Origin of the sequence: Amycolatopsis sp. NPDC098790 (genome assembly GCF_044759945.1) — a bacterium.
Classification (GTDB): Bacteria; Actinomycetota; Actinomycetes; order Mycobacteriales; family Pseudonocardiaceae; genus Amycolatopsis.
The window spans coordinates 2093494-2151164 of record NZ_JBIWAI010000002.1 but is presented as its reverse complement, the minus strand read 5'-3'; the positions used below and the strand labels follow the sequence as shown (position 1 = coordinate 2151164).

Here is a 57671-nt window from a genome sequence, read left to right as displayed (position 1 = left end):
CGTCATCGCGGCGGACCCGAAGTACAAGATCGTCGCGTCGCAGACCGGTGAGTTCACCCGCGCCAAGGGCAAGGAGGTCATGGAGGCCTTCCTGAAGTCCCAGCCCAAGATCGACGTCCTCTACGCCCACAACGACGACATGGCCCTCGGCGCCATCGAGGCGATCGAGGCCGCGGGCAAGGTCCCGGGCAAGGACATCAAGATCGTCTCGGTCGACGGCGTCAAGGACGCGCTGCAGGCTCTGGCCGACGGCAAAATCAACCACGTCGTCGAGTGCAACCCGCTGCTCGGCCCGCAGCTGATGGACCTGGTCAAGAAGGTCGCCGCCGGCGAGCAGGTGCCCGCCCGCATCGAGACCCAGGAAACCGAGTTCGACCAGGCGTCGGCGAAGGCCGCCCTGCCGCAGCGGCAGTACTGAGAGGTCCCCGTGTCCACCGAACTGCTCACCATGACGGGCATCCGCAAGGAGTTCCCCGGCGTCCTCGCCCTCGACGGCGTCGACTTCCGCCTGTTCCCGGGCGAGGTCCACGCGCTGATGGGGGAGAACGGCGCCGGCAAGTCCACCCTGATCAAGGTGCTGACCGGGGTGTACGGGGTGGACGCGGGCACGATCACCCTCGCCGGGACCGCCGTCGCCTTCGGCGGCCCCGGCGAGGCGCAACGGGCCGGCGTCAGCACGGTCTACCAGGAGGTCAACCTCTGCCCGAACCTGTCCGTGGCGGAGAACGTCTGCCTCGGCCGGGAACCCCGCCGCTTCGGCCGCATCCAGTGGGGCCCGATGCGGCGGCGGGCCGAGGAGCTCCTCGCCCGCCTCGACGTCCACGTGGACGTCTCGGCCGAGCTGAGCACCTGCTCGATCGCCGTCCAGCAGCTGGTCGCGATCGCCCGCGCGCTGGACGTCGACGCGCGGGTCCTCGTCCTCGACGAGCCGACGTCCAGTTTGGACACCGGCGAGGTCGAGCAGCTGCTGAAGGTCGTGCGCTCGCTGCGCGACGAAGGCATGGCGATCCTGTTCGTCTCCCACTTCATCGACCAGGTCTTCGCCGTCGCCGACCGGATGACCGTGCTGCGCAACGGGAAGCTGATCGGCGAGTACCGCACGGCGGACATCACGCCGGTCGAGCTGGTCACCCGGATGATCGGCAAGGAGCTGCAGGTCCTCGAGGACCTGGAGGACTCCGGGCCGACCCGGGCCGAGGTCGCCGACGCGCCGGTGCTGCTGGCCGCCGAAGACCTCGGCCGCAAGGGCGGCGTCGAGCCGTTCAGCCTCGCCATCCACGCCGGCGAGGTCGTCGGGCTGGCCGGGCTCCTGGGGTCGGGCCGCACCGAGCTGGCCCGGCTGCTCTTCGGCGCCGACCACGCCGACACCGGGTCGGTCCGCGTCGACGGGGAAACCACGAACCTGCGGACCCCGCGTGCCGGCCTCGACCACCGCATCGCGTTCCTCTCGGAGAACCGCAAGTCCGAAGGGCTGGTCGAGGAACTGACCGTCCGGGAGAACATCGTCCTCGCGCTGCAGGCCTCCCGCGGCTGGGCGCGGCCGCTGTCCCGCCGCCGTCAGGACGAAATCGCCGAGAAGTACGTCAAGGCGCTCGACATCCGGCCCGCCGACCCGGAAGCGCTGGTGGGCAACCTGTCCGGCGGCAACCAGCAGAAGGTGCTGCTGGCCCGCTGGCTCATCACCGAGCCCCGGCTGCTCATCCTCGACGAGCCCACCCGCGGCATCGACATCGGCGCCAAGACCGAGATCCAGCGGCTCGTCACCCAGCTCTCGGCCGACGGCATGGCCGTCGTGTTCATCTCCGCCGAGCTGGAGGAAGTCCTGCGGCTGAGCCACCGCGTAGTCGTGCTGCGTGACCGGAAGGTCGTGGCGCAGCGGGACAACCAGGGACTCACCGCGGACGACATCATGGCCACGATGGCCGAAGGGGTGCAGGCGTGAAAGGGATGACCAAACACCGGCTCTTCTGGCCCGTGGTGGCGTTGCTGGTGCTGCTGCTGGGCGACCTCGTCGCGAGCCCGTCGTTCTTCAAGATCGAGCTGCGCGACGGGCACCTCTACGGGAACCTCGTCGACATCCTGAAGAACGGCGCCCCGCTGATCCTCATCGCGATCGGCATGACGCTCGTCATCGCCACCCGCGGCATCGACCTGTCGGTGGGCGCGGTCGTCGCGATCAGCGGGTCGCTCGCGTGCCTGTGGATCGCCGACCACCCGGACGGCGTGGGCGCCACGCTCGTCGCGGTCGGGCTCGCACTCGGGTTGTCCCTGGTGCTCGGGGTGTGGAACGGCTGGCTCGTCGCCGCACTCGGCATCCAGCCGATCATCGCGACGCTCATCCTCATGGTCGCCGGCCGCGGGATCGCGCAGCTGATCAGCGGCGGGCAGATCATCACCATCAACTCGGCCCCGTACGAATGGATCGGCAGCGGCTTCGTGCTCACCCTGCCGAGCGCGATCCTCATCGCCCTGGCGGTGTTCGTGCTCGCTTCGCTGCTGGTACGCCGCTCCGCGCTCGGCATGCTCGTCGAAGCCGTCGGCGGCAACCCCGAAGCCAGCCGGCTGGCCGGGCTCCGCTCGGCGCGGCTGACCTGGCTCGTGTACGTCTTCTGCGGCCTCTGCGCGGGCATCGCCGGGCTGATGATCAGCGCGAACGTGCACAGCGCCGACGCCAACCACGCCGGGTTGTTCATCGAGCTCGACGCCATCCTCGCCGTCGTGGTCGGCGGCACCCAGCTGACCGGCGGCCGGTTCTCCCTCGGCGGCGCGGTGATCGGCGCCCTGCTCATCCAGACGCTCACCACCACCGTCTACGCCCTCGGCATCCCGCCCGAGGCGATCATGCTGTTCAAGGCCCTGGTCGTGCTCGCGGTGTGCCTGCTGCAGTCGCCCGCGTTCCGCCGGAAGCTGCACCGCGGCAAGGCTCGCCCCGCCGCGTCGGCCCCCGCGTCCACTCCCGAAAAGGTGGAGGTCACGGCATGACCACGCTCGTCCGCGTAAAGGGTTACCGGCCGCAGCAGCGGCACGTCCCCATCCTGGCGACGATGGCGCTGCTGATCGCCGCCTACATCTTCGGCGCGGCCCAGTACGAAGCCTTCGGGTCCGGGCAGGTCGTGCTCGACCTGTTCATCAACAACGCGTTCCTGCTGGTGGTCGCGATCGGGATGACGTTCGTGATCCTCACCGGCGGGATCGACCTGTCGGTCGGCTCAGTCGTCGCACTGTCCACAGTGGTCTCCGGCGACCTGATGCAGAAGCACGGCTGGCCCGCGTACGCGGCGATCGCGGTGGTCCTGGTGATCGGCGCCCTGCTCGGCGCCGGGATGGGCGCGCTCATCCACTTCTTCGAGATCCAGCCGTTCATCGCGACGCTGATCGGGATGTTCTTCGCCCGCGGGCTCTGCTACACGATCAGCACCGAGGCGTACTCGATCGACAACCCGACGATCGCCACCCTCGCCCAGACGCAGATCCCGTTGGGCGGGGAGCTGCACATCTCGATCAGCGTGGTCGTCGCGCTGGTCGTCGTCGCCGTGGCGGTGTACGTCCTGGCCTTCACGCGGTTCGGGCGCACGGTCTACTCGATCGGCGGCAACGCGCAGTCCGCGATGCTGATGGGCCTCAAGACCGGCCGCACCAAGATCGCCGTCTACACGATCAGCGGGTTCTGCTCGGCCCTCGGCGGGCTGCTCCTCGTGCTGTACAAGTCTTCCGGCGACCCGCTCAACGGCGTCGGCCTGGAGCTGACCGCGATCGCCGCGGTGGTCATCGGCGGCACCATCCTCACCGGCGGCTCCGGCTACGTGCTGGGCACCGTGCTCGGGATCATGGTGCTGGGCATCATCCAGACGCTGATCACCTTCGACGGCACGCTCAACTCCTGGTGGACCTCCATCATCACCGGCGCACTCCTGTTCGTCTTCATCGTCCTGCAACGCCTCGTCACCCGAGGGAGCCATCGATGAACGCACGCACTTTCCGCCGTCCCCTGGCCGTGCTCGCGGCCCTGACGCTGTTCTCCGCCCTGCCCGTCACGACCGCCGCGGCCGAGCCCGCTTCACCACTGGCCGGGCACTGGACGTTCGACGACGGCAGCGGGACCACCGCCGCCGACACCGCCGGCGACCACCCCGCGACGCTGAACGCCGGTGCGGGCTGGGGCCCCGGAATCCGCGCCGGCGCCTTGACCACCGACGGTTCCTCCGGGTTCGCCGACGCCGGCGCGCCCGTGCTGGACACCACCAAGAGCTTCTCCGTGAGCAGCTGGGTCAAGCTCGACAAGACGTCCGGCTACCAGACGTTCGTGAGCGTCGACGGCACCCAGGTCAGCAACTTCTTCCTGCAGTTCCGCGACGACTCGCGCCGGTTCGCGTTCACCCGCCTCGCCGGGGACGCCCCGACCGACGGTGTCGTCGCGGGCGCGAACTTCGACCCGGTCGTGGGTCAGTGGTACCAGCTCACCGGCGTGTTCGACGCGGCGGCGTCAACGCTGTCGCTGTACGTCGACGGCACCCGCCAGGCCACCGTCGCCGCGCCCGCCGGCTGGGCCGGCACCGGCCACCTGGTGATCGGCCGCGGCAAGTACGGCGGCAACCCGGTGGACTACGTCGACGGCACGATCGACGACATCCGCGCGTACAGCGGCGCACTGACCGCGGCCGACGCCGCCCGCCTGGCCATCGCCGGGCACTGGACGCTCGACGAGGGCACCGGCACCACGGCGGCCGACGACTCCCTCGACGCGCGCACCGCCACCCTCACCGGCGGAACGACCTGGGGAGACGGTGTCGTCGGCTCGCACGGTGCCGCGTTCAACGGCACCGACGCCGCCATCGACGCCCCCGCGCCCGTGATCGACACCGCGCAGAGCTTCTCGGTGTCCGCGTGGGTCAAGCCGACCGCGGCCGCCGGTTTCCGGACCGCCGTGAGTGTCGACGGCTCGACGATCAGCGGCTTCTACCTGCAGCGCACGGCCGACGGCCGGTTCGCCTTCACCCGGCGCGCGGGCGACGGTGACACGGCGTCGTCCGTGGCGGTGTCCACGCTGCCCGCGCATGCCGACCAGTGGCAGCACCTCGTCGGCGTCTACAACCGCGCGGCCGGCACGCTTTCCCTGTACGTCAACGGAACGCTGCAGCAGAGCGTCCCGTTCACCGCGCCGTGGACCGCCTCCGGGCACCTGGAGATCGGCCGCGGCAAGTGGGCGGGCAGCCCGGCCGACTGGTTCGCCGGCGGCATCGACGACGTCCGCGCCTACCCGACGCCGCTGACCGCGTCCGCCGTCGCCGCACTGGCCGCGAGCGGCTCATGGCACTTCGACGAGGGCGCCGGCACAGTCGCCCGCGACTCGAGCGCGAACGCCGCCGACGGCACGCTGAAGGGCGCCACCTGGACCGCCGGTGCGGCGGGCAAGGCCGTCCAGTTCGACGGGCAGTCCACTGTGGACATGGGCATCTCGCCCGCGTTCGACACCGGTACCGGTTCGCTCTCCCTGGCCGCGTGGTTCCGCACCACCGTGGACGGCACGATCGTCGACCACGGCGACGGGTACGCGCTCGGCGTGACCGGCGGCAAGCTCACCGCCCGCGTCGGCACGATCCAGGTGACCACCACCGGCGGTGGGCTCGCCGACGGCGCCTGGCACCACGCCGCCGTAGTCCTCGACCGCGCGTCCCAGCGGCTGACCGTCTACGCCGACGGTGACGCGGCCGCGGTCACCAGCACCTGCGGCACCCCGGCCGGAACCACCTTGGATGTGTCCGCCTGCCCGGCTTCGGGCACGGCGGCCGCGCCACTGACGGTCGGTGAAGGGTTCACGGGCGCGGTCGACGAACTCGAACTGCGCCGCTTCCCGCTCACCGCCGCCCAGATCGGCACCCTCGCGGGCGCGAACCAGCTGGCCGTGGACGCCAACGTCGTCCGCGCCAACACCCGCCCGACAACCTACGGCTCGATCCTCGAGGACATCAGCCACTCCGTCGAAGGCGGGCTGTACGCCGAACTCGTCCGCAACCGCACCTTCAAGGAGACCTACCAGCGCGGCAGCGGCGCCGGCGACACCCCGGTCCCGTACTGGTCGCTGGTCACCTCGGCCGGCGCCACCGGCACGTACGCCATCGACACCGCGACCCCGCTCAACACCGCACTCGACCGCTCGCTGAAGCTGCACGCCGACACCGTCCCCGCCGCGGGCCGGGTGGCCGCCGCCAACGTCGGCTACTACGGCATTGCCGCCAAACCGTCCACAAAGTACACCGGCAGCTTCTTCGCGAAAGGCACGTGGACCGGCGCAGTGCGCGTGAGCTTGGAGAAGCCGGACGGCACGGTCCTGGCGAGCAAGGACCTCCAGCTCGGCGCGGCTTGGGGACAGCAGACGTTCAGCTTCACCACGCCGTCGACGATCACGACGTCCACCGACAACCGGATCGTCGTCTCCCTGGTGAACAAGACCAAGAAGGCGCTGTCCGGGGACGCCTGGTTCCAGCAGGTCTCGCTGTTCCCGCCCACGTTCAAGAACCACGGCGTCCGCCTCGACCTCGGGCAGAAGCTCGCCGCGATGAAGCTCGGCCTCTTCCGCGTCCCGGGCGGCAACTACCTCGAAGGCAACACCCTCGACACGCGGTTCGCGTGGAAGAACACCATCGGCAAGCCCGAGGAGCGGCCCGGCCACCAGAACTCCGCGTGGGGCTACTGGTCCACCGACGGCTTCGGCATCCTCGACTACCTCAAGCTCTCCGAGGACATCGGCGCCCAGCCGCTCCTGGCCCTGTTCGCCGGCTACACGCTCAACGGCCAGCACGTCAGCCAGGCCGACTACCCGCAGTACGTCCAGGAAGCCCTCGACGAGATCGAGTACGCCATCGGCGACGCCTCCACGACGTGGGGCGCGAAGCGGGTCGCCGACGGGCACCCGGCCCCGTTCGACCTGCACTACGTCGAGGTCGGCAACGAGGACTGGTTCGACGGCTCCGGCAGCTACGCCTGGCGCTTCACCGACATGTACAACGCCATCAAGGCGAAGTACCCGCAGCTGACCGTCATCGCCACGACCGGCGGCCTGCAGGGCGGGGCCGCGTCGAGCACGCCGACCGGGGTGCGCCCGGACGCCGCGGACGACCACTACTACCAGTCGCCGCAGTGGTTCACCGACAACTCCACCCGCTACGACACCGCGGACCGCTCCGGCCCGGAAATCCTCGTCGGCGAGTACGGCGCCCAGGACGGCCGGCCCACCGGCACCCTGGCCGCCGCCATCGGCGAAGCCGCGTTCCTCACCGGGCTGGAACGCAACAGCGACATCGTCATCGGCTCGATGTACGCCCCGGTGCTGGTGCACGAGAACCAGTCCAACTGGCCGGTCAACCTGATCGGCCTCGACGCCGGGAGCAGCTACGGCTCGCCGTCGTACTGGGTGCAGCAGATGTTCTCCAGCACGCTCGGCAAGCAGATCGTGACCAGCCGCCTCAACCAGGGCAGCCCGCTGCGCCAGGTGGTCAACGTGACCACCAAGAGCGGCCGGAAGACGTTCACGGTCAAGCTCGTCAACCCGACCGGCCAGGTCCAGACCGCGCGGCTGGCGCTCACCGGCGTCACCGCGGTCGACGGCACCGGGACGCTCACCACGCTCACCGGCGACCCGGCGGGCCGCAACAGCCTCGCCGCGCCCACCGCGATCGTGCCGCAGACCAGGGAGATCACCGGGCTGGCCGCCACGTCGAAGCTGACCCTGCCCGCCAACTCCGTGACCACCCTGGTCATGACCGGCCGCTGAACAACACCAGGAGAGAGGACACCGTGGGAGAACCACTTACCGTCGGCGTCGACTTCGGCACGCTGTCGGGTCGCGCGGTGGTCGTGCGCGTGGCGGACGGAGCCGAACTGGGCAGCGCGGTCTTCGAGTACCCGCACGGGGTGCTCGACGAGACGCTGCCCGCGACCGGCCGCGCGCTGCCGCCGGACTGGGCGCTGCAGGTGCCCGCGGACTACGTCGGGGTCCTCCGCACCGCCGTACCGGCGGCACTGCGGGACGCGGGCGCCGACGCGGGCGACGTCATCGGCGTCGCCACCGACTTCACCGCCTGCACCATGGTGCCGACGACGGCGGACGGCACGCCGCTGTGCGAGTTGCCCGAGTTCGAAGGCGACCCGCATGCGTACGTGAAGCTGTGGAAGCACCACTCGGCCCAGCCGCAGGCGGACCGGATCAACGACCTGGCCCGCACCCGCGGCGAGAAGTGGCTCCCCCGCTACGGCGGGCTGATCTCCTCGGAGTGGGAGTTCGCCAAGGCGCTTCAGCTGTTCGAAGAGGCGCCCGGGGTCTACGGCGCCATGCGGCACTGGGTCGAGGCGGCCGACTGGATCGTCTGGCAGCTGACCGGCACCTACGTCCGCAACGCCTGCACCGCCGGGTACAAGGGCATCCTGCAGGACGGCCAGTACCCGAGCCGCGACTTCCTCCGCGAACTGGCGCCCGGCTTCGAGTCCTTCGTGGCCGAAAAGCTCGAACACCCGCTGGGCGAGCTGGGCTCCCGCGCCGGATCGCTGTCCGCCGAGGCAGCGGCGTGGACGGGGCTGCCCGAGGGCATCGCCGTGGCCGTTGGCAACGTTGACGCCCACGTCACCGCGCCCGCCGCGAACGCCGTCGAACCCGGCCAGATGGTCGCGATCATGGGCACCTCGACGTGCCACGTGATGAACGGCGCCGAACTGCGCGAAGTCCCCGGCATGTGCGGGGTCGTCGACGGCGGGATCGTCCCCGGCTTCTGGGGCTACGAAGCCGGGCAGAGCGGCGTCGGCGACATCTTCGGCTGGTTCACCGAGCACTTCGCCCCGGTCGGGCACGACCAGCTCACCCGGCTGGCCGCGCGGCAGGAGATCGGCGAACACGGGCTCGTGGCGCTGGACTGGCAGTCGGGCAACCGGTCCGTGCTCGTCGACCACGAACTGTCCGGCGTCGTCGTCGGCCAGACCCTCGCCACCCGCGCCGAGGACGTCTACCGCGCACTGCTCGAAGCCACCGCGTTCGGCACCCGCAAGATCATCGAGACGTTCACCGCCGCCGGCGTCCCGGTCACCGAGCTGATCATCGCCGGCGGGCTGGTGAAGAACGCGCTGCTCATGCAGATCTACGCCGACGTCACCAACCTCCCGCTGTCGGTCATCGGCTCCGAGCAGGGCCCCGCGCTCGGCTCGGCCATCCACGCGGCCGTCGCCGCCGGCGCCTACCCGGACATCCGTGCGGCCGCCGCGGCGATGGGTTCGGTCCAGCGCGCGGTCTACCAGCCGGTGCCCGCGCACGTCGTCGCCTACGACGAGCTGTACGCGGAGTACACGACGTTGCACGACTACTTCGGCCGCGGCGGCAACGATGTCATGCACCGCCTGGCCGCCCGCCGCCGCGCTGTCTCGAAAGGACGGTCCTGATGTCCCTGACCGACGAGGTCCTCGACACCGTCGCCGAACTGCGCGAGACCGTGGCGAACCTGCACGGCGAACTGACCCGCAACGCGCTGGTCATCTGGACCGCGGGCAACGTCTCCGCGCGGGTGCCCGGCCGCGACCTGATGGTCATCAAGCCGTCGGGCGTGTCCTACGACGACCTGTCCGCCGAGACGATGGTCGTCACCGACCTGCACGGCGAACTCGTGCACGGTGAGCTGGCGCCGTCTTCGGACACCGCCGCGCACGCGTACGTCTACCGGCACATGCCCGAGATCGGCGGCGTCGTCCACACGCACTCGACCTACGCCACGGCGTGGGCCGCGCGCGGCGAGCCGATCCCGTGCGTCCTCACGATGATCGCCGACGAGTTCGGCGGTCCCGTGCCGGTCGGGCCGTTCGCCCTGATCGGCGACGACTCCATCGGCCGGGGGATCGTCGAGACGCTGCGCGCCAGCCGGTCGCCGGCCGTGCTGATGCGCAACCACGGCCCGTTCACCGTCGGCCGCACGGCGCGTGCCGCGGTCAAGGCCGCGGTGATGGTCGAGGACGTGGCCCGCACCGTCCACAAGGCCTTCGAGCTGGGCACGCCCGAACCCCTGCCGCCCGAGGACGTCGACCGGCTCTACGCCCGGTACCAGAACGTCTACGGCCAGCACTGATTTCAAGGAGAACGATGACCCGCGCGTCGAAACCCCAGCTCTGGTTCCTCACCGGGAGCCAGGCCCTCTACGGCGAGGAGACCCTCGAACAGGTCGCCGGCCAGTCCCTGCGCATCCAGCAGCTGCTGGCCGCCTCCGGCGGTCTCCCGGCCGAGATCGTCGGCAAGCCGGTGCTGACCGAGGCCTCGTCGATCCGCCGCGTGCTGCAGGAGGCCAACTCCGACGCCGCGTGCGTCGGCGTGATCGCGTGGATGCACACCTTCTCGCCCGCGAAGATGTGGATCACCGGGCTGGACGCGCTGCGCAAGCCGCTGCTGCACCTGCACACCCAGCTCAACGAAGCCCTGCCGTGGTCGACCATCGACATGGACTTCATGAACCTCAACCAGGCGGCGCACGGCGACCGAGAGTTCGGGTTCATCCAGACGCGCCTCGGTGTCCCGCGCAAGACCGTCGCCGGCCACGTGTCGGACCCCGCCGTCGTCGCGCGGATCGACGCCTGGGCGCGCGCGGCGATCGGCGCCGACCACCTGCGGAACCTGCGGCTGGCCCGGTTCGGCGACAACATGCGCGACGTCGCCGTCACCGAAGGGGACAAGGTCGAGGCCGAGCTGCGGTTCGGCGTCTCGGTCAACACCTACGGCGTCAACGACCTGGTGGAGCAGGTCGACGCAGTGTCCGATGTAGACGCTCTGGTGGCGCAGTACGCCGAGGACTACGACGTTGTCCCGGAGCTGGCGGCCGGGGGAGCGCGGCACGAGTCCCTGCGGTACGCCGCGAAGATCGAGGCGGGCTTGCGGAAGTTCCTCACCGACGGCGGGTTCGGCGCGTTCACCACGAACTTCGAGGACCTCGGCGGCCTGCGCCAGCTGCCCGGCCTGGCCGTGCAGCGGCTGATGGCCGACGGCTACGGCTTCGGCGGCGAAGGCGACTGGAAGACCTCGGCGCTGCTCGCCGCGGTCAAGGCGATGGGCGTCGGCACCGAGCGGGGCACGTCCTTCATGGAGGACTACACCTACCACTTCGGGCCGGGCACGCCGAAGATCCTCGGTGCGCACATGCTCGAGGTCTGCCCGAGCATCGCCTCGGCCAAGCCCTCCTGCGAGATCCACGCGCTGGGCATCGGCGGCCGCGAGGACCCGGTCCGGCTGGTGTTCGACGCGGCCCCCGGCCCCGGCGTCACCCTCGGCCTGGTCGACCTCGGCGACCGGTTCCGCCTGGTGGCCAACGAGATCGAGGTCGTCGAGCCGGACGAGCCGCTGCCGAACCTGCCGGTCGCGCGGGCGGTGTGGGAGCCGGCGCCGTCGCTGTCGACGTCGGCCGAGTCGTGGATCACCGCGGGCGGCCCGCACCACACCGTGCTCACCCAGGCCGTGAGCACCGAATCCCTTCGCGACTTCGCGAACCTGCTCGGCGTCGAACTGCTGGTGATCGACCGCGACACCACGCCGTACGACTTCGCCGACCGCATCCGCTGGAACCAGGCGTACCACCGCCTCGCCCAGGGTTTCTGAGAAAGGAAAACGGAACAATGAAGTTCACCAGAGGAATCGCGGCGCTCGCGGCCGCGGGACTCGCGTTGACGCTGTCGGCGTGCGGCTCGAGCCAGAAGACGGCCGACCAGACGGCGGCGCCCGGTGCCGACAGCGCGGCGGGCGCGCTGGTCGGCGTCACCATGCCGACGAAGTCGTCGGAGCGCTGGATCCACGACGGCGACAACATCAAGTCGGCGCTGGAGAAGCTCGGGTACAAGGTCGACCTGCAGTACGCCGAGAACGACATCCCGACCCAGGTGAACCAGATCGAGAACCAGATCACCAAGGGCGCCAAGCTCCTGGTCATCGCCTCGATCGACGGCACCGCGATCACCACCCAGCTGCAGGAGGCCGCGGACAAGAAGATCCCGGTCATCGCCTACGACCGGCTGATCCGCAACTCGCCCAACGTCGACTACTACGCCACCTTCGACAACTTCAAGGTCGGCGTCGAGCAGGCGAACTCGCTGGTCAAGGGCCTGGGCACCGGTCCGGGACCGTTCAACATCGAGCTGTTCGCCGGCTCCCCCGACGACAACAACGCCACGTTCTTCTTCAACGGCGCGATGTCCGTCCTCAAGCCCCTGATGGACAGCGGCAAGCTGGTCGTCAAGAGCGGGCAGACCGACTTCGCCCGCGCGGCCATCCTGCGCTGGGACCCGGCCACCGCGCAGCGGCGCATGGAGGACCTGCTCACCAAGACCTACACCGGTGGCGCGAAGGTCGCGGGCGTGCTTTCGCCGTACGACGGCCTGTCGATCGGCATCCTGTCGGCGCTGAAGAGCAACGGCTACGGCACCGCCGGCCAGCCGTACGCGATCGTCACCGGGCAGGACGCCGAGGTCGCCTCGGTCAAGTCCATCATCGCCGGTGAGCAGTACTCGACGGTCTTCAAGGACACCCGCATCCTCGCCGACACGACGGTGAAGATGGCCGACGCGGTGCTCAAGGGCGGCAAGCCCGAGGTCAACAACACCACCGACTACGACAACGGCAAGAAGGTCGTCCCGTCCTTCCTGCTGCAGCCGGTCACCGTGGACAAGGCCAACTACCAGAAGGAACTGGTCGACTCCGGCTACTACACGGCAGGTCAGCTGAAATGACCGAACTACTCGGCATGCGCGGGATCACCAAGACCTTCCCCGGGGTCAAGGCGCTGTCCGACGTCACGCTTTCCGTGCGCCAAGGGGAGATCCACGCGATCTGCGGGGAGAACGGCGCCGGGAAGTCCACCCTGATGAAGGTGCTCTCGGGCGTCTACCCCCACGGGACGTACGACGGCGAGATCACCTTCGACGGGCAGCGGTGCGAGTTCGGGTCGGTGCGCGACAGCGAACGGCGCGGGATCGTGATCATCCACCAGGAACTCGCGCTGTGCGGCCAGTTGTCGATCGCGGAGAACATCTTCCTCGGCAACGAACAGCAGAAGCGGGGCTGGGTCGACTGGAACCGCACCAACCACGAGGCCGGCGCGCTGCTCAAGCGCGTCGGCCTCGCCGAAAACGCGACCCGCGCGGTGCAGGAACTCGGCGTCGGCAAGCAGCAGCTCGTCGAAATCGCCAAGGCCCTGTCCAAGGAGGTGAAGCTGCTCATCCTCGACGAGCCCACCGCGGCCCTCAACGACGACGACTCGGCCCACCTGCTCGACCTGCTGCGCGGGCTGCGCGACGAGGGCGTCACCTGCGTGATCATCTCGCACAAGCTGGGCGAGGTGACCGCGATCGCCGACACCGTCACGATCCTGCGGGACGGCAAGACGATCGAGACCCTCGAAGCGGCCGGGCTGACCGAGGAACGCATCATCACCGGCATGGTCGGGCGCGACCTCGAGCACCGGTTCCCGCCCCGGGAACCGGACATCGGCGAAGAGGTGCTGCGGATCGAGGACTGGACGGTGCACAGCCCGACCCAGGCCGGCCGGGTCGTCGTCGACCGCGCGTCGCTTTCGTTGCGGCGCGGGGAGATCGTCGGCCTGGCCGGGCTGATGGGCGCGGGCCGCACCGAGCTTGCGATGAGCGTGTTCGGCCGCTCCTACGGCAAGGACATCTCCGGGCGGATCGTCAAGGACGGGAAGGAGATCGACGTCCGGACCGTCGGTGACGCCGTCCGCCACGGCATCGCCTACGCCACCGAGGACCGGAAGCGCTACGGGCTCAACCTGATCGAGGACATCCAGCGCAACGTGTCCGCGGCCGGGCTGGGCAAGCTGGCCAAGCGGGGGTGGGTGAACGAGCACGCCGAGCACGACACGGCCGCCCGCTACCGCCGCGACCTGCGGATCAAGGCGCCGTCCGTGCGCAGCGTCACCGGGAAGCTCTCCGGCGGCAACCAGCAGAAGGTCGTGCTGGCCAAGTGGATCTTCACCGACCCGGACGTGCTGATCCTCGACGAACCGACCCGCGGCATCGACGTCGGCGCGAAGTTCGAGATCTACACGATCATCAACGAGCTGGCCGCGCAGGGGAAGGCCGTGCTGGTCATCTCCTCCGAGCTGCCGGAGCTGCTCGGGCTCTGCGACCGGATCTACGCGCTGTCGGCGGGGCGGATCACCGGCGAGGCGACCCGTGAAGAAGCAAACCAGGAACTGCTGATGCAGTACATGACCAAGGAACGGCCATGACCACGACCGAAGCGCGGCCCGCCGCGCCCCCGGCCGAGCGCTCCGCCCGGCGGATCTCGATCAACCCGCGCCAGAGCGGCATCTACGTCGCGTTCGCGCTGATCGTGGTGCTGTTCGAGGTGCTCACCGGCGGCGCGCTGCTGGAACCGCAGAACATCTCCAACATCATCGTGCAGAACAGCTACGTGCTGATCCTCGCGATCGGGATGATCCTGGTGATCATCTCCGGGCACATCGACCTCTCGGCCGGGTCGGTCGTCGCGATGACCGGCGCGGTGTCGGCGGTGCTGATGGTGAACTGGCACCTGCCGTGGTTCTGGGCGGTGCTGGTCACCCTCGTCGTCGGCGCGGTGATCGGCGCCTGGCAGGGCTATTGGGTGGCGTACTTCGGGATCCCGGCGTTCATCGTGACGCTGGCCGGGATGCTGGCGTTCCGGGCGCTGACCCTGACGGTGCTGGGCAACCAGGGCATCGGCCCGTTCCCGGACGCCATCCGCACGCTGTCCAACGGTTTCACCGACGGCTACCTCGGCAACATCGGCCTCGGCCCGCTGGGCGGCGCCGACCTGGTGTCGCTGCTGGCCGGCGTGGCCGCGGTGGCCGGGATCGTGTTCACCCAGTGGCGCAAGCGGATGGGCAGGCTGGGCTACGGCCAGGACGTCGACCCGTTCCCGATCTTCGTGCTGAAGATCGTCGGGATCGCCGTGCTGGTGCTCGCGCTGGTGGTGCAGCTCGCGCGGTTCAAGAACCTGCCGTGGGTGCTGATCCTGCTGGCGGCGCTGGTGCTCGGCTACTCGCTGGTGGCCGGGAAGTCGGTGTTCGGCAGGCACATCTACGCCGTCGGCGGCAACCTGCAGGCCGCGACGCTCTCGGGCGTCAAGGTCAAGTCGGTGACGTTCTGGATCTTCGTCAACATGGGCGTGCTGGCGGCGCTGGCCGGGATCATCTTCGCGGGCCGGCTCAACCAGGCGGGCCCGACGGCGGGCGTCAACTTCGAGCTGGACGCGATCGCGGCGGCGTTCATCGGCGGCGCGGCCGTCCAGGGCGGCGTCGGCAAGGTGGTCGGCGCGATCACCGGCGGCCTGATCATGGCGGTGATCAACAACGGCATGTCGTTGATCGGCGCGCCGAGCGAGCGGGTGATGCTGGTGAAGGGCGTCGTGCTGCTGGCGGCCGTGGCGTACGACATCTGGACGAAACGCCGCGCGGCTTCCTGAGTGCGTGCGTCGAAAGGGGCTTTCCCGTTCGACGGGAAAGCCCCTTTCTTTTTCGAAGTTCTCGAAGTGCTTGACCCGGCGGTAACGGGACGTTCATAGTGCTGGTGAATCCCTCACCAGTGGAGGCCCTCCCTCATGCGCAATGGCGTGCGTTCCCTCGTGGTTTCCTTGACCGTGGCCGCTTCCGTGGCCGCCTCGGCCGGTGTCGCTTCGGCGGCGACGTGGTCGTCGACGGACAAGTGGGCGACCTGGTCCAACGGCGGTTACACCGTCCGCAACGACGTCTGGGGCAGTGGTGCCGGCCCGCAGACCATCTGGGCGAATTCGTATTCGAACTGGGGTGTCTGGTCGAATCAGCCGAACACCGGCGGCGTGAAGTCGTACCCGCATTCGGCGAAGAACGTCGGCAAGAAGCTGAGCGCGCTCGGGAAGGTGTCGAGCAGTTTCAACGTCAGCCGTCCCGGCAGCGGCGCTTACGAAACCGCGTACGACATCTGGGCGGACAACAACGCCTACGAGACCATGCTGTGGATGAACAAGCAGGGCGCGGTCGGCCCGCTCGGCACCAAGCAGACCACGGCGACGGTCGGCGGTCACACCTGGGACGTCTACAAAGGATCGAACGGCGCGAACGCAGTGTTCTCTTTCGTGCGCACGTCAAACACCAACTCGGGCACGGTCGACGTCCTCGCGGTGCTGAACTGGATCCGCGCCCGCGGCTGGTTCGGCGACGTGACGCTCGGCGAAGTCCAGTTCGGCTTCGAGATCACCTCGTCCGCCGGTGGCCTGGACTTCGCCGCGAACAGCTACTCCGTCACCACGTCCTGAGCTACTGCCGGCAGGTGCGGCCGGTGTTGATGCAGTTGACCACCTGGTTCATCAGGCGCTGGCCCATGATGTTGGCGAAGTCGTCGTGGTCCGACCGCGGGTTGTGGCTTTCCTGCGGGAACGCGTCCACTTTGTACTGGCCCTTGACCTGGACGTCGTGCGGGATGTCGTAGACCAGCTTGATGACCAGCTGCGGCACGTTCTTGAACCCCTGCGGGCACTTGCCCCGCTGGTCGGCGAACACGATGTGCGTGCGGTGGTTGGCGCTGTCGATGTTCTTGCCGTCCCAGCAGTTCGGGAAACTGTGGATCCGCTCGACCCGGCTGCCCTGCGGGCAGATCGGGTAGTGGTCGGTGAGCCGGTCTTCGAATCCCGTGCACGTCCAGCTGGGCCGGGCGTTGGCCGGGCCGTTGGTGCTCTGCTTGGCGTCGCCGTAGAGGATGCGGAGGAACTGCGGCATCGCGACGACCTTGTTCGCGCCGCCGCTGGTGAACGTGATCGTCGCCGAGCGGACGCGCTGGATCTCGCCGTCGTTGCCGGCCACTTCGTTCTGGTCGTTGACGCCCGGCAGTTCGGCAGGCTGGCCGGTGCTGTTCTGGCCGCCGTTGTCGAGGCCGCCCTGGCCGTTCTGCTTGAGCACGCACGCCGCGAGCCCGCCGAGGTTCGTCGGCTTCGCGGCACGGCGGCCGATCGCGATGGCGATCCGGTCGATCGTCGCCGCCCGCTTGTCCTTCAGTGGGCCGACGACGGCGTTCTGGACGTCCTGCGGTGTCTTCAGGTCGCCCTTCGCGATCCGCGCGTTCGCCTCGTCGATCTGCTTGTCGAGCAGGTCGAGGTTGCGGTTCACCTCGTCCATGGCCTGGTCCGGGACGTCGGGGAGCTTGCTCGCGACGTCGGGGCAGTCGACCTGGGTGCTCGCCTTGTCGTTCGCGCTGCCGGCGCGGTCGGGCTGGGTGGCGGGCGGGTTCTCGTCCTCTTCGCCGGTGTCGATGCGCACGACCGGCCAGAAGTAGGCGGACTTGTCGCCGTTCCTGCACGTCGTCCCGGCCTTGGCCAGGCTCTTGTTGTTCGAGTCGGCGTTCGTCGACAGGTTGCCGACGTAGTCGTGCAGGTGCTGCGCGCCGTTCTTGACGCCCGGCTGGGCGATGAAGTTGTCGGGGTTGAAGTGCTGGTTCTCGTTGCGGCCGCAGTCCACGGTGAACGTTCCGCGGGCACCCTTCTGCTGCAACGCCTTGTTCACGTTAACACCAGAGGGAACTTTGGCGATGTCGAGGAAGAACGACGGGTCGGCCTCGTCGGCGCTGGCCTCGCCGGTGCGCCCGGCCGTGGTCGCGACGACGATGCCGCCGACCGCGAGCGCGAGGGCGAGCCCGCCGGTCGCGATCTTGGTGCGGCGGGAGATGCGATGTCTGCCCGTGGCGGGGGATGTTTTCCGGGGCATGGTCACCTTCTTCGGTTTTTTCCGGGCACGACGGGGAAAGCTGCGTGCCCGGGGGGAGACGCGCGGAACCCGGGGGAGTGCCACTCGCGGGCGCGGGAATCGGGGAATCGCGCTCGGTGTCACTGGTTCCGGCATTGGCTGAAACGGTCGCGGCGAAGAGCCGGTTCAGCGCGTTATCGTTTCGTTATTTATGGAAAGTGAAGGAAGTTCACGTCCGGTGCTGTGATCGTTAACATCGGTGCCATGACCGAGGACGACGCGGGTCCCAGAGTTTCCTTCCACTCGCGGCGCCGGGGCACCCTCGGCGTGATCGCCACCGGCACCGCCGCGTCCGGGCCGGTCCTGAACGGTCTGCGCGCCGCCGCGCGCGAGCACGGGTACGTCCTCGTCGTCTTCGGGGTGCCCGGCCGGGGCCGGGCCGCGGTGCCCGCCGCCGTGGCCGGCCTGCTGCTGCAAGGGGTGTCGGGCATCGTGGTCCTCGACCAGCGCCTGGTCGCCGAGCTGCCCGCGGTCGACGGCGTCCCGCTGGTCCCGGCCGCGTCGGCCGACCAGTACGAGGGCGCGCGACGGGCCACCGAACACCTGCTGGACCTCGGCCACCCGACGGTCTGGCACCTCGGCGGCCCCGAAGACGGCCTGATCGCCCGCGCCCGCGAGCGCGGCTGGCGCGAAACCCTCGAGCACCACGGTGCCGAGGTCCCCCCGGTGGTCCGCGGCGACTGGTCGGCCCGTTCCGGCTACCGCGCCGGCCAGTTCCTGGCGGCCGAACCGGGCGTGGGCGCGGTGTTCTCGGCCAACGACCACATGGCGCTGGGCCTGCTGTCGGCGTTCACGGAAGCGGGGATGCGAGTCCCGCGCGACGCCCACGTGGTCGGTTTCGACGACGTCCCGGAGGCGGCCTACTTCGCACCACCGCTGACGACGGTCCGCCAGGACTTCGTGGCGGCGGGCCGCCAGACGGTGGCGGAGCTGGTGGCCCGGATCGACGGTGTGCCGGCTCCCCGGCGGCCGGTGGAGGTCGAGCTGGTGGTGCGGGAGAGCAGCCGCTGCCTGCGTGCCGGCTAGAGCGTGAGGCGGTTGCCGAGTTCGCGGATGTGGGCGACGCTTCTGCCGTTGACGACGGTCCGCCGGGACGTCGTGGTGGCGGGCCGCCAGACGGTGGCGGAGCTGGTGGCCCGGATCGACGGTGTCCCGGCCCCGCGCCGGCCGGTGGAGGTCGAGCTGGTGGTGCGGGAGAGCAGCCGCTGCCTCAAGGGCACCCAGCGCCGGCGCGCGGCTCACCGGGTCAGCGGCAGCGCCGCCATCCCGCGCAGCGCCGGGTTGGGGCGGCGCACTGCTTCGCCGCCGATCCGGAGCGCCGGGAACCGCTTTCCCAGCTGTTCGAGCAGCACCGTCATCTCGAGCCGCGCCAAGGCCGCGCCGAGGCACAGGTGCAGGCCGTGCCCGAAGAACAGCCCTCGGCCGCCGTCGCGGGTGATGTCGAAGCGGTCCGGGTCCGCGAAGCGCGCGGGGTCCCGGTTCGCCGCCCCGGCGAGGATTACCACGACATCGTCCGCCGGGATTTCCCGGCCGTCGAGCACCGCCGGCCGGGCCGCCGCGCGCTGGCTCACCTGGGCGGCCCCGTCCCACCGCAGGATCTCCTCGGCCGCGGCCGCCGCCAGCGCCGGATCACCGGCGAGCAGGGCGAACTGGTTCGGGTGGGTCAGCAGCGCGTGGACACCGTTGCCCAGCGCGCCCGCGGTGGTCTCGTAGCCACCGCCGAACAACACGAGCAGCGCGTTGAGCACCTCGTCCTCGGACATCGGCTCCGTGCCGCCGGCGGGCCGGGCCAGGAGCGCGGAGGTCAGGTCCGCACCGGGTTTCGCGCGCCGCAGCGCGATCAGCTCCGTGAAGTAGGCCCGGTATTCGACGGCGGCCGCGTCGACCTCGGCGCGCAGGCCGGACGACATCGCGGGGTCGACCTGTTTGCCGATCAGGTCGGTGACGCGGCGAAGCCGGTCGTGGTCGGTTTCGGGCACACCGACCAGGTCGCCGATCACGGCCATGCCGAGCGGGTAGAGGACCGTGCCGACGAACTCCACCACGGACCCGTTCACCGTGGCGTCGGCGAAGCGGTCCAGCACCCGGTCGGTGGCCCGGCGGACCGCGGGCTCCAGCTCCTGGACGCGCCGGACGGTGAAGTCGCGCACGAGCAGGCGGCGTTCACGCGTGTGTTCCGGCGGGTTCTTCCACGGCAGCAGATCGGCGAACAACGCCATCGCGGCGTTGTCGCGCCAGCCCGGCGTGTGCCGGTCGCGCCACTGCGCGTCCAGCACCGGGAAGGTCTCGCCGTCGGCGAGCACCGCCTGGCAGTCGGCGAACCGGCTGAGCACCCAGCCGCCGAAGACTTCGCTGCGGAAGATCGGCGCCTCCTCGCGAAGCTTCGCGTAGACCGGGTACGGATCGGCGAGCCCGGTCGGGGTGGACAGGGACAGCAGAGCTTTGTCGGCGGCTGCGGACATGGTGCTCCCTCCAGCGGTGAACCGGTTCCCGCAGTCTTCTCCCGGCTTCCGCGCGGGGGCGGAATCCGGGACCCGCTTCACCCGGATGGCAGGCCTGGCTCCGCCTCAGAGCGTGAGGCGGTCGCCGAGTTCGCGGATGTGAGCGACGCTCCCGCAGTCGAGGTCGAGCTGGCGGCGGCGTTCCGCGACGAACGCCCGGCCGAGCCCGGTTCGGTCCGAAGTGGACATCGTGCGGCGCAAGTCGTTCAGCAGCCCGCGTTCCTCGCCCCGCACGTGCCCGTCGACGACGTTCTCCAAGCGCAGCAATGCCTTTTCGAAATCGTCGGCCTCGAGAACGGCGAGGAGCTCGTCGGCGAAGGCGGTGCCCGACGCGGAAGGCCGGACGATCCGCTCGGTCGCCGTCGCGTGCGCCACCAGCAGGGCGGCCAGCTCCGCGACCAGTGCCGGGCGGTCGGCTTCGGCGTTGCGCAGGTCGCGCAGCAGCTGCTCGAACCGGCGGTGGTCGGCCAGCAGCACCTCGACCAGGTCGGACCCGGGCGCGGCCGCCGCCGGGCCGGGGCGCATCCAGCCGAACGTCAGCTCCACCGCCTGGCGCCAGTGGCCGTACTCGGTGTCGCGGCGGGCGGGGTCCATCGCCGGCAGCCACTGCCCGGCCCGGTGCCAGTTGCGCCGCAAGCCTTCGAGGTCCGGCCAGTACCCGACGGACAGCCCCGCCGCGTACGCCGCGCCGAGCGACACCGTCTCCGCCACCATCGGGCGGACCACCGGCACGTCGAGGACGTCGGCGATGAACTGCATCAGCAGGTTGTCGGCCGTCATCCCGCCGTCGACCTTCAACGTCGAAAGCGCGAGCCCGGAGTCGGCGTTCATCGCGTCGACGACCTCGCGCGTCTGCCAGCCGGTCGCCTCCAGCACCGCTCGCGCGAGGTGGCCCTTCGTGATGTACGACGTCAGCCCGGCGATCACGCCGCGCGCCTCGCTGTGCCAGTGCGGCGCGAACAACCCGGAGAACGCGGGCACGATGTAGCAGCCGCCGTTGTCGTCGACCGTCCGCGCGAGCGTCTCGATCTCGGGCGCGCTGCCGATCAGCTCGAGACCGTCGCGGAACCACTGCACCAGCGACCCGGTGACGGCGATCGACCCTTCGAGCGCGTACACGGCAGGCTCGTCGCCGATCTTGAAGCCGACCGTGGTGAGCATGCCGTGGGTGGAGAGCACCGGCGTCGGGCCGGTGTTGAGCAGCAGGAAGCTGCCGGTGCCGTACGTGCACTTCGCCTCGCCGGGTGCGAAGCACGTCTGGCCGAACAGCGCCGCCTGCTGGTCGCCGAGCGCCGCCGCGATCCGGATCCCGGGCACCACGCGTGACGTGGTGCCGTAGACCTCGGTCGACGACCGGATCTCCGGCAGCATCGCGCGGGGGACGTCGAAGAAGTCGAGCAGCTCGTCGTCCCAGTTCAGCGTGCGCAGGTTCATCAGCATGGTGCGCGAGGCGTTGGTGACGTCGGTGACGTGCACGCCGCCCTCGGCGCCGCCGGTGAGGTTCCAGATCAGCCAGGACTCGATGGTGCCGAAGAGGACGTCACCGCGCTCGGCACGTTCGCGCAGGCCGGGGGTGCGTTCGAGCAGCCAGCGGACCCGCGGCGCGGAGAAGTAGGTGGCCAGCGGCAGGCCGCACAGCTGCCGGACGCGGTCGGCGCCCGGTTCGCGGGCGAGCTGTTCGAGCATGGCGTCGGTGCGGGTGTCCTGCCAGACGATCGCCCGCCCGACGGGGTTACCGGTGTGCCGGTCCCACAGGACGGTGGTCTCGCGCTGGTTGGCGATCCCGAGCCCGACGACCTGCTCGGCGGTCGCGCCGGCGTCGGCCAGCGCCTGGGGCACGATCCGGGCGAGGTTCCGCCAGATCTCGACGGCGTCGTGCTCGACCCAGCCGGGCCGCGGGAAGTGCTGCTGGTGTTCCCGCTGCACGACGGAGACGAGCCGGCCGCGCGCGTCGAACAGGATGCACCGGGTGGAGGTGGTGCCCTGGTCGATGGACATCACGTACCGCTGGACCACGTGCTCACCTCCTTCACCATCGGGACGCGCCCAGATCCCGCGACACCGCGCGCGCCGCGTCGCGGACGTGGGTCAGGAGCCGCGGGATCGGGGTGCCGTCCGGTTCGCACACCCGGTCCGCCGGTCCCGACACGCCGATCGCGCCGACCACGATGCCGCCGTGACCGCGGATCGGCGCCGCGATCCCGGCCTCGCCGGAGATCATTTCGCCGTTCTCCGACGCCCAGCCGGCCTCGCGTACCTTCGCACACGCCCGTTTGATCGCCGTCTGGGTGACCAGGGTGCGGCGAGTGTACGGCTCGAGGTCGGCTTTCAACGTCGTGTCGTAGGCCAGCAGCACTTTGCCCAGCGCTGTCGCGTGCAGCGGCAGCAGCGTGCCGACGTCGAGGCTCTGCAGGCTGTCGTCGGGCCGGAACACGTGGTGCACCACCAGCACCCGGCCTTCCAGGGGCGCGCCGATCCGGACCGCCTCGCCGCTGCGGGCGGCCAGCGCGTCCGCCCAGTTGATCGCCCGGGACCGCAGCTCGTTGACGTCCAGGTAGCTCGTGCCCAGGTGCAGCAATGCCGCGCCGAGCTGGTACTTGCCTGTGTCGCGGTCCTGTTCGACGAACCCGACGCCCTGCAGCGTGCGCAGGATCCCGTGCGCGGTGCCCTTCGCCAGCTCCAGCGACTCGGCGATCTCGCCGACCCCGAGACGGCCCGAGCCGCGCGCCAGCAAGCGCAGGATCGCGGCGGCGCGCTCGATGGACTGGATCGGACCGGGCACGCCGTCAACGTAACCCGACCGGCCCTGATTCGACAATGTCGAACATCCACTTCGGCCGTTCGACAATGCCGACCGGCGTCCGTTGCGCGTCCCGATCAGGCGAGCTTGGCTGAACCCACCAGGGGGAAGAACGGTCCTTTGTGGAGGAAGCAATGGTGCGAAACCTCAAGGCCCACGGGCTCGCCGGCGAGATGGCCGCCGAGTTCGTGGGGACGATGATCCTCATCCTGTTCGGGTGCGGAGTGGTGGCGCAGGTCGCTGCCGCGGGCATCGGGGACCACGACAGCATCGCCTGGGCCTGGGGACTCGGCGTCACGCTCGGTGTCTACGTCGCTTCGCGGATCAGCGGCGCGCACCTGAACCCGGCCGTGACCATCGCGCTCGCGGTCTTCAAGGGCTTCGAGTGGCGCAAGGTCGCCCCCTACGCCCTGGCCCAGACGGCCGGCGCGTTCATCGCCGCGCTGCTCGTGCGCTGGAACTACACCGAGGTGCTCAACGCCAAGGACCCCGGCCTGACGATCAAGACCCAGGGTGTCTTTTCCACCCTTCCGGGTAACGGCACGCTCCCGGTGGGTGACTGGGGCGCCTTCCGCGACCAGATCATCGGCACCGCGATCCTGCTCATCGTCCTGTTCGCCATCACCGACCTCCGCAACACCTCGCCCGGCGCGAACTTGGCCCCGGTCGTCGTCGGCTTCCTCGTCGTCGCCATCGGCATGGCCTGGGGCACGAACGCCGGCTACGCGATCAACCCCGCCCGCGACTTCGGCCCGCGCCTGGCTTCCTGGCTGACCGGCTACGACACGGCGTGGTCCGACCAGTACGGCTTCCCCTACTGGTGGATCCCGATCGCGGGCCCGATCATCGGCGCGCTCGTCGGCGGCGCGATCTACAAGTACCTGATCGAGCGGTTCCTGCCCGCCGGGGACCCCCTCGACGCCATGCCCGCCAAGGACCTCGAGCCCGCCAACTGAGTAGGAGCACGACCATGCCGGACTACGTCGGCGCCGTTGACCAGGGCACCACGAGCACCCGCTTCATGATCTTCGACCACGGCGGCAACGAGATCGCCCGCCACCAGCTCGAGCACGAGCAGATCCTGCCCAAGCCGGGCTGGGTCGAGCACGACGCCACCGAGATCTGGGAACGCACCCGCTCGGTCATCGCGACCGCGCTCAACAAGGCCAACCTGACGCACCGCGACCTGGCCGCGCTCGGCATCACCAACCAGCGCGAGACCACCGTCGTGTGGAACCGCCGCACCGGCCGCCCCTACTACAACGCGATCGTCTGGCAGGACACCCGCACCGACCGGATCGCCTCCGCGCTGGAGCGCGAGGGCAAGGGCGACGTCATCCGCCGCAAGGCCGGCCTCCCGCCCGCGACGTACTTCTCCGGCGGCAAGCTGCAGTGGATCCTCGAGAACGTCGACGGCGTGCGGGAGGACGCCGAGAAGGGCGACGCGCTCTTCGGCACCACGGACTCGTGGCTCATCTGGAACCTCACCGGCGGCCCGGACGGCGGCGTGCACGTCACCGACCCGACCAACGCGTCGCGCACGATGCTGATGGACCTCGAAACCCTCGACTGGGACGACGAGCTGCTGTCGTTCTTCAACGTCCCGAAGCAGATGCTGCCGGCGATCCGGCCGTCGTCGAACCCCGGCCGCTTCGGCACCACCCGCGCGGACGGCCCGCTCGGCGGCGAGGTCGCGCTCACCGGCGTCCTCGGCGACCAGCAGGCGGCCACCGTCGGCCAGGTCTGCTTCCGGCCCGGCGAGGCCAAGAACACCTACGGCACCGGCAACTTCCTGCTGCTCAACACCGGCCACGAGCTGGTCCGCTCGAAGCACGGCCTGCTCACGACGCTGTGCTACCAGTTCGGCGACGACAAGCCGGTCTACGCGCTGGAAGGCTCGATCGCCGTCACCGGTTCGGCCGTGCAATGGCTGCGCGACCAACTCGGCATCATCAGCGGCGCGGCCCAGAGCGAGAGCCTGGCTCGCCAGGTCGAGGACAACGGCGGCGTCTACTTCGTCCCGGCGTTCTCCGGCCTGTTCGCGCCGTACTGGCGCTCGGACGCCCGCGGCGCGATCGTCGGGCTCACCCGCGCCACGACCAACGCTCATCTCGCGCGGGCCACCCTCGAGGCGATCTGCTACCAGACCCGCGACGTCGTGGAGGCGATGCAGAACGACTCCGGCGTCACGCTGGACGTGCTGCGCGTGGACGGCGGCGTCACCGCCAACGAGCTGTGCATGCAGCTGCAGGCGGACATCCTCGGCGTGCCGGTGTCGAAGCCGGTCGTCGCGGAGACCACCGCGCTCGGGGCCGCCTACGCGGCCGGGCTCGCCGTCGGGTTCTGGAAGTCGACCGACGAGCTGGAGCAGAACTGGAACGAGGACAAGCGCTGGGCGCCGTCGTGGAGCGACGAGCAGCGCGCCGAGGGCTACGCGGGCTGGCAGAAGGCCGTCGGCCGCACGCTCGACTGGGTCGACGTGGAGTGATGATGAGGAGGAACACCGTGACCGCACTATCGCCGTCCTACCGCGCGGAAACCCTGGGGAAGCTGGCGCGCGAGGAGGTCGACGTCCTGGTCGTCGGCGGGGGAGTGACCGGGGCGGGCGTGGCGCTCGACGCCGCGTCGCGCGGGCTCTCGACCGCGCTGGTCGAGGCCCGCGACTTCGCCGCCGGCACGTCCAGCCGGTCGTCCAAGCTGATCCACGGCGGCCTGCGCTACCTGGAGCAGCTGGACTTCAAGCTGGTGCGCGAGGCGCTCAAGGAACGCGGGCTGCTGCTGCAGAAGCTCGCGCCGCACCTGGTGCGGCCGGTGAAGTTCCTGGTGCCGCTGAAGCACCGGGTGTGGGAGCGCGGGTACATCGGCGCCGGCGTCACGCTGTACGACACGCTCGGCGGCGCCCGCGCGCTGCCGCGGCACCGGCACCTGTCCAAGCGCGGCGCGTTCCACGTGGCGCCGGCGCTCGCGGACGACGCGCTGGTCGGGGCGATCCAGTACTACGACGCCCAGGTCGACGACGCCCGCCACACGATGACCATCGCGCGGACCGCGGCCGAGCAAGGCGCTTCGGTGCTGACGCGGGCCCGCGTGACGTCGCTGCTGCGCGACGGCGAGCGGGTCGTCGGCGCGAAGGTCGTCGACCGCGAGAGCGGCATCGAGTTCGAGATCCGCGCTCGCACCGTGGTGGCGGCGACGGGCGTGTGGAGCGACGACATGGCGGAGGCGGCCGGCATTCCCGCGCCGTTCACCGTCCGCGCGTCGAAGGGCATCCACCTGGTGGTGCCGCGGGAGAAGATCGACCTCGACACCGGGCTGATCCTGCGCACCGAGAAGAGCGTGCTGTTCGTGATCCCGTGGGGCCGGCACTGGATCGTCGGCACGACGGACACCGAGTGGGACCTCGACCGCGAGCACCCGGCGGCGAGCCGCGCGGACGTCGACTACGTGCTGGAGCACCTCAACGCCGTGCTGCGGACGCCGGTGACGCACGACGACATCGAGGGCGTCTACGCGGGCCTGCGGCCGTTGCTCGCGGCGAAGGCGGCCGCGACGACGAAGCTGTCGCGGGAGCACGCGGTGGCGCACCCGGTGCCGGGCCTGGTGATCGTGGCCGGCGGCAAGTACACGACGTACCGGGTGATGGCCGCGGACGCGGTCGACGTCGTGGTCGAGGAGCTGGGCCGCCCGGCCCCGCCGTCGTGGACCGACCGGTTGCCGATCGCCGGTGCCGAGGGCTACCACGAGCTGTGGGCGGACCGGTACTCCGTGGCGTCCAAGACGGGCCTGCCGGTGAAGACGGTCGAGCACCTGCTGGGCCGGTACGGCACGCGGATCTGGAACCTCGTCTCGCTGATCGAGGAACGGCCTTCCCTGGCGTCGCCGATCACGGAGACGTCGGAGTACCTGCGCGTGGAGGCGGTGTACGCGGTCACGCACGAAGGCGCGCTGCACCTGGAGGACGTGCTGACCCGGCGCACGCGCATCTCGATCGAGGAACGCGACCGCGGCGTGGCGGCGGCCCCGGTCGTCGCCGGACTGATCGGCCCGGAGCTGGGCTGGGACGCGCACCGCACCGAGCGGGAAGTGGCGAACTACCTGGCCCGGGTCGAGGCGGAGCGGTCGGCCCAGGAGGCCCCGGACGACGCGGCGGCGAACGCCACCCGCCTCGCGGCCCCGGCGCTGCTGCCGGGCTGACTCAACCGAAGTCATGAGGGGCACCTCATGGTCGCAACGGCCATGGGGTGCCCCTCATGACCGTTCCGCGAGAGGGTGCTCAGCCGCTATCGGCGGGCCGACGACGGAAGCGAAGGTCGAGAAGTTCCGGCAGCCGGCTCAACCGATCGCCGCCGTCGTGCGTGGACCTGCCGGAACCCACCTGACAGGGGAGGAGCAGGGGATGTTCAGAGGTGTTCTCGCGACGGCGGCGGCGGTCACCGTGCTCACCGCGGTGCCGGCGAGCGCGGACGAGGTGACCGGCCCGATCGACCTGGGCACGCTGCCCGGCGGGCTGACCAGCTCGGGACTGCTGGTGACCAACCACGGGACGGTGTTCGGCGAGGCGTACGACAAGGCGTTCGACGTGCACGGGGCCCGGTGGGACCCGGCCGGCCGGATCGGCGAACTGCGGCCGCTCGACGGCTACAGCGCGGTGAAAGCCACCGCGCTCAACGAGGCCGGGGTGGCGGTCGGGGACTCGACCAACCACGTCACCACCGGGCGGGCGACCCGCTGGGACGCTTCCGGCGTGCCGGTGGAGCTGGAGCAGCCGACCGGTTTCCCGGGCTACGCGTGGTCCACGCCGGTCGCGATCAACGACCACGGCGTCGTCGCGGGGAACGCGTACGGCGCGCCCGGGCCGGACTCCGCCGTGCGGTGGGATGCCCAGGGCAAGGTCACCGAACTCGGCCTCGGCCGGGTGTCGGCGATGAACGAGGCGGGCGCGGTGGTCGGTTCGTCGGACTACGGCCCCCGGTACTGGGACCCGGCGGGCAACCTCGTCGAACTGACCGGTGCCGGCTCGCTGAACGACCTCGACGACGCCGGCACCGTGGTCGGCGGCAGCGGTGCCCACGCGGCGAAGTGGGACCCGTCCGGCCGGCTCACCCTGCTCGACACCACCTGGGAAAACAGCACGGCGCTGACCATCACCGCCGACGGGACGATCGTCGGCGAGGTGCGCGACAAGGACTTCACCACCCGGATCGCCCGCTGGGACCCGGCGGGCACGCTCACCGTCTTCCCCGGCGGGGCGTCGCGGGTCACGGCAGTCAGCCGGTCCGGTGCCGTGCTCGGGGTGGACGGCGGGCACACCCCGCTCGTCTGGGACCGGGCCGGCCGGGTGCTGCGGCTGTCGGTGCCCGAGGGCGGGATCTGCTCGGCGGACGGGCTCAACGACTGGGAGGTCACGGGGTCGTGTTCCGTGCCCGGCCGGAACTCGCACGCGGTGCTGTGGCGCTTCGGGGAGCCGGTCGGCACCCGAGCTCGGTGAGCACGTACCGGGCGTTGGCGGAGATGACCGGGTTGGTGTGCCGGTAGTACGGCAGCTGGATCACGGCCATCGCCAGCGCCCAGCCGCGGCCACGCGCCCAGGTCGCTTCGTCGGTGCCGACGGCGTCGCGGAAGACCGGGCGCGTGGCCGCGGTCAGCAGGTTCCACGCGGGGATCAGGTCGCACGCCGGGTCGCCGGCGCCCGCGGTGGCCCAGTCGAGGACGCCGGTCAGCCGGCCGTCGCGCAGCAGCAGGTTGCTCGGCATCAGGTCGGAGTGCACCCGGCACGGCGGCCCGGTCCACTGTGGAGCTTCGACCGCTTCGGTCCAGACCGCGAGGGCCGCGTCCGCGTCGAACGGCTCGCCGGTGCGGCTCAGTTCGCCGATCGCCCGGCGGGCGCCCGCGTCCACAGCGGACAGCGGCTTGCCGCGGTAGGCCGGGGGACCGTCGGCCGCCTGCGACCGGAGCGCGCGGACGAACTCCGCCAGCTCACGCGCCGGCGCGGGCCGACCCTCGACGGCCGGTGCGCCGTCGAGCCAGCCGTGCACCGCCCACGGCCACGGATACCCTTCGGCCGGTTCGCCCACCGCAATGACGGCCGGGACCGCCACAAGCAGCCCGCCGAGCGCCGCGAGCGCCCGCCGTTCCTTCGCGATGTCCCCGGCGCCGCCGGCGGTCAGGGGGAGCCGGACCGTGAGGCCGGTGCCGAGCCGGTACACCGCGTTGACCGTGCCGCCGGACGCCAGCGGCGTGAGGGGCAAGCCGGCCCACCGCGGGAACTGTCCCGCCACGAGGCGGCGGACGAGCGCGGTGTCGATGGGGTGCTCGTCGGCGTGCATGCGGACCATGTGATCACGCAACCACGCACGTCAACCGGGTTTCCGTGACGCGGGGCACCCCGGATTGCACGACGATGCATGGGCGTGCATAATCATTCGCATGTCCAAGGTGCTCACTTCCCTGCCCGTCGGCGAGCGTGTCGGTATCGCCTTCTCCGGTGGCCTCGACACTTCCGTAGCGGTCGCGTGGATGCGCGACAAAGGCGCGGTCCCCTGCACCTACACCGCCGACATCGGCCAGTACGACGAGCCCGACATCGAGTCGGTGCCCGGGCGGGCCGGTCAGTACGGCGCCGAGATCGCGCGGCTCGTCGACTGCAAGGAAGCCCTCGTCGAAGAGGGGCTCGCGGCGCTGACCTGCGGCGCGTTCCACATCCGCACCGGCGGCCGCAGCTACTTCAACACCACCCCGCTCGGCCGCGCGGTCACCGGCACGCTGCTGGTGCGCGCCATGCTCGAGGACGACGTCCAGATCTGGGGCGACGGCTCGACCTACAAGGGCAACGACATCGAGCGGTTCTACCGCTACGGCCTGCTGGCCAACCCCTCCCTGCGCGTCTACAAGCCGTGGCTCGACGCGGACTTCGTCACCGAGCTCGGCGGCCGCAAGGAGATGTCCGAGTGGCTGCTCGCGCACGAGCTGCCCTACCGCGACAGCACCGAGAAGGCCTACTCGACCGACGCCAACATCTGGGGCGCCACGCACGAGGCCAAGTCCCTGGAGCACCTGGACACCGGGATCGAGATCGTCAAGCCGATCATGGGCGTGGCGTTCTGGGACCCCGAGGTCGAGATCCCCGCCGAGGACGTCACCATCGGCTTCGAGCAGGGCCGGCCGGTGACGATCAACGGCAAGGAGTTCGCCACCGCCGTCGACCTGGTCCTCGAGGCCAACGCGATCGGCGGCCGGCACGGCCTCGGCATGTCCGACCAGATCGAGAACCGGATCATCGAGGCCAAGAGCCGCGGCATCTACGAGGCTCCCGGCATGGCGCTGCTGCACGCCGCCTACGAGCGGCTCGTCAACGCCATCCACAACGAGGACACCCTCGCCAGCTACCACAACGAGGGCCGCCGCCTCGGCCGCCTGATGTACGAGGGCCGCTGGCTGGACCCCCAGGCGATGATGCTGCGCGAGTCGCTGCAGCGCTGGGTCGGCACCGCGATCACCGGCGACGTGACGCTGCGGCTGCGTCGCGGCGAGGACTACTCGATCCTCGACACGACCGGCCCGGCGTTCAGCTACCACCCGGACAAGCTGTCGATGGAGCGCACCGAGGACTCGGCGTTCGGCCCGGTCGACCGGATCGGCCAGCTGACCATGCGCAACCTCGACATCGCCGACTCGCGGGCGAAGCTGGAGCAGTACGCGAGCCTCGGCATGGTCGGCGGCTCGAACCCGAAGCTGATCGGCGCCGCCCAAGCGGCGTCGACCGGCCTGATCGGCGCGATGCCCGAGGGCGGCGCCGAGGTGATCGCTTCGCGCGGCAAGACCGACGACGTCGAGCTGCTCGACAACGCCGCGATGGAGTTCGGCACGGACTGATCGCCCACGACCCGAAGGCGGCACTTTCACGTGAAAGTGCCGCCTTCGGTGCGTTCAGGGGACGAGCACGACCTTGCCCGTCACCGTGCCGGATTCCGCCAGCGCCAGTGCTTTCGCGGCTTCCGTGAGCGGGATCCGCGCGGCCACCTGCGCCTTGAGCTGCCCCTTCGCCGCGAGGTCGAAGACGGCCGTCAGGTCCTCGGTCAGGCGCGCGCGGAAGCGGGCGAGGTTCCGCTTGCCGCCCCAGACGTTGTAGAAGTGCGTGCGACGGCGGTTCGGCAGGGCGTTCCACCACAGCAGCCTGCCGATCAGCTTCAGCACCGGCAGCCGCGAGTTCCCGCCGGTGTCCTTCGTGGACGCGCTGCCGTAGGCGACGAGCGTGCCGCCGGGGGCCAGCAACCGGAACGAGTCGACGATGCCGGGCCCGCCGACGTGGTCGAAGACGGCGTCGACGCCACCCGGCGCCAGTTCGCGGACCCGCGCCGGGACGTCGCCGCGGTAGTCGACGGCGGTGGCGCCGAGCGCGGTCACGACGTCGAGGTTGCGGGCCGAGGCGGTGCCGATCACCGTGATGCCTGCCGCCTTGGCGAGCTGCACGAGCGTGGTGCCGACGCCGCCGCTCGCGCCGTGGACGAGGATCGTGCCGCCGGCCCGCACCCGCGCGACGCGGTGCAGCATCTGGTAGGCGGTGATGCCGTTGACCACGAAGGTCTCGGCCTCGGCCGCGTCCAAAGCGTCGGGCACCGGGACGAGATCGGCGGCGGGGACGACGAGGTGGCTGCTCCAGCCGCCGACCTTGGTCATGGCGGCCACGCGGCGGCCGACCAGGGCGGGGTCGCCGGCTTCGAGCACGGTGCCGACGACGTCGTACCCGGGCACGAACGGGAACGGCGGCTGGTCGTAGTACTTCCCGCGGCGCATCTGCTGCTCGGCGAAGGAGATCCCGCTCGCCTCGACGCGGACGAGGGCTTCGCCGGCGCCGGGCCGCGGCAGCTCGCGCTGTTCGACGCGCAGGCCGGCCGGCTCGACGAGGCCGGGGAGGACGATTTCGGTGACGGTCATGGTGGTTCCTTCCGGGTGTGAGTGACTGGTCAATCACTCGACGGGCATGGGTCAGCTTCTCGTTGACCGGGGTTCAGTTCTTGCCGGGGTGGCGGATGCCGGCGGCGAGGATCGCGGCCCACTCGCCGGCGTGGTCGTCGAGGTCGAGGGTGGCGATGAGGTGGCAGAGCTGGCCGTAGGCGATGAACCGCTGCACCTGGTCGTCGCCGGCGCCGGAGCGGGTCCTGGCCAGCTCGGTCACCTTGGCCAGCCCGCGGCGCACGGCGTCGGCGATTTCCGGGGTGTCGGCGGCGGACTGGGCGTGCACCTGCAGCATGAGCAGGTTCCGGTCGCCGATGAGCTCGGCGTAGGCGCCGCCCATCTCGTAGAGGATCTTTTCGGGATCCCCGTCGTCGACGCGGGCGGCACCGTTGGAGAGGGCGTGCGCGACGAGTTCGTAGCACCGGTCGAGCGCGGCGACGAAGAGGGAAACCTTGCTGGGAAACAGCTTGAAGACGTAGGCGGGGGAGATGTCGGCCCTGGCGGCGACGGCACTGATCGGCGTGCTGTGGTAACCGCCCCGCGCGAACTCGGCGATGGCCGCGTCGACGACGACGTCCCGCCGGGCGTCGGAGGTGGAGAGGGTGGCGCCGCGCTTGGTCATGTGAGTGACTGTACACTCACTCTCGACGGCGAAGCAAGCCCCCGGAGTTCGGGGGCCGCTCGCGGAAGGCTCAGACGCCCGCGGTGGACGAGATCCAGTCGCGGTACTTCGTGATGTTGATGTACGCGGTGTAGGACTGGCGGTCGCTCGTGGACGCGACTCCCACCTGCTTGCCGTTCGCGTACATCGGGCCGCCCGAGTCGCCGCCCGCCGTGATGCCGTCGCCTCGGTTCGCGCACACCGAGACGCCCGCCGCGCCGTCCGGGCAGTCGATCGACGTCACGCTCACCTTCGCGACCTTCAGCAGCTGTGACTGGCACTCGATCTCGGGCTGGTCGGTGCACGTCGCGCCCCAGCCGTACACCTCGGCCTGGTCGCCGACCTCGACGTCGCCTTCGCTGCCCAGTGGCGCGTACTCGGTCTGGACCTGCTGGTCGATCTGCACCAGGGCGATGTCGGCGTCCGGTGCCTCGTGCACGGAGGTGGCGTTGACCGTGGTGCCCTTCGTCTGGTCGAGGTCGCCGACGTGGAAGCTGATCGGCTGGCCGTCGGCGCCCTGCGTGCAGTGGCGGGCGGTGAGGACCCAGTCGGGCGCGATGATCGTCGCCGAGCAGATCTCCTGGCCGCCGGCGAACATCCGGGCGGCGGAGTGGAGCGAGTCGGCGTTGCTCCCGTCGATGATGGCCGGCTGGGCGGCCAGGGACGGCGCCGCCGCCGCGAGGGCCGAGAACAAGACGCCGGTGACGACTACGCCGGTTCGCGCGATACGCACTTTACGATCAACCTCCTGCCGCGGACCGGGGTCTCGCGGTGCCGTGTGGTGAAGGACACGCCTACCGTCGTCGCTGTGGGTGAATCTCCGGAACCCGCCGATAGTCGGTTGATCCAAAACGCGACTTTCGTCGTGGGCCGTCCGGCCCAGCGATGATCCGCACGCCCGCGCTCCGGCGGTGCTGACGCGGGTGAGTGCGCGACGTCCCGAAATTGTCACCCCGGAATGCGTGCGTGACAAAAAACAAAGCCGCTCCCATCGATGTGCATGACAAATTATCCGACCACGGGAAATCGCATTGGCCGGTTGGGAAGTTTCCGCCTAGCATCCGAATCGCCGTTCGACGACGAAAGGACCAGACATGACGGAAACCCTCGTGCGGAAAAGGCGGTTCCGGGGAATCGGGCTGGCCGCGCTCCTGGCGGGCGCGCTGGCCGTGGTTTCCGCGGTACCGGCCGCGGCGGCCGAGAAATCGCTCACCTACAAAGGCGGCTTCCCGCTGATCGGCGACCAGCAGGTCACCGTCGTGGTCAAGGCGGACATCCCCGCGACCGCCACGGCGGGCACGCCGGTTTCGGTGCCGTTCAGCCTTGACGTCGACGCCGGTCAGGCGGCGGGCGACGGCCTGCGGCTCGTCGGCGCCACGAAGATCTCCGGCTCCATCAAGTCCCAGGTGAACGTCGCGATCGGCGGCCAGTCGGTCGCCATCCCGATCGAGCTGCCCATCCCGGAGACGCCCGTCCCCGCCGAAGGCAGCCTGAAGTTCACCGCCCAGGGCCAGGTCGACTTCACCGTCCCCGCCGGCACCCCGGCCGGGGAGGCGACCAGCAGCGTCGACGCCGCGGCGACCACCCACGTCGTCACCGACAGCGGGCTCGGCGAGTTCGACGTCGCGCTGACGCTCGACCCGCCGGACCAGGACGCCACCCTCGGCACGACGACGGTGAGCTGACCCGCGCGGCCCGGCCCGCCGGAATCCGTCCGGCGGGCCGGAGCCGATGCCGGAATCCGGCACCCGGGAAATGCCGGGATCCGCCGGAAACCGTTCCCTCCCAACGTGATCCTCCCTTAGTAGGTACCGCCGGCACCGTGCGTGCGCGGAGTATTCCTCGCCACCAGGTCGAATCCTCACCGGCTGGAGGACCACTTCGTGAAAACCACTTCAGGAGTCCTACGTGGACTCGCGGCGGTCTCGGCCGCGGCCGCCGTCGTCGCGCTGCAGGCACCCGCCACCGCGGCCGCCGCACGCACGGACCTCGGCATCACCATGCAGGCCCAGCAGAAGGACCAGTGGTGCTGGGACGCCAGCGGCAACACGATCGCCGACTACTGGGGACATTCGCTTTCCCAGACCCGGTTCTGCCAGGTCGCGCACAACGAATCGGGCAGCGACTGCGCCAACAACCAGGGGTACCTGTCCGACCAGCAGCGGGTGTTCCGCTGGCTGGGCTTTTCGAACGTCGGGTCGTACAACTCGAACGGGCAGGTCCTTTCCTTCACCACCATCAAGAACCAGATCGACGCGGGACAGCCGATCGGCACCCGCATCGGCTGGCGCTCCGGCGGCGGGCACATGCACGTCCTCTACGGGTACGACAACTCCGGCGGCGCGACCCGGGTCGAATACGGCGACCCGTGGCCGGACAACAGCCGCTACAACTCGATGAACTACGACACCTACCGCTCGAACAACCAGTTCCAGTGGACGCACACGCTGTACGGGATCGAGGGATGAGCGTGCTGAAGAAAGCGATGGGCGCGGCCGTGCTGGCCGGCGCCGCGATGCTCGCCACGGCCGGCGCCGCCGGTGCGGCCACCGGGCCCGCCGGCACCCCGACCGCGGCCGACAGCGCCGCGATCGGGCAGGTCACCGGCGGCAAGCAGACCCTCGACCGGCTGGCGGAGACGAAGTTCCCGGGGGCCCACGCGGCCGCCGCGGCTTCGCGGGCCACCGCGGACGCCCGCACCCAGGTCGCGGTCTACGAACCGACGGCGGCGTTCGTCGCCGGCACCTCGGACGTCCCGGCCGCGCTCGCCTACGTCGCGGTGCCCGCGCGGACCGGCGACGGCACCCCGGCGACGGTCTGGGCCGAACGCCAGGGGGCGGCCTGGACCGTCGTGAACGTCGCGTCCGGCGACTACGAGCGCAAGTACGCCGAGGCCGCGGCCGGCGGGTACCTCCTGCACGAACCGCAGGTCAACGCCTGGTACGCGGTGCACGGCGACGCCGTGACGGTGCTGGACGGCTCGGTCACCGGGCTGGCCGCGGGCACGAAGCTGGCGCTCGCCGACTACCGCGCGGCGCTGCACCAGCGGTACGCGGACAAGCTGCCGGGCTCGGCGTACGACCGCGACGGCGCGGGCGGCGGCTACGGCGGCCGCGAACGCGCGGTGCCGGCGGCGGAGCCCGGTGACGTGCCGGTGCTGCCGTTCGTGCTCGGCGGTGTCCTCGTGCTGGTGGCCGGGGCGGTCGTGGTGCCGCGGTTGCGGCGGCAGTAGGAGTGGCCGGGGCCGCCGGCGCGTCCGGCGGCCCCTTGGCAGGTGATCATGATCAGGGCACAATGCGCCATGCCCGTTCCCACGGCGGCCCAGCCGGAACCGGCGCGGCTGACCGGGTCGGACCTCGCGCTGGTCGAGGCGCTGCAGCGCGACCCGCGGGCGCCGTGGACGCGGATCGCCGCAGCCGTCGGCACCGACGCGACGACGGCCGCGCGCCGCTGGGACCGGCTGCAGGCGGCCGGGCTGGCCTGGCTCACCGCGTACGCGACCGCTCCGACGACCACGGTCGGCTACGTCGACCTGGCCTGCCGCCCGGACGCGCTGACCGAGCTGACCCGCGAGCTGTGCGGGTGGCCTTCGGTGTTCAGCGTCGAGCGCACGACGAGCCGGTTCTCGCTGTTCCTCTCGCTGGCCGCCCGCGACCTGGACGCGCTGGACGAGCTGGTCACCGGCCGCATCGGCGCCCTGCCCGGGGTGCGCGAGGTCCGGTTCGCCGTCGCGACGCGCGTGTACCGCGAGGGCAGCGGCTGGCTGGTGAACGCGCTGGCCCCGGAGCAGCGGGCGGTGCTCGACGAGACGGCGGTGCAGGCGCGGCTGGTCGTCCCACAGCAGTGGGACGACCGGGACGTGCGCGCGCTGGTCGAGTCCCTCGGCGAGGACGGCAGGCGCAGCTACGCGGAGCTGGCCCGCGACTGCCGGATGAGCGAGTCCGCGGTGCGCCGCACGCTGGCGCGGATGCTGCGCAACCACGAGCTCGACTTCCGCTGCGACCTCGCGCACGTCCCGGCGGGCTGGCCGGTGATCGCGGGCTACCGCCTCGACCTCGCGGCCGGCGACCTGGACCGCGCGGGCACGGCGATCGCGCAGCTGCCGGAGACCCGGCTCTCGGCCGCGGTGGTGGGGGAGGGCAACCTGGTGGTGTCGGCGTGGCTGCGCGAACCGGCCGGCTGCACGGGTTTCGAGCGGCGGTTGGCGGCGGCCGCTCCGGGAGCCCGGGTGCTGGACCGGGCGATCACGTTGCGGATGCCGAAGCGGATGGGCCGGCTGCTCAGCCCGCACGGTCTGGGCGGTGCCCACCAGGCGATCATCCCGGCCCGCTGACTATCGTGCGGCGAGGAGACCCTGGGGAGGATCATGAGCCTGCGCGAAACCCTGCAACGCCACGTCGACGCCGGAACGCTGCCCGGTGCGGTGGCCGTCGTCGACCGGCCCGGAAACCGCGAGGTCGTGGCGGTCGGCTCGGCCGACGTCGAAGGCAGCCGGCCGATGGCCGAAGACACGCTGTTCCGGATCGCCTCCATCACCAAGCCGATCACCGCGGCCGCCGTCCTCACCCTGGTCGACGACGGCACGCTGGCGTTCGACGACCCGATCGGCCGGTGGCTGCCCGAGCTCGCGGACCCGAAGGTGGTGCGGACGCCGTCGAGCCCGGTCGACGACCTGGTCCCGGCGAAACGGCCGATCACCGTGTTCGACGTCCTCACCGGCCAGGCCGGCTGGGGCTTCGCGTCGGACTTCACGCTCCCGGCGGTGCAGGCGCTGTTCCCCGTGCAGGGCGACGGCCGCGAAGTGCGGAGCTTCCCCGACCCGGACGTCTGGCTGGCGCGGCTGGCCGAGGTGCCGCTCGCCTACCAGCCGGGCGAGGCGTGGCTGTACGACACGTGTTCCACGATCCAGGGCGTGCTCGCCGCCCGCGCGGCCGGCCGGACGCTGCCGGAGCTGCTCGAGGAGCGGATCTTCGCGCCGCTGGGCATGGCGGACACCGGGTTCGTCGTCGGCCCGGACCGGCGCGACCGGTTCACGGCGTTCTACAAGAAGACGGCGGGCGGTCTCGTCCTGGCGGATCCGGCCGACGGCCAGTGGAGCACGATGCCGGCGTTGCCGCTCGGCAACGGCGGCCTGGCCGGGACGGCGGGGGACTGGGTGGCCTTCGGCCGGATGCTGCTGGCTTCCGGGGCCGCCCCGGACGGCCGGCGCGTGCTCAGCCCCGAGGCGGTCCGCGCGATGACCACCGACCACACCACCGCGGCCCAGCGCGAGATCGGCGCGCTGTTCCTGGAGGGCCAGGGCTGGGGGATGGGTGGCGCGGTGGACGTCGCCGCCGGCGAACCGTGGACCGTCCCCGGCCGCTACGGCTGGGTCGGCGGCACCGGCACGACCGCCCACGTCGTCCCCTCGACCGGCACGGTCGCGGTGCTGCTGACCCAGGTCGGCGAGGACAACCCGGTGCCCCCGGAGTGGCTGCGCGACTTCTGGCGGGAGGCGGCCGCGTAGGGTCGAAAGCGGGGATCCGGCACTGTGGAGGGAAAATTGGGCGAGTCGAACTGGGCGGGCAACCACGCCTACACCGCGGACGCGGTCGTGGCCCCGCGCACGGTCGACGAGGTGCGGGCGGCCGTCGCCGGCGCGCCGCGCGTCAAGGCGCTGGGCAGCCGGCACTGCTTCAACGACATCGCGGACTCGCCCGGCGGCGTCCTGCTCGACCTGCGCGCGCTCGACCTCCCCGTGGAGATCCACGACGGGAGCGTGACCGTCGGCGGCTCCGCGCGCTACGGCGACTTCGCCGGACAGCTGCACGCCGCCGGGTTCGCCCTGCCGAACCTCGCGTCGCTGCCGCACATCACGGTGGCCGGCAGCGTCGCGACCGGCACCCACGGCTCCGGCCGCCGTCAGCCCGGGCTCGCCGCGGCCGTCTCGGCCGTCGAGCTGGTCACTTCGGACGGCGAGCTGCGCACGTTCACCCGCGCCGACCCCGAGTTCGCCGGGGTGGTCGTCGGCCTGGGCGCGCTCGGCGTCGTCACGCGGCTGACGCTCGACGTCGTGCCCGCGTTCGACGTCCGGCAGGACGTCTTCGACGCCCTGCCCTGGGATGCCGCATACCGGCACTTCGACGAGATCGAGGACGCCGGCTACAGCGTCAGCATGTTCACGAACTGGGCGAACGCCACGATCGATCAGGTGTGGGTCAAGAGCCGCGTCGACGCGTTCACCGCGCGGGCGGAGCTGTCCGGCGCGGTCCCGGCGGACGGCCCTCGCCACCCAGCGCACGCGGCCGGCATCCCGGCGGGCAACTGCACACCGCAGCTCGGGGTGCCGGGCCCGTGGCACGAGCGGCTGCCGCACTTCCAGCTGGCGTTCACCCCGAGCGTCGGGGACGAGCTGCAGTCGGAGTACTTCGTGCCCTACGCCGACGCCGTGGCCGCCGTCCGGGCGGTCCGCGAGCTCGGCGAGGTCCTCGCGCCGGTGCTGCTGGTGTCGGAGATCCGCGCGATCGCGGGCGACGACCTGTGGCTGAGCCCCTGCCACGGCGGCGACCGCGTGGCGCTGCACTTCACGTGGCAGCCGCGACAGGCCGACGTCGAGGCGGTGCTGCCGCTGCTGGAGGAGCGCCTGGCGCCGTTCGGGGCCCGGCCGCACTGGGGAAAGCTCTTCCACACGGTGGGCGGGGACTACCCGCGGCTGGCGGAGTTCCGGGCGCTGGCGGGGAAACTCGACCCGGCGGGCAAGTTCCGCAACCCGTTCCTCGAGCGGCACGTTTTCACCGGCTAGCCGGCGGAGCCGTCGTCGCGCGGACGATCAGGTACGTGTCGAGCACCTGGTTCGCGCGCCCGTCGGCCTGGCCGTCCAGCAGGTCCAGCAGGATCGTGACCGCCGCGCGGCCCGCCGCCTCCGTCGGCATCGCGATCGTCGTCAGCGGGGGTGCCGAGATCGCCGCGAACACCAGGTCGTCGAACCCGACCAGGCTGATCTCGTCCGGGACCGGGACACCGCGCGCGTTCAACCTCGCGAGGGCTCCGAAGGCGACCAGGTCGTTGTAGGCCACGATCGCCGTCACGTCCGCGGCCAGCGCCAGGTCCGCGCCCTGCAACCCGCCCTCGAACACCGGGGGGAACGGGCCGAACTCGACGACCTCCGTGCCGTGCCGCTCGGCCGCCTCCGCGAGACCCTGGCGGCGGGCGCGGTTCGCCCACGACGTGCGGGGCCCGCCGAGGTAGGCGCACCGGCGGTGGCCCAGCGCGGCCAGGTGCTCGATCGCCTGGCGCATCCCGTCCGCCGCGTCCATCACGATCGACGGGATCCCCGGCACCTCGCGGTTGAGCAGCACCAGCGTCGTCTGGCCGGCGAGCACGCGCAGCTGGTCGTCGGTCAGGCTCGGGCTGCCCAGCACCACGCCGTCGACCTGGCGGGCCATCCGGCGCACGAGGTTCTGCTCGGTCGCCGGGTCCTGGTCGCTGCTGGCGAACAGCACGGCGACGTCGTCCTGGCGCGCGCGGGCCTGGACGCCGTCGAGCACGCCGGTGAAGAACGGGTTGCCGAGGTCCGACACCACGATCCCGATGTGCCCGGTGCGCGCGACCGGCTGGGGCGCGCCGGCCGCGTGGTAGCCGAGCTCGCTCGCCGCGGCCAGCACCCGGCTGCGGGTCTGGTGCCGGACCAGGTCCGGGGAGGTGAACGCGCGCGAGACGGTCGAGATCGACACGTTGGCCCGGCGGGCGACGTCGTGAATGGTCACGCTCACGGCTACTCCTCGGCAGGCTCCGAGCCACATCATGGAAACGTGCGGCAGCGTTGTCAACAACGGATCGCCTTGCGGCAGCGGGGATTCGGCCGTCGCAGGGCCATTCGGCCGGTCTTGCGCTGAAAATCCTGCAAATCGTTGACCGGGTTTTGCTGCAAATCGTAGAACGGAGACTCCGCCGTGTTCCCCGCTCCCGGGGCGCGGGTCCCCACCCCCTCAGAGGTGCCTGATGACCAGCAAGTCCCTGCGCGTCTTCGGAACCGCCGCCGTCGCCGCCGCGATGGCCGTCGCCGTCCCCACCGGGGTCGCGCACGCCTACGAGAACTCCCCGGTCGGCTTCGGGGCCGGCACGACCGGCGGCGCCGGCGGCGAGACCGTCACCGTCACGACGGCGTCCGCGTTCACCAGCGCCGTCGCCGATGGCACGGCCCGCACGGTGCGGGTGAGCGGGAAGATCACGCTGGCGAACAAGACGCTGGTGAAGATCGGGTCGAACAAGACGATCCTCGGCGTCGGCTCCGGGTCGGGCTTCACCGGCGGCGGGCTCGCCGTGGACAAGTCGTCGAACGTGATCATCCGCAACCTCGCCATTTCGAAGGCCGTCGGCACCGACGCGATCCAGATCCAGCGCGGCGCGACCCGCGTGTGGATCGACCACAACGACCTGTCGTCGGACCTCGACCACGGCAAGGACTACTACGACGGCCTGCTCGACATCAGCCACGCCGCCGACGGGATCACGGTGTCGTGGAACAAGTTCCACGACCACTACAAGGTTTCGCTCGTCGGGCACAGCGACAACAACGCTGCCGAGGACACCGGCAAGCTGCACGTGACCTACAGCCACAACTGGTTCGAGAACGTCAACTCGCGGATGCCCAGCCTGCGGTTCGGCACCGGGCACGCCTACGACAACTATTTCCGCTCGGTCACCGATTCCGCCGTCCATTCGCGGATGAACGCGCAGTTCCTCGCGCAGAACAACGTCTTCGAATCGACGAAGGTGTGCCTGGAAACGACCGGCGACAGCGACGTCGACGGCTACCTCAACGAGTCGGGCAACTCCTTCGGCGGCTGCACGAACAAGATCACCCGCACCGGAAGCCTGACCCAGGCGCCGTATTCCTTCACGCTGGAGCCGACTTCCACGGTCAAGGCCACCGTGACCGCGGGCGCGGGCACCGGCCGGATCTGAGCGGCTCCGCCGGTTCGAGTAAGCGCTTACTCGAACCGGCGACCGCCGTTCGGAGTACCCGGTTTTCGACGAATTCGAAGGCGTGTCCCGGACATTGACACGCTTGTCGCGAACGCCCTACCGTGACCATCGGAAGTTTCTCCCGAACTGCCCATTCGTCAGTTCCCGCACGGCCGAGCCCGGCCGCGCCGATCGGAGACCCATGTCGGGGAGCAGGCGCCGCACCGTCGCGGACCCGCCGAAGCTGGCCGTGGTCGGCACGTCCGGCTACGCGTTCAGCTACCTGCACCGCGCCCGCATCCTGCACGACGAAGGCCTCGTCCGGTTCGCCGGCATGGCCGACATCCGGGTGCCGTCGGCCGCCGCGATCGCCCTGCTGCCCGAGGGCGGCACCGCGCACGTCGGTGTCGAGGACCTGCTCCGCCGATGCCGCCCCGACATCACCGTGGTCGCGACCCCGCCGCACGCGCACGTCCGGGTCGGCGGCGCCGTCCTGCGCGCGGGCGGCGACCTGCTGCTGGAAACCCCGCCGGTGCTCGACCTCGCCGGGTTCCGGACGCTGTCGCGGCTGGCCGCGGAGAACGGATCCGCGTGCCAGACCGGCTTCCAGAGCTTCGGGTCCCCGGCGCTGCCGGTGCTGCGGGCGGCGATCGCGGCGGGCAGCCTCGGCGAGGTCGCCGGGGTCGGCGCGGCCGGGGCGTGGATCCGCACCGACGCCTACTACCGCCGCAACCCCTGGGCGGGCCGCCGGTGGCTGGACGGCGAGGCGGTCGTCGACGGCGCCCTGACCAACCCGTTCTCGCACGCGGTCGCCACCGCGCTGCTCGTCGGCGGGGTCGGCGGGCACGACCCGGCGGAGATCGCCCTGGAGCTGTACGGCACGCGGGACATCGAAGCCGACGACACGGCGTGCCTGCGCATCCGCTTCGCCCGGGGCCCCGAGATCGTCGTCGCCGCGTCGCTGTGCGCCGAGCAGGACCACGAACCCTACGTCGTGGTGCACGGCACGAAGGGCCGCGCGAAGTTCTGGTACAAGAGCCACCGGCTCGAGCTGGACGACGAGCGCGTCCACCTCGGCGAACCGGTGGACCTGCTGCGCAACCTGGTCGCCCACCACCGCGACCCGGCCGGGGTGCCGCTGCTCGCGCCGCTGCCGGCCACCCGCGCGTTCGCGTCGGTGGTCGAGGCGGTGCGGGACGCGCCGTCGCCGGCGCGGATCCCGGCGGGCTGGATCCGCACGGCGGGGGAGGGGGCGAGCCGGCACCCGGTGGTCCGGGGGATCGGCGAGGAGGTCGCCGTGGCCGCGGACCGGCTGGCGTTGTTCTCCGAAATCGGCGTCCCGTGGGCGAGTGCCGTCCGCCGGGGCGCGGAACGCACCGGGTAACGCGCCCCGGTGCTCCTCGCGCTGACAGCCCACTCCGGACCGGTGGTGCTGTAAGCGCTTTCTCACGCTGCCCGAAAGTTGTCACATGCGTTGCTGCACAAGGGTTGTTGCGTCGATTCGCCCGTTGACACGAGTTGTCCGCACTGCCTACCGTGACCCCGCTGACAGCGTTTTCAGAAAGTGCTGACCGGCTGAGAACGGAGAGCTCGATGCGTCGGACAAGACAGCGGCGGACCCTCGTCGCGCTGGCCGCGGTGGTGCCGCTGCTGCTGACCGGGGTGGCCGCGTGCGGCTCGGACTCCGGCGGCGACGGCGGGGACGTGACGATCACCTTCGTCTGGTGGGGGAGTGACGGCCGGGCGAACCTGACGAAGAAGGCCGTCGAGCTGTTCCAGCAGAAGAACCCGAAGATCAAGGTGCAGACGTCGTTCTCGGCGTACGCCGCCTACTGGGAGAAGCTCGCGACGCAGACGGCGGGCGGGAAGCCGCCGGACGTCCTCAACGTCGACACGCGCTACCTCGCCGAGTACGGCGGCCGGGGTGTCCTGGCCGACCTGAACCAGGGGGCCGGGAAAGCGGTCTCGCTGACCGACATCAACCCCGAGCTGGCCGCGACCGGCGTGTACCAGGGCAAGCGGTACGCCGTGCCGTGGGCGCAGAACACCCCGGCGATGCTCTACGACCCCGCCGCGTTCACCGCGGTGGGCGCGGACCCGGCGAAGGGCCTCACCTGGGACCAGTACGCCGACGCGACCCGGAAGGTGAGCGCCGCCGGCGGCGCCCGCGGCACGACCGACTTCGGCATCCTCGACACCACCCTGGAGATCTGGCTGCGCCAGCAGGGCAAGCAGTTCTACACCCCCGAGGGCAAGCTCGGTTTCGCCGCCGACGACCTGCGCCGGTACTGGCAGCTCGCGAGCACGTTCCGCGACTCCCAGGGCGCGTCCCCGGCCGACGTCACGGCGTCCTACAACACCTCGCCCGAGCAGTCCCCGCTCGGCAAGAAGCTGACGAGCTCCGAGTTCGCCTACGACAACCTGCTGCCCGCCTACCAGAAGGCGAACGGCAAGCCGCTGAACGTGGCGCCGTACCCGACCGCCGCCAATGGCGACCTCGGGCAGTACCGGCGGCCGTCGATGTTCCTTTCGGTCTCCGCGCGCAGCCAGCAGCAGGAGGCGGCCGCGAAACTCGTCGACTTCCTCGTCAACGACCCGGAAGTCGGCAAGATCGTCGGCACCGACCGCGGGCTCGCCCCGAACCTCAAGGTCCGCGCCGAGCTGGCGACGAGCGCGAAGGGCGCCGACAAGACGCTCTACGACTACGAAGCCGCGCTCGAGCCGAAGCTCGGTCCCGCCCCGACGGTGCCGCCCAAGGGCGCCGGCTCGATCCAGAAGCTCCTCCAGCGCACCTACGAAGAGGTCGCGTTCGGCCGGATGGGCATCGACGACGCCGTCACGCGGTTCATGTCCGAAGCCGAGAAGGCGCTGGGCTAGCCGATGACGACCCTGCGCACCCCGGACCCGCCGGTCACCACCGAGGTGGCCGCGCGGGTCCGGCCGCCCGGGCGCCGCCGCCGGGGCCAGCCGGAGGCGTTCGCGTTCCTGACGCCCTGGCTGCTGGGCGCGGTGGCGCTGACCGTCGGCCCGATGGTCGTCTCGCTCTACCTGTCCTTCACCGACTACGACCTGTTCACCTCGCCGAATTGGGTCGGCTTCGGCAACTTCGCGCACATGTTCACCGACGACGACCGCTACCTGCAGTCGGTGAAGGTGACGCTGATCTACGTCCTGGTCTCGGTGCCGCTGAAGCTCGCCGTGTCGCTGCTGGTGGCGATGCTGCTCAACACCCGCCGCGGCGCGAACGGTTTCTACCGCGCGGCGTTCTACACGCCTTCGCTGCTCGGCGCGAGCGTCGCGGCGGCGCTGGTGTGGCGGGCGCTGTTCATGGGTGGCGGTCCGGTGAACGAGGTGCTGGCCTTCTTCGGCTGGCACACGCCGAGCTGGGTGGACGACCCGCAGTTCAGCCTCGCCTCGATCGTGCTGCTCGGCGTCTGGCAGTTCGGCGCGCCGATGGTGATCTTCCTGGCCGGGCTCAAGCAGATCCCGGCGGAGCTGCACGAGGCGGCCGCGATCGACGGCGCCGGCGCGTTCCGCCGGTTCCGCCACATCACGCTGCCCATGCTGTCGCCGGTGATCTTCTTCAACCTGGTGATGGAGGCCATCCACGCGTTCCAGGCGTTCACCCCGGCGTTCGTGATCGGCGGCGGCCGCGGCGGCCCGGCCGACGCGGACCTGTTCTACACGCTCTACCTGTACGAGGTCGGCTTCCAGGACTTCCGGATGGGGTACGCGTCCGCGATGGCCTGGGTGCTGCTGGCGGTGATCGCGATCGTCACGGCGATCGTCTTCCGCACGGCGAAGCTGTGGGTGTTCTACGACGATGCCGAGGAGCGCCGATGACCGTGTTGCCCCGCTCCGCGCGGTCGGCGGGCTGGCACGTCCTGTGCGTGGCCGGCGTGCTCGTTGTGCTGTACCCCTTGGTGTGGCTGGCGTTCGCGTCGGTCAAGCCACCGGACGAAATCCTGTCGCGCTTGTCGCTGCTGCCCACGCGGTTCGTCTTCGACGGCTACACGAAGGGCTGGGAAGGTGCGGCCGACGTCGGGTTCGGCCGGTTCTTCCTCAATTCGGTGCTCGTCGCCGGGCTGTCGGTCGTCGCGAACGTGCTGTCGTGCTCGCTGGCCGCGTTCGCCTTCGCGCGGCTGAAGTTCCGGTTCCGCGGCGCGCTGTTCGCGTTCATGATCACGACGCTGATGCTGCCCTACCACGTCACGCTCATCCCGCAGTACGTGATCTTCCAGCAGGCGGGCCTGGTCAACACGTTCGTCCCGCTGATCCTGCCGAAGCTGCTGGCCACCGAGGCGTTCTTCGTGTTCCTCATCGTGCAGTTCATGCGCGGGATCCCGCGCGAGCTCGACGAAGCCGCGACGATCGACGGCTGCTCGGTCTACCGGACGTTCTGGCACGTCGTGCTGCCGCTGTCGAAACCGGCGCTGGTGACGACGTCGATCTTCACGTTCATCTGGACGTGGAACGACTTCTTCACGCAGATGGTGTACCTCAACGACACGGAGAAGTTCACCGTCCCGCTGGGCCTGCGGCTGTTCGTCGACACCAGCAGCGAGTCGAACTTCGGCGCGATGTTCGCCATGTCGGCGCTCGCGCTCGTGCCGATCGTCCTGTTCTTCCTCGCCTTCCAGCGCCTGCTGGTCGAAGGCGTCAGCACCAGCGGCTTGAAGGGGTGAGGGCCGTGCCGACCACGCGGTGGCGCACCGGGCTGGAGGACTTTTCGGACTGCCTGCTGACGGGCCTGCTCGTCGCGCTCGCGTCGGTGCCCGTGGTGACGGCCGCGCCGGCGTTCGCGGCCGGCTGCCGGGTGCTCGACCGGTCCCGCCACGGCATCGCGCGTCCGTTGTGGACGACGTTCTGGGCCGACTTCCGGCAGGCCGCTCGCGGTGGCCTCCCGTTCTCGCTCGGGTGCCTGGCCGCGGTGGTGCTGTTCGCGGTCGACCTCGAGATCGCCGGCTCGATGGCGGGAGCGGGCGTGCTGCGACCGGTGCTGTGGGTGCTGGCCGCGGCGGTCGCCGTCGTCGCGGTGCGCACGTGCGAGGTGGTCGCGAGCGGGGAGCCGTCCTGGCGACGCTCGGTCGTGACGGCCGCGCGGGAGACCGCGGCGGCGCCCGGGCACGCGCTGCTCCTGGCCGGGGCGGCCGGCTCGGCGGTGGTGCTCGTGTGGATGCTGCCGATCCTGGCGCTGGTGGTGGCCGGGCCGCTGGCCCTGGCCGCCGTGGCGACCGGCGGCCGCCGATGACCCCCAGGGTCGTCGTCTTCGGCACGGCCGGCTACGCGCGCACGCACCTGCGCCGGGCCCGGGCGCTGCACGAGCGGGGCGAGATCGTGCTGGCCGGGGCGTGCGACGTCCGCGAACCACCGGACGGCGACCTGGTTCCGGTGTTCACCCACGACCCGGCCGAACTGCTGGCGCGCGTGCCGGCGGACATCGCCGTGATCGCCACCCCGCCGCACACGCACCTGCCCCTGGCCCGCCTCGCGCTCGCCGCGGGCTGCCACGTGCTCGTGGAGAAGCCGCCGGTGCTCGACCTGGCGGCGTTCGGCGAACTGACCGAACGGGCCCGCGGCCGGGCCTGCCAGGTCGGGTTCCAGAGCTTCGGCTCGCCGGCGGTCCCGCTGATCCGGGCCGCGCTGGACCGGGGGGCGATCGGGACGGTCACCGGGATCGCCGCCGCGGGCGCGTGGATCCGGCGTGACCGCTACTTCGCGCGCACTGCGTGGGCGGGCCGTCGCCGGCTCGACGGGCGGGCGGTCGTGGACGGCGCCCTGACGAACCCGTTCGCCCACGCTGTCGCGACCGCGTTGCTGCTCAACGGAACGGCCTCGGCGCTGCCCGAGCGGACCACCGTCGAGCTGTACCGCGCCCGCGATATCGAAGCGGACGACACGGCGTGCGCCCGCCTGTGCTTCGCCGGCGCACCGGACGTCGTCGCGGCCGCGACGCTGGCCGCCGAAGCCGACCACGAGCCCTACGTGCTGATCCACGGCACCGAGGGCCGGATCCGGTGGCACTACAAGACCGACGTCGTCGACATCGGCGGCGAGGCGGTGCGGGCCGGGCCGCCGGACGACCTGCTGGCGAACCTCGTCGGCCACCTCCGCGACGGCGTGCCGCTGCTCGCCCCGCTGGCCGCCACCCGCGCGTTCACCGCACTGGTCGAGGCCGTCCGCGACGCGCCGGAACCGAGGCACCTGCCGCAGGCCCGGGTGGTCGGCACCGGGCCCGAGCGCCGGTTCGTCGTGCCGGGCGTCGACCGGGCGGTCGACACCGCGGCCGAGCGGCTCGCGCTCTTCTCCGAACTCGCCCTGCCCTGGACACCCGCCCGAGAGGAGACGTGATGCGACGCTGCGCGATCGTCGGACTGGGCTCGCGGGCCCAGCTGTTCGCCCGCGCCCTGGCCGGCTCGCCGCGGGCCGAGCTCGCGGCTTTCTGCGACACCAACGAGACCCGCATGCGCGTCCACAACGGCTGGCTCGGCACGGCGGTGCCCGGCTACCGGCCGGACGACTTCACCGCCATGCTGGCGAAGGAACGCATCGACCTCGTCGTGGTGTGCACGCCCGACCACACGCACGCGGACTACGTCGTCGCGGCGCTGCACGCGGGCTGCGACGTCGTCACCGAAAAGCCGATGACCACCGACGTCGACGGCGCGCGGCGGATCCTGGCCGCCCGCCGGGAAACGGGACGTTCGGTGCGGGTCGCGTTCAACTACCGGTACAACCCGGTGCACCGGCGCGTGCGGGAGCTGCTGGCGGCGGGCGCGATCGGCGACGTCGGGTCGGTCGAGTTCAGCTGGTCGCTCGACACCGCGCACGGCGCCGACTACTTCCGCCGCTGGCACCGGGACAAGGCGAACTCCGGTGGGCTGCTCGTGCACAAGTCCGGGCACCACTTCGACCTGGTCAACTGGTGGCTCGGCAGCGGGCCGGAGACGGTGTTCGCGTTCGGGCGGCTGTTCTTCTACGGCGACGGGAACGGGCGCGCCGACGACCGGTTCGCGCTGGACCTCGAAGCCTCGCCCCGGCTGCGCGCGCTCTACCGCGACGCGGAGCACGAAGACGGCTACGTCCGGAACCAGGACGTGTTCGCGCCCGGCGTCACCATCGAAGACGACCTGTCCGTGCTGGTGCGGTACCGCGGCGGAGTGGTGCTGAACTACCACCTTCACGCGTATTCGCCGCGGGAGGGCTACCGCGTCGCGTTCTCCGGCAGCTCGGGACGTCTCGAGCTGGACGTCCGGGAGAACGAGTTCGCCGCCGGCGCCGAGCCCGTGCCCGAGCCCGGACGCGCCCGGCTGACCGTGCAACGGCATTGGGAGCCGCCGGAGGTCGTGTTCGACGGCCTCCTCGGGGAAGGGCACGGCGGTGGCGACGAGCGGATGCTCGCCGAGCTGCTCGGCGACGCCGAACCGGACCCGCTGGGCTGCGCCGCCGACCACGAGTCCGGCCTGCAGGCCGGACTCACCGGCCTGGCCGCGAACCGGTCCCTGGCCACCGGTCGGCCGGTCCCGGTGGCGGAGCTGCTCGCCGAAACCGGAGAACGGGCGTGAGCCGCGCGGCGGTGGGCGACGGGACGCTGGAGCTGGCCGAAGACGACGACGGCGCGGTGCGCGTCCACCTCGGCGACCTCGTCCTGGCCGAGTACGTCGTGACGCCGCCGACGCCGGCCGGGGACTCGCCGAAGCCGTACCTGCACCCGCTGCGGACCACGGCGGGCGAGACCGTGACCGCGGTCCGGCCGCACGACCACACCTGGCACAACGGCCTGCAATTCACCATGGCCCACCTGTCGGGGGAGAACTTCTGGGGCGGGCGGACCTACGTGCGCGGCCGCGGGTACACCCCGCTCGACAACAACGGCACCGTCGGCCACGTGCGCTGGGAGAGCCTGGTGTGCGCGGCCGCGCACTGCGAACTGCGGCACGAGCTCGCGTGGCGCACCGCGTCGGGCCGGCAGTGGCTGACCGAGCACCGCACGCTGCGCTTCGGCGACGTCTCGGCGGACAGCTGGACCCTCACCTGGTCGAGCCGGCTGCGCAACACGAGCAACCAGGAGCTGCGCTGGGGGAGCCCGGTCACCGAAGGCCGCGAAACCGCCGGGTACGGCGGGCTGTTCTGGCGCGGCCCGCGTTCGTTCGTCGGCGGTACCGTCCGGACGTCGGACGGCCGGACGGCGGACGGCGCGATGGGCCACCGCGCGCCGTGGCTCGCGTTCACCGGCCGCCACGACGAAAGCCTCCGGACCTCGACGCTGCTGTTCGCCGACAGCCCGGCGAACCGCGGCTTTCCGACGGCCTGGTACGTCCGCGCCGAGCCGTTCCCGGTGGTCAGCTTCGCCGCCACCTACCACCGGCCGTGGCTGTTCGAACCGGGCGAGGAGCTGACGCTGACCCACCACGTCGTCGTCGTGGACGGCGACCCGGAGCCCGCCCGGCTGGCCGAGCTCGCGGCCCGGGCGGCCGAGTAGAAGGAGCCGACATGCGCTGGAAGGCCTTCGCGGGGTGCCTCGCCCTGCTCGGACTCACGCTCACCGCCGGGACGGCGGACGCCCGCGGCCACGACCCGGGCCGCGTGGTGCTCGGTGCGCACGACGGCTGGGGCGCGGGAACGACCGGCGGAGCCGCCGCCGCACCCGGTGACGTCCACGTGGTGTCCAAGCGCTCCGAGCTGGTCGCCGCGCTGGCGGCGCACCCGGGCGCGCCGAAGATCGTCTACGTCCGCGGCACGATCGAGGGCAACGTCGACGCCGCCGACCGGCCCCGGACCTGTGACGACTTCGCGGATCCGGCCTACAGCCTCCCGGCGTACCTGGCGGCCTACGACCCGGCGACCTGGGGCAAGGTCGAGCCGTCGGGACCCCTCGAGGAGGCACGGGCGCGGTCACAGGCCAACCAGGCCGCGCAGGTCGTGGTCGACGTCGGCCCCAACACGACGGTCTACGGCCTCGGCGGCGCCACCCTGCACGGGCTGACGCTGCGCGTCGCGGGCGACAACGTGATCCTGCGGAACCTGCGGTTCTCCGACGCGCACGACTGCTTCCCCCAGTGGGACCCGCTCGACGGCGCGGACGGCAACTGGAACTCCGAGTACGACAACGTCGACCTCGTCGGCGCGACGCACGTCTGGGTCAGCCACAACGAGTTCAGCGACGGCGGGAACACTTCGCAGCCGACGTACTTCGGGCGGAAGTACGAAGTCCACGACGGGCTGCTGGACATCGTCAACGGCTCGGACCTCGTGACGGTGTCGGACAACCGCCTGCACGACCACGACAAGACGATGCTGATCGGCAACACCGACAAGCCCACGTACGACGTCGGCAAGCTGCGCGTCACGGTGCACCACAACCTGTTCTCCGAAATCGGGCAGCGCGCGCCGCGGGTACGGTACGGGCAGGTGCACGTGTACGACAACCTGTACGTGGTGCGGGACGCGGCCGCGTACGCGTATTCGCTGGGCGTCGGGGTCGAATCGCGGATCTACGCCGAGAACAACTTCTTCCGGGTCCGGGCGTCGGTGCCGTTGGGGGCGCTGGTCCACTATTGGAAGGGAACGGTGGTCCACGCGACCGGGACGCTGGTTTCTTCCGGTGCGCTCTTGCCGCGCCCGGTGGACCTGCTGGCGGAGTACAACGCGGCGAACGATCCGGATTTGGGGCCGGACGTGGGCTGGAAGCCGACGCTGGTGGACCGGCTGGACCCGACGTGGCAAGTGCCGGCGCGTGTGCTGGCCGGCGCCGGTCCGCAGGGCCGCTGACGCTGTTCGGCTGGGCAGGGTCGGTGACGGGCCGCGGCGGCGGGGACCCGGAGGTCCTGAATGAGTCATTCAGGACCTCCCAAGACCTGAATGACTCATTCAGGACACCGCTCGCCGCGCGTGCCGGCAGTCGCGGGCCCGGTGGGCCGTTGACGCCGTTCGGCTTGGCGACCATTTCGAACAACCACCCCACGTCGCCCCGGTTGCGCAGCTCGAGCCGGCCGGAGGGTGATACTGGGGGCCGAGCCGTCCCGTTTTCTGAAAACGCTCTGCCGGAGCGACCATCCGGGCGACAGAGCCGTCACTGCGGCCGGTGACATTGACACGCCAATCCCGGTGACCGGAGACTGAGAAAGCGCTTTCAGCACTCATGAGGACCATTTCCCGCACGGGAAGAACCAAGGAGTGATGAGCATGTCCCCGATATCCCGGGTGCTCCGGGTCGCGGTCGTCGCCGCCCTCGTGGCCTCGGCGGCGGTCGGTACCGGCGCGACCGCCGCCGGAGCCGCGGCCTGGCCGAACCCCAGCACCAGCGTCGCCGTCGGTGCGACCGTCAAGGTCACCAGTGGCACTTACGACGGCGGCCTCAAGCGGTTCTACGGCACCGGTGACCTCGGCACCGGCAGCCAGGACGAGGACCAGGGCCCGCTCTTCGAGCTGGCGAACGGCACCACGCTGAAGAACGTCGTCCTCGGCAACCCGGCCGCCGACGGCGTGCACTGCCTCGGCACCTGCACGCTGCTCAACGTGTGGTGGGAGGACGTCGGCGAGGACGCCGCGACCTTCAAGGGCACGTCGGCGTCGCAGACGATGACCATCGACGGCGGCGGCGCGCGCAAGGCGTCGGACAAGGTCTTCCAGCACAACGGCCCCGGCACGATGTACATCCGGAACTTCCAGGTCAACGACTTCGGCAAGCTGTACCGCTCCTGCGGCAATTGCAAGACGCAGTACAAGCGCAACGTCGTCGTGGACAACGTCACCGCGACCGTGCCCGGCAAGACGCTCGTCGGCATCAACACCAACTACGGTGACACCGCGAAGCTGACCCGGATCGTCATCGTCGGCGACTCGAGCCGCAAGATCGTGCCCTGCGAGAAGTACAAGGGCGTCACCAGCGGCGAGCCGACGAAGATCGGCACCGGGCCGGACGCGACGAACTGCCTCTACACCACCGCCAACATCACCTACCAGTAAGCGACCGGGGGTGCCGGCCGCCGTCCGGCACCCCCGGCGTCCCCCGTGGAGGTGCCATGTTCACGACCCTGCTCCTCGCCTCGATCCTGGCCGGCGCGACGCTGGCCGCCCCCGCCGCGGCGAACGTCGTCGTGGCCAAGGACGGCTCCGGGAACTACACCACCGTCCAGGCCGGCATCGACGCCGTCTCCGCCGGCGGCACCGTCTCGGTCAAGCCCGGCACCTACCGCGAGGTGCTCACCGTTCCCGCGGCCAAGACCGGGATCACCTTGCGCGGCACCACCGGCAAGGCCGCCGACGTCGTCGTCGACTACGACAACGCCAGCGGTACGAAGAAACCCGACGGCTCGACCTACGGCACGTCGGGCAGCGCGACCGCGACGATCGCCGCGAACGGCTTCACCGCGACCGCCCTGACCTTCCGCAACTCGTTCGACCGCAAGGCCCACCCGGAGATCACCGCGACCCAGGCCGTCGCCGTCAAGACGACCGGCGACCGGATGGTCTTCGACAACGTCACGTTCCTCGGCCACCAGGACACGCTCTACGCCGACACCGCGGCGACCGGGACGATCGGCCGCCAGTACTACCGGAACTGCGCGATCAGCGGCGACGTCGACTTCCTCTTCGGCCGCGCCACCGCCGTGTTCGACCGGGCGACGATCACCGCGCTCGACCGCGGCTCGAACCCGAACGGCTACCTGACCGCGGCCAGCACCCGCCGGAGCAACCCGTACGGCTTCCTGGTCGTCGGCAGCAAGGTGGTCAGCGCGGCGGCGAACGGGAGCGTCTACCTCGGCCGGCCGTGGCACCCCGGCGGCGACGTCGAAGCCATCGCCCAGGTCGTCATCCGCGAAACGGCCCTGCCGGCGGCGATCAAGACCACGCCGTGGACGGACATGTCCGGGTTTTCGTGGAAGGACGCCCGGTTCTTCGAGTACCGCAACACCGGGCCGGGCGCGGGCACCGGAACCGACCGGCCGCAGCTGACCGCGGCCCAGGCGGCGACGTTCACCGCGCAGCGCTACCTCGCCGGCAGCGACGGGTGGAACCCCGTCCACTGACCCGACGAAAGTACCGGACCATTCCTGTTAGCGTTAACAAACCCAGGATCAGCGCCGAACCGAGGACTCGTCATGAGACTGCGCCGCCTCCCGGCCGTGCTCGCCGTGGCCGCCGCCCTGCTGGGCGTGCCCGCCGCCCAGGCCGCGGACTACCCGAACCCCGGTCACGTCACCGGCGACACCACGGCGGTGCACGACCCGTCGATGATCCGCGCGGCCGACGGCAGCTACCTGCTCTACTCCACCGACCAGTACCTGCAGATCCGGCGCTCGACCGACCGGATCCACTTCACCAGGATCGGGTCCGTCTTCCCGAACGGCGCGCCGTGGACCGCGCCCTTCACCGACCCGGCCAACCCGGGTTACCTGTGGGCGCCGGACATCTCGTTCCACAACGGCAGGTATTACCTGTACTACGCGGCTTCGACGTTCGGCTCGCGCACCTCGGCGATCTTCCTGGCCACCAGCACGACCGGGCTGCCGGGCAGCTGGACGAACCAGGGCATCGTCGTGCAGACGAGCACGTCCAACGACTACAACGCGATCGACCCGAACCTGTTCGTCGACTCGTCCGGCCGGTGGTGGCTGAGCTTCGGTTCGTGGTGGACCGGGATCAAGATGATCCGGCTCGACCCGGCCACCGGCAAGCGCAGCACGTCCGACACCGCACTGCGGAGCATCGCCCAGCGCACCGGGAGCACGACGGCGGCGGAAGCGCCGTACATCGTCCAGCACGGTGGCTACTACTACCTGTTCGTCTCGTGGGACCTGTGCTGCCAGGGCACGAAGAGCACGTACCGGGTGATGGCCGGGCGTTCGACGTCGATCACCGGGCCGTACACCGACCGCAACGGCGTCCGCATGACGGCGGGCGGCGGCACGCAAATCCTGGCGAGCCACGGCGACGTCCACGGCCCGGGCCACGTCGCGGTCCTGCACGACACGGACGCCGACGTGCTGGTCTACCACTATTACTACTCCGACGCGACGCCGCTGACCGGCAAGCTCGGGATCAACCTCATCGGCTACGACAGCGCCGGCTGGCCCTACGTCTACTGATCGGGAGGCCCACCATGCCGCACACCCGCAGGAGCATCCTCGCCGCCGGCGCGGCCGGGCTGGCCGGCGCCGCGCTCGGCGGCCGCGCGGCCGCGGCCACCTGGGAAACCGTGCTGGACGGCAGTTTCGCGAGCTACAGCACGCTGCAGGCCGCGTGGAACTACCGCTACCCGTGGGGTTCGGACCACAACGGCACCGCCCGGATGTACGCGAGCGCGTCCGACCACAGCCAGGTCTCCCTCGAGTCCGGTGGTGTCCTGGTCCTGAAGGCCACGCGCCTGGCGGCGGACGAGGGCACCAGCTCCAGCGACCCGCACCTGCCGATCCACTACCACTCCGGCGCGGTCCACGCGAAGCAGCAGATCACCGTGTCCGACCAGTTCCCGCAGTGGGAGGTCAAGGGCGAGTTCCAGGCCCCGTCGGCCCGCGGCACCTGGCCCGCCTTCTGGCTGACCGGCGCGACTTCCTGGCCGCCGGAGAGCGACATCCTCGAGTTCAAGGGCGACGCGCGGAACTGGTTCAACACCTACAAGAACGCGAGCGGCGCCTGGTCGAACACGATCGTCGGCGTGAGCAACCTCGGCGCGTGGCACGGCTACCGAGCGTGGATCGCGAAGGTCAACGCGTCCGATGTGGACATCCACTACTACCTCGACGGCACGTGGGTCGGCCAGCACCGCGGCGCGAACTTCGTCGGCAAGCCGATGTGGCTGATCGTAAATCTCCAGATGGAGGGCTCGGCCGGCTCGCCGGGACCGACGTCACCCACGTACTACCGCGCCCGCAACGTCTACGTCGGCCGCAGCCGGGCCTGAAAGGTAATCCATGCGCCGCATCTCGGCCTTCGTCCTCGCTTTGCTCGTCACGGCGGGGCTGTGCGCCGCGCCCGCGTCGGCGGTGCCACCGATCAAGCACCAGGTCACCTTCGACAAGTACTCGCTCCTGCTGGACGGCCGCCGCCAGATCGTCTGGTCCGGCGAGTTCCACCCGTTCCGGCTGCCCAGCCCGGACCTCTGGCGTGACGTGCTGCAGAAGATGAAGGCCACCGGCTACACGGCGGTCTCGATCTACTTCGACTGGAACTACCACTCGCCGGCGCCCGGCGTGTACGACTTCGGCGGCGTCCGCGACATGGACCGCGTGCTCGACCTCGCCGCCGAAGCCGGGCTGTACGTCATCGCGCGGCCCGGCCCGTACATCAACGCCGAGGTCACCGGCGGCGGGTTCCCGGCGTGGCTGGGCACCCAGGCCGGACGGGCCCGCAGCGACGCGCCGGACTACCTCGCCGCGGCGGACGAGTGGCTGTCGCGGATCGACCGGATCATCGGGCGCCACCAGTACACCGACGGCCGCGGCTCGGTCATCCTCTACCAGATCGAGAACGAGCTGGCGGCGACCGGCACCACGCAGCGGAACTACACCGCACACCTTTACGACAAGGTGCGAGCGGACGGCATCACCGTCCCGGTCTTCCACAACGACAAGGGCCGCAACGGGATCTGGGTGCCCGAGGACGCCGGCGTGCCCGGAACCGTGCCGGGCAAGGTCGACCTCTACGCCTTCGACGGCTACCCGGGCGGCACCTGCCGCACCGACGCGACGCCGGGCAGCCCGAACGCCGCGCCGGACTGGGGGACCTACGGGCCGGGCGGGGCCAAGGGCGGTGCGAGTGCGTCACCGAACACGCCCGGGTTCGTCGCGGAGTTCGGCGGCGGCTGGTTCGACTACTGGGGCAGCAACGGCACGTACCCGTGCACCGCCGTGCGGCAGGGGCCGGGCTACGAGCGCGTCTTCTACGGCACGAACCTGGCGAACGGCCTGACGCTGCAGAACTTCTACATGACGTTCGGCGGCACGTCGTGGGGCTGGCTGCCCGCCCCGGTCGTGTATTCGTCGTACGACTACGGCGCGGCGATCGACGAGGGCCGTCAGCTGCGGCCGAAGGCGCTGACGATGAAGGAGCTGGGCTACTTCCTCGCCACCGTCCCGGATGTGACCAAGATGGACCGCGCGGATCCGGTGACGCCGTCGTCGGCCGCGGTGAAGGTCTACCACAACGTCAACCCCGACACCGGTGTGCACCTGTACGTGCCGATGCACTCGCCGTCCAGCCTGACGACGGACGACAGCTTCACGTTCCCGCTGTCCACACCGGACGGTTCCTACACGGTTCCGCTCCGGCTGACCGGCCAGGACGCCAAGCAGCTGGTGGCGAATTTCGACGTCGCGGGCCAGCACCTCGTCTACTCGACGTCGGAGCTGATGGCCCAGGCCGCCGGCACCGTGCTGCTGCACGGCCGGCCGGGCGAGGACGGCGAGACGGTGCTGCGGTACGCGTCGCGACCGCGCGTGGACGTCCTCGCCGGGGACGTCACGACGACCTGGTCCGGGAACGACCTGAAGCTCGCCTACCGGCACGACGGGCTCGCGCGGGTCCGGATCAGCGGCGGCGGCCGCCCGGCCGTGACGCTGCTGCTCGCCGACGACGCCACGGCCGACACGTTCTGGCTGGCTTCGGGTCTGCTCGTGCGCGGGCCGGACCTGGTGCGGACCGCCCAGGCCGGAGGCGCGCTGACCGGGGACACGAAGGGCACCCGGGACCTCGAAGTCTGGGGCGTCCGCAGCCTGGTCGTCCGGTGGAACGGCGCGGTGGTGCCGACGCGGCGGACGGCGTCGGGCAGCCTGGTCGCGGTCCGGCCGTTGCCGGGGCCCGCCGACCCGGGGCTGCCCGAGCTGACCGGCTGGCGGTCCGCGCCCGGTTCGCCGGAGTCGGCGCCCGGCTACGACGACTCGGCGTGGGCCGTCGCGGACAAGACGGCGACGAACAGCACGACCCCGCCACCGGCCGGCGAACCGGTCCTGACGGCGGACGACTACGGCTTCGGCACCGGCGACGTCTGGTACCGCGGCCGGTTCACGGGCTCGCCGGGGGAGCAG

The 57671-nt window shown here is 71.1% G+C and carries 49 protein-coding genes (2 of these 49 only partly in view); 39 read left to right on the top strand and 10 right to left on the bottom strand.

Annotation, left to right across the window (positions count from 1 at the left end; genetic code table 11):
• The 12 genes from ACIQWX_RS23610 to ACIQWX_RS23555 form a co-directional block, all read left to right on the top strand.
• Positions 1–418 carry the 3' portion of an ABC transporter substrate-binding protein gene (locus tag ACIQWX_RS23610; protein ID WP_400874753.1) on the top strand. Its footprint begins 602 nt before the window's first position, so only the last 418 of its 1020 coding nucleotides appear in the window; the start codon falls outside the window, past its left edge; its stop codon occupies positions 416–418.
• 30 nt (positions 419–448) lie between these two features.
• Positions 449–1942 carry a sugar ABC transporter ATP-binding protein gene (locus ACIQWX_RS23605; protein ID WP_400875874.1) on the top strand — a complete coding sequence of 498 codons (1494 nt, stop codon included), beginning with the start codon at positions 449–451 and terminating at the stop codon, positions 1940–1942.
• A gap of 5 nt (positions 1943–1947) precedes the next feature.
• Entirely contained in the window at positions 1948–2982 is a 1035-nt protein-coding gene (locus ACIQWX_RS23600) for an ABC transporter permease (RefSeq protein WP_400874750.1), read from the top strand.
• Entirely contained in the window at positions 2979–3965 is a 987-nt protein-coding gene (gene yjfF / locus ACIQWX_RS23595; RefSeq protein ID WP_400874748.1) for a galactofuranose ABC transporter, permease protein YjfF, read from the top strand. The genes ACIQWX_RS23600 and yjfF overlap by 4 nt, the downstream gene beginning before the upstream one ends.
• Positions 3962–7771, top strand: coding sequence for a LamG-like jellyroll fold domain-containing protein (locus ACIQWX_RS23590; protein WP_400874745.1), 3810 nt, complete (start codon positions 3962–3964; stop codon positions 7769–7771). Before yjfF ends, ACIQWX_RS23590 begins: the two co-directional genes overlap by 4 nt.
• A gap of 23 nt (positions 7772–7794) precedes the next feature.
• Positions 7795–9423 (top strand): ribulokinase, encoded by a 1629-nt coding sequence (araB, locus tag ACIQWX_RS23585; protein WP_400874742.1) that lies wholly within the window; start codon positions 7795–7797, stop codon positions 9421–9423.
• The gene (locus tag ACIQWX_RS23580) at positions 9423–10100 is read left to right on the top strand and encodes an L-ribulose-5-phosphate 4-epimerase (protein ID WP_400874739.1); all 678 of its coding nucleotides are present in this window, start codon (positions 9423–9425) and stop codon (positions 10098–10100) included. The genes araB and ACIQWX_RS23580 overlap by 1 nt, the downstream gene beginning before the upstream one ends.
• 14 nt (positions 10101–10114) lie before the next feature.
• Positions 10115–11614 carry an L-arabinose isomerase gene (araA, locus tag ACIQWX_RS23575; RefSeq protein ID WP_400874736.1) on the top strand — a complete coding sequence of 500 codons (1500 nt, stop codon included), beginning with the start codon at positions 10115–10117 and terminating at the stop codon, positions 11612–11614.
• 17 nt (positions 11615–11631) lie between these two features.
• Complete coding sequence (gene chvE, locus ACIQWX_RS23570) at positions 11632–12738, top strand: multiple monosaccharide ABC transporter substrate-binding protein (protein ID WP_400874732.1); 1107 nt, start codon at positions 11632–11634, stop codon at positions 12736–12738.
• Positions 12735–14255, top strand: coding sequence for a multiple monosaccharide ABC transporter ATP-binding protein (gene mmsA, locus ACIQWX_RS23565; protein ID WP_400874729.1), 1521 nt, complete (start codon positions 12735–12737; stop codon positions 14253–14255). The genes chvE and mmsA overlap by 4 nt, the downstream gene beginning before the upstream one ends.
• Positions 14252–15472 carry a multiple monosaccharide ABC transporter permease gene (gene mmsB, locus ACIQWX_RS23560; protein ID WP_400874726.1) on the top strand — a complete coding sequence of 407 codons (1221 nt, stop codon included), beginning with the start codon at positions 14252–14254 and terminating at the stop codon, positions 15470–15472. Before mmsA ends, mmsB begins: the two co-directional genes overlap by 4 nt.
• A gap of 135 nt (positions 15473–15607) precedes the next feature.
• Positions 15608–16300: a hypothetical protein gene (locus ACIQWX_RS23555; RefSeq protein WP_400874723.1), complete on the top strand. Its 693-nt coding sequence runs from the start codon at positions 15608–15610 to the stop codon at positions 16298–16300.
• 1 nt (position 16301) lies between these two features.
• Here the strand turns inward: ACIQWX_RS23555 and ACIQWX_RS23550 are convergent, their stop codons facing one another.
• A complete protein-coding gene (locus tag ACIQWX_RS23550; RefSeq protein ID WP_400874720.1) occupies positions 16302–17741 on the bottom strand; it encodes a DUF1996 domain-containing protein in 1440 nt (479 codons plus the stop codon).
• 243 nt (positions 17742–17984) lie between these two features.
• Here ACIQWX_RS23550 and ACIQWX_RS23545 point away from each other — a divergent pair, with 243 nt between their 5' ends.
• On the top strand, positions 17985–18806 hold the full coding sequence (locus ACIQWX_RS23545; RefSeq protein WP_400874717.1) for a substrate-binding domain-containing protein: 822 nt from the start codon (positions 17985–17987) through the stop codon (positions 18804–18806).
• Here the strand turns inward: ACIQWX_RS23545 and ACIQWX_RS23540 are convergent.
• The 4 genes from ACIQWX_RS23540 to ACIQWX_RS23525 form a co-directional block, all read right to left on the bottom strand.
• On the bottom strand, positions 18803–18994 hold the full coding sequence (locus tag ACIQWX_RS23540) for a hypothetical protein (protein WP_400874714.1): 192 nt from the start codon (positions 18992–18994) through the stop codon (positions 18803–18805). The genes ACIQWX_RS23545 and ACIQWX_RS23540 overlap by 4 nt on opposite strands.
• A 24-nt stretch (positions 18995–19018) precedes the next feature.
• Positions 19019–20242: a cytochrome P450 gene (locus ACIQWX_RS23535; RefSeq protein ID WP_400874712.1), complete on the bottom strand. Its 1224-nt coding sequence runs from the start codon at positions 20240–20242 to the stop codon at positions 19019–19021.
• 105 nt (positions 20243–20347) lie between these two features.
• Complete coding sequence (gene glpK, locus ACIQWX_RS23530; RefSeq protein WP_400874707.1) at positions 20348–22297, bottom strand: glycerol kinase GlpK; 1950 nt, start codon at positions 22295–22297, stop codon at positions 20348–20350.
• 13 nt (positions 22298–22310) lie between these two features.
• Complete coding sequence (locus ACIQWX_RS23525) at positions 22311–23063, bottom strand: IclR family transcriptional regulator (RefSeq protein WP_400874702.1); 753 nt, start codon at positions 23061–23063, stop codon at positions 22311–22313.
• A gap of 152 nt (positions 23064–23215) precedes the next feature.
• Between ACIQWX_RS23525 and ACIQWX_RS23520 the strand changes: the two genes are divergently transcribed.
• The 4 genes from ACIQWX_RS23520 (at position 23216) to ACIQWX_RS23505 (ending at position 28569) form a co-directional block, all read left to right on the top strand.
• Positions 23216–24037, top strand: a complete 822-nt coding sequence (locus ACIQWX_RS23520) for an MIP/aquaporin family protein (protein ID WP_400874699.1) — start codon at positions 23216–23218, stop codon at positions 24035–24037.
• Positions 24038–24051: 14 nt separating this feature from the next.
• On the top strand, positions 24052–25569 hold the full coding sequence (glpK, locus tag ACIQWX_RS23515; RefSeq protein ID WP_400874697.1) for a glycerol kinase GlpK: 1518 nt from the start codon (positions 24052–24054) through the stop codon (positions 25567–25569).
• A complete protein-coding gene (gene glpD / locus ACIQWX_RS23510; protein ID WP_400874695.1) occupies positions 25569–27275 on the top strand; it encodes a glycerol-3-phosphate dehydrogenase in 1707 nt (568 codons plus the stop codon). Before glpK (ACIQWX_RS23515) ends, glpD begins: the two co-directional genes overlap by 1 nt.
• A 202-nt stretch (positions 27276–27477) precedes the next feature.
• The gene (locus ACIQWX_RS23505; protein ID WP_400874693.1) at positions 27478–28569 is read left to right on the top strand and encodes a hypothetical protein; all 1092 of its coding nucleotides are present in this window, start codon (positions 27478–27480) and stop codon (positions 28567–28569) included.
• On the opposite strand, the gene ACIQWX_RS23500 is transcribed toward ACIQWX_RS23505, so the two are convergent.
• Entirely contained in the window at positions 28484–29416 is a 933-nt protein-coding gene (locus ACIQWX_RS23500) for an aminoglycoside phosphotransferase family protein (protein ID WP_400874690.1), read from the bottom strand. The two genes, ACIQWX_RS23505 and ACIQWX_RS23500, sit on opposite strands and share 86 nt — an antisense overlap.
• Before the next feature lie 91 nt (positions 29417–29507).
• On the opposite strand from ACIQWX_RS23500, the gene argG reads away from it, so the two are divergent.
• A complete protein-coding gene (gene argG / locus ACIQWX_RS23495) occupies positions 29508–30953 on the top strand; it encodes an argininosuccinate synthase (RefSeq protein ID WP_400874687.1) in 1446 nt (481 codons plus the stop codon).
• Between the two features lie 54 nt (positions 30954–31007).
• Here the strand turns inward: argG and ACIQWX_RS23490 are convergent, their stop codons facing one another.
• The 3 genes from ACIQWX_RS23490 to ACIQWX_RS23480 all read right to left on the bottom strand — a co-directional run bounded on the left by ACIQWX_RS23490 (position 31008) and on the right by ACIQWX_RS23480 (position 33430).
• Positions 31008–32015, bottom strand: a complete 1008-nt coding sequence (locus tag ACIQWX_RS23490) for a medium chain dehydrogenase/reductase family protein (protein ID WP_400874684.1) — start codon at positions 32013–32015, stop codon at positions 31008–31010.
• Positions 32016–32088: 73 nt separating this feature from the next.
• The gene (locus tag ACIQWX_RS23485; protein WP_400874681.1) at positions 32089–32658 is read right to left on the bottom strand and encodes a TetR/AcrR family transcriptional regulator; all 570 of its coding nucleotides are present in this window, start codon (positions 32656–32658) and stop codon (positions 32089–32091) included.
• A 70-nt stretch (positions 32659–32728) separates the two neighbouring features.
• On the bottom strand, positions 32729–33430 hold the full coding sequence (locus ACIQWX_RS23480; RefSeq protein ID WP_400874679.1) for a S1 family peptidase: 702 nt from the start codon (positions 33428–33430) through the stop codon (positions 32729–32731).
• A gap of 361 nt (positions 33431–33791) precedes the next feature.
• Between ACIQWX_RS23480 and ACIQWX_RS23475 the strand changes: the two genes are divergently transcribed.
• From ACIQWX_RS23475 to ACIQWX_RS23450, 6 genes are all read left to right on the top strand, one after another.
• Positions 33792–34382, top strand: coding sequence for a DUF6801 domain-containing protein (locus tag ACIQWX_RS23475; RefSeq protein WP_400874676.1), 591 nt, complete (start codon positions 33792–33794; stop codon positions 34380–34382).
• A 198-nt stretch (positions 34383–34580) separates the two neighbouring features.
• Complete coding sequence (locus ACIQWX_RS23470; protein ID WP_400874673.1) at positions 34581–35165, top strand: papain-like cysteine protease family protein; 585 nt, start codon at positions 34581–34583, stop codon at positions 35163–35165.
• Positions 35162–35929 (top strand): hypothetical protein, encoded by a 768-nt coding sequence (locus ACIQWX_RS23465; RefSeq protein WP_400874670.1) that lies wholly within the window; start codon positions 35162–35164, stop codon positions 35927–35929. Before ACIQWX_RS23470 ends, ACIQWX_RS23465 begins: the two co-directional genes overlap by 4 nt.
• A 69-nt stretch (positions 35930–35998) precedes the next feature.
• Positions 35999–37030: an Lrp/AsnC family transcriptional regulator gene (locus ACIQWX_RS23460; RefSeq protein WP_400874668.1), complete on the top strand. Its 1032-nt coding sequence runs from the start codon at positions 35999–36001 to the stop codon at positions 37028–37030.
• A 33-nt stretch (positions 37031–37063) separates the two neighbouring features.
• A complete protein-coding gene (locus ACIQWX_RS23455) occupies positions 37064–38203 on the top strand; it encodes a serine hydrolase domain-containing protein (RefSeq protein ID WP_400874665.1) in 1140 nt (379 codons plus the stop codon).
• A gap of 36 nt (positions 38204–38239) precedes the next feature.
• Complete coding sequence (locus ACIQWX_RS23450; protein WP_400874662.1) at positions 38240–39478, top strand: FAD-binding protein; 1239 nt, start codon at positions 38240–38242, stop codon at positions 39476–39478.
• Here ACIQWX_RS23450 and ACIQWX_RS23445 read toward each other — a convergent pair.
• Positions 39468–40448, bottom strand: a complete 981-nt coding sequence (locus tag ACIQWX_RS23445; RefSeq protein ID WP_400874659.1) for a LacI family DNA-binding transcriptional regulator — start codon at positions 40446–40448, stop codon at positions 39468–39470. The two genes, ACIQWX_RS23450 and ACIQWX_RS23445, sit on opposite strands and share 11 nt — an antisense overlap.
• 229 nt (positions 40449–40677) lie before the next feature.
• On the opposite strand from ACIQWX_RS23445, the gene ACIQWX_RS23440 reads away from it, so the two are divergent.
• The 15 genes from ACIQWX_RS23440 to ACIQWX_RS23370 all read left to right on the top strand — a co-directional run.
• Positions 40678–41643 carry a polysaccharide lyase family 1 protein gene (locus ACIQWX_RS23440; protein ID WP_400874656.1) on the top strand — a complete coding sequence of 322 codons (966 nt, stop codon included), beginning with the start codon at positions 40678–40680 and terminating at the stop codon, positions 41641–41643.
• Positions 41644–41845: 202 nt separating this feature from the next.
• The gene (locus tag ACIQWX_RS23435) at positions 41846–43027 is read left to right on the top strand and encodes a Gfo/Idh/MocA family protein (RefSeq protein WP_400874653.1); all 1182 of its coding nucleotides are present in this window, start codon (positions 41846–41848) and stop codon (positions 43025–43027) included.
• Between the two features lie 209 nt (positions 43028–43236).
• Positions 43237–44520: an ABC transporter substrate-binding protein gene (locus tag ACIQWX_RS23430; protein ID WP_400874650.1), complete on the top strand. Its 1284-nt coding sequence runs from the start codon at positions 43237–43239 to the stop codon at positions 44518–44520.
• A gap of 3 nt (positions 44521–44523) precedes the next feature.
• Positions 44524–45486, top strand: coding sequence for a carbohydrate ABC transporter permease (locus ACIQWX_RS23425; RefSeq protein WP_400874647.1), 963 nt, complete (start codon positions 44524–44526; stop codon positions 45484–45486).
• Complete coding sequence (locus ACIQWX_RS23420; RefSeq protein ID WP_400874644.1) at positions 45483–46328, top strand: carbohydrate ABC transporter permease; 846 nt, start codon at positions 45483–45485, stop codon at positions 46326–46328. Before ACIQWX_RS23425 ends, ACIQWX_RS23420 begins: the two co-directional genes overlap by 4 nt.
• 5 nt (positions 46329–46333) lie before the next feature.
• Positions 46334–46894, top strand: a complete 561-nt coding sequence (locus ACIQWX_RS23415; RefSeq protein WP_400874641.1) for a hypothetical protein — start codon at positions 46334–46336, stop codon at positions 46892–46894.
• Positions 46891–47994 carry a Gfo/Idh/MocA family protein gene (locus ACIQWX_RS23410; RefSeq protein WP_400874638.1) on the top strand — a complete coding sequence of 368 codons (1104 nt, stop codon included), beginning with the start codon at positions 46891–46893 and terminating at the stop codon, positions 47992–47994. The genes ACIQWX_RS23415 and ACIQWX_RS23410 overlap by 4 nt, the downstream gene beginning before the upstream one ends.
• Positions 47994–49208: a Gfo/Idh/MocA family protein gene (locus tag ACIQWX_RS23405; protein ID WP_400874635.1), complete on the top strand. Its 1215-nt coding sequence runs from the start codon at positions 47994–47996 to the stop codon at positions 49206–49208. Before ACIQWX_RS23410 ends, ACIQWX_RS23405 begins: the two co-directional genes overlap by 1 nt.
• Positions 49205–50125 (top strand): PmoA family protein, encoded by a 921-nt coding sequence (locus tag ACIQWX_RS23400; RefSeq protein ID WP_400874632.1) that lies wholly within the window; start codon positions 49205–49207, stop codon positions 50123–50125. The genes ACIQWX_RS23405 and ACIQWX_RS23400 overlap by 4 nt, the downstream gene beginning before the upstream one ends.
• A gap of 11 nt (positions 50126–50136) precedes the next feature.
• Positions 50137–51414, top strand: a complete 1278-nt coding sequence (locus ACIQWX_RS23395) for a polysaccharide lyase family 1 protein (RefSeq protein WP_400874629.1) — start codon at positions 50137–50139, stop codon at positions 51412–51414.
• A gap of 423 nt (positions 51415–51837) precedes the next feature.
• On the top strand, positions 51838–52611 hold the full coding sequence (locus tag ACIQWX_RS23390) for a pectate lyase (protein ID WP_400875871.1): 774 nt from the start codon (positions 51838–51840) through the stop codon (positions 52609–52611).
• Between the two features lie 56 nt (positions 52612–52667).
• A complete protein-coding gene (locus tag ACIQWX_RS23385; RefSeq protein ID WP_400874626.1) occupies positions 52668–53675 on the top strand; it encodes a pectinesterase family protein in 1008 nt (335 codons plus the stop codon).
• 72 nt (positions 53676–53747) lie between these two features.
• Positions 53748–54734: an arabinan endo-1,5-alpha-L-arabinosidase gene (locus ACIQWX_RS23380; RefSeq protein WP_400874623.1), complete on the top strand. Its 987-nt coding sequence runs from the start codon at positions 53748–53750 to the stop codon at positions 54732–54734.
• Positions 54735–54748: 14 nt separating this feature from the next.
• Entirely contained in the window at positions 54749–55549 is an 801-nt protein-coding gene (locus ACIQWX_RS23375) for a family 16 glycosylhydrolase (RefSeq protein WP_400874620.1), read from the top strand.
• A 10-nt stretch (positions 55550–55559) separates the two neighbouring features.
• On the top strand, positions 55560–57671 hold the 5' portion of the coding sequence (locus ACIQWX_RS23370; RefSeq protein ID WP_400874617.1) for a beta-galactosidase. Its footprint extends 771 nt past the window's final position; the window shows 2112 of its 2883 coding nt (coding positions 1–2112); its start codon is at positions 55560–55562; its stop codon lies off the right edge, out of view.

Bases quoted from the DNA above. Each gene is read 5' to 3' on its own strand.
- ACIQWX_RS23605 (WP_400875874.1), top strand. From the start codon at position 449: ATGACGGGCATCCGCAAGGAGTTCCCCGGCGTCCTCGCCCTCGACGGC.
- ACIQWX_RS23600 (WP_400874750.1), top strand. From the start codon at position 1,948: ATGACCAAACACCGGCTCTTCTGGCCCGTGGTGGCGTTGCTGGTGCTG.
- yjfF (WP_400874748.1), top strand. From the start codon at position 2,979: ATGACCACGCTCGTCCGCGTAAAGGGTTACCGGCCGCAGCAGCGGCAC.
- ACIQWX_RS23590 (WP_400874745.1), top strand. From the start codon at position 3,962: ATGAACGCACGCACTTTCCGCCGTCCCCTGGCCGTGCTCGCGGCCCTG.
- ACIQWX_RS23580 (WP_400874739.1), top strand. From the start codon at position 9,423: ATGTCCCTGACCGACGAGGTCCTCGACACCGTCGCCGAACTGCGCGAG.
- araA (WP_400874736.1), top strand. From the start codon at position 10,115: ATGACCCGCGCGTCGAAACCCCAGCTCTGGTTCCTCACCGGGAGCCAG.
- chvE (WP_400874732.1), top strand. From the start codon at position 11,632: ATGAAGTTCACCAGAGGAATCGCGGCGCTCGCGGCCGCGGGACTCGCG.
- mmsA (WP_400874729.1), top strand. From the start codon at position 12,735: ATGACCGAACTACTCGGCATGCGCGGGATCACCAAGACCTTCCCCGGG.
- mmsB (WP_400874726.1), top strand. From the start codon at position 14,252: ATGACCACGACCGAAGCGCGGCCCGCCGCGCCCCCGGCCGAGCGCTCC.
- ACIQWX_RS23555 (WP_400874723.1), top strand. From the start codon at position 15,608: ATGCGCAATGGCGTGCGTTCCCTCGTGGTTTCCTTGACCGTGGCCGCT.
- ACIQWX_RS23550 (WP_400874720.1), bottom strand. From the start codon at position 17,741: ATGCCCCGGAAAACATCCCCCGCCACGGGCAGACATCGCATCTCCCGC.
- ACIQWX_RS23545 (WP_400874717.1), top strand. From the start codon at position 17,985: ATGACCGAGGACGACGCGGGTCCCAGAGTTTCCTTCCACTCGCGGCGC.
- ACIQWX_RS23535 (WP_400874712.1), bottom strand. From the start codon at position 20,242: ATGTCCGCAGCCGCCGACAAAGCTCTGCTGTCCCTGTCCACCCCGACC.
- ACIQWX_RS23520 (WP_400874699.1), top strand. From the start codon at position 23,216: ATGGTGCGAAACCTCAAGGCCCACGGGCTCGCCGGCGAGATGGCCGCC.
- glpK (WP_400874697.1), top strand. From the start codon at position 24,052: ATGCCGGACTACGTCGGCGCCGTTGACCAGGGCACCACGAGCACCCGC.
- glpD (WP_400874695.1), top strand. From the start codon at position 25,569: ATGATGAGGAGGAACACCGTGACCGCACTATCGCCGTCCTACCGCGCG.
- ACIQWX_RS23505 (WP_400874693.1), top strand. From the start codon at position 27,478: ATGTTCAGAGGTGTTCTCGCGACGGCGGCGGCGGTCACCGTGCTCACC.
- ACIQWX_RS23500 (WP_400874690.1), bottom strand. From the start codon at position 29,416: ATGGTCCGCATGCACGCCGACGAGCACCCCATCGACACCGCGCTCGTC.
- argG (WP_400874687.1), top strand. From the start codon at position 29,508: ATGTCCAAGGTGCTCACTTCCCTGCCCGTCGGCGAGCGTGTCGGTATC.
- ACIQWX_RS23490 (WP_400874684.1), bottom strand. From the start codon at position 32,015: ATGACCGTCACCGAAATCGTCCTCCCCGGCCTCGTCGAGCCGGCCGGC.
- ACIQWX_RS23485 (WP_400874681.1), bottom strand. From the start codon at position 32,658: ATGACCAAGCGCGGCGCCACCCTCTCCACCTCCGACGCCCGGCGGGAC.
- ACIQWX_RS23475 (WP_400874676.1), top strand. From the start codon at position 33,792: ATGACGGAAACCCTCGTGCGGAAAAGGCGGTTCCGGGGAATCGGGCTG.
- ACIQWX_RS23465 (WP_400874670.1), top strand. From the start codon at position 35,162: ATGAGCGTGCTGAAGAAAGCGATGGGCGCGGCCGTGCTGGCCGGCGCC.
- ACIQWX_RS23460 (WP_400874668.1), top strand. From the start codon at position 35,999: ATGCCCGTTCCCACGGCGGCCCAGCCGGAACCGGCGCGGCTGACCGGG.
- ACIQWX_RS23455 (WP_400874665.1), top strand. From the start codon at position 37,064: ATGAGCCTGCGCGAAACCCTGCAACGCCACGTCGACGCCGGAACGCTG.
- ACIQWX_RS23440 (WP_400874656.1), top strand. From the start codon at position 40,678: ATGACCAGCAAGTCCCTGCGCGTCTTCGGAACCGCCGCCGTCGCCGCC.
- ACIQWX_RS23435 (WP_400874653.1), top strand. From the start codon at position 41,846: ATGTCGGGGAGCAGGCGCCGCACCGTCGCGGACCCGCCGAAGCTGGCC.
- ACIQWX_RS23430 (WP_400874650.1), top strand. From the start codon at position 43,237: ATGCGTCGGACAAGACAGCGGCGGACCCTCGTCGCGCTGGCCGCGGTG.
- ACIQWX_RS23425 (WP_400874647.1), top strand. From the start codon at position 44,524: ATGACGACCCTGCGCACCCCGGACCCGCCGGTCACCACCGAGGTGGCC.
- ACIQWX_RS23420 (WP_400874644.1), top strand. From the start codon at position 45,483: ATGACCGTGTTGCCCCGCTCCGCGCGGTCGGCGGGCTGGCACGTCCTG.
- ACIQWX_RS23410 (WP_400874638.1), top strand. From the start codon at position 46,891: ATGACCCCCAGGGTCGTCGTCTTCGGCACGGCCGGCTACGCGCGCACG.
- ACIQWX_RS23405 (WP_400874635.1), top strand. From the start codon at position 47,994: ATGCGACGCTGCGCGATCGTCGGACTGGGCTCGCGGGCCCAGCTGTTC.
- ACIQWX_RS23395 (WP_400874629.1), top strand. From the start codon at position 50,137: ATGCGCTGGAAGGCCTTCGCGGGGTGCCTCGCCCTGCTCGGACTCACG.
- ACIQWX_RS23385 (WP_400874626.1), top strand. From the start codon at position 52,668: ATGTTCACGACCCTGCTCCTCGCCTCGATCCTGGCCGGCGCGACGCTG.
- ACIQWX_RS23380 (WP_400874623.1), top strand. From the start codon at position 53,748: ATGAGACTGCGCCGCCTCCCGGCCGTGCTCGCCGTGGCCGCCGCCCTG.
- ACIQWX_RS23375 (WP_400874620.1), top strand. From the start codon at position 54,749: ATGCCGCACACCCGCAGGAGCATCCTCGCCGCCGGCGCGGCCGGGCTG.